Genomic DNA, 57671 nt, shown 5'->3' with positions numbered 1-57671 from the left:
GTGCTTCAACAGATTCACCTTTAACACCAATACATTGACTGATGACTTCAGTTTTATTCCATGCCACTGGACGAACAATACGAAGCTGAGAACTAATTTGGTCCATAAAGAATAGGCTAGGGTACAAGTTCAAGTTTCTTAAACGGTGCATTGCCCATTCAGCATATTTGTCGCCGTATTTTTCGACCATATACGGCATAACTGTGCTGTAACCCGGACGAACTGTTGGATTCGGCATATCACTAAACAATACGCTATGGCCATTTTTGAAGCTGAACCAACCATCATCAGTTTCTGAGTCACCCGCACCTAACTTGCTATAGTCAAGCGTATCGAGTTCTTCACCTTTTGATGCATTTACTTGTTGGCGGTGTTGAACTGTAGAGACATAGTTATAGTGAACAGTGCTGACATGGTAGCCATCTAGGCCATTTTCATTTTGTAGCTTCCAGTTACCTGCAAAGGTATAAGATGACTTGCCCTGTAATACTTCGAGTTCACCTGTTGGCGACTGGTTAACCATTAAATCAAGGAACAATTTTGCATCGCCCAAAAAGTCTTCTAGTGAATCTGTTGCTTGTGTATCAAGGCTTACAAATACAAATCCACGATAGCTAGCAATACGGCCTTGTTTTAATCCACGGCTTGATTTATCGAAATCTTCGCAATATTCACTCGGTGCTTTTACTTTGACCAAGCGGCCATCTGATTTGTAGCACCATGCGTGGAACGGACATGTAAATGTAGACTGGTTGCCTTTTGCAACACGTGTTAAAGTCGCGCCGCGATGCTCACAAGCATTGACCATGGCGTGTAATTCGCCTTTACCATCACGGCTCACAATAATCGGCTGACGACCAATTTGAACCGTGAGGAAATCATGATTGTTTGGAATTTCACTTTCGTGGCATGCATAAATCCAAACCTTTTCAAAAATGAATTCCATTTCCAAATCAAACAGCTCAGGCTCGGTAAACATATTGCGTGCGATACGAAACACGCCATCTTTAGGACGGAAGTCGATACATCCATCTACAAAATCATTCCATTGTTTTAAATTAGATGAGGTCATTTGCTCAATCCTATTCATTCATCAGCTTTTAACTGATTGAACCGCGATTAGGCCTTTACCTCTATCCGTTTTTTCCAGATCTTTATCCACTTTGTGCAGTTTTGATTTTTTAATAAAATGATTTTCAAGGGAGTAATGAGGATTCTAAATTTGTATGGTGTCTTATCTTCTTAAACTTCCCTATAATCCTAAAGAGCATAAAGTGAAACCTTGTGAGTTAAGCCTATGAAAGAACACAAATTAAAATTACAAATCAGAGTTCTTTCAGAGCGAAATATTGCATTTGGTCCTGGAAAGGCAGATTTACTTGAGGCAATTGAGAGAACTGGTTCGATCTCACAAGCGGCTAAATCTATGAATATGAGCTACCGCCGTGCATGGCAGTTGGTAGACACCATGAATCAGTGCTTTGAAACGGCTTTAGTTGAAACTCAAACGGGTGGAACACATGGTGGTGGGGCAGCCGTTACAGCTTTGGGGCAGAAAGTATTACAACAATACCGACAAATGGAAATCAATGCTCGACAAGCCTTAGAACATGATTATCAAATTATGAGTAGCTATTTAAAAAGCTAAATTAAAAGATTTTATAGTGACTGAATCTTTTAATTTGGTATAGCTTTTGCTTAATAAAAAGTGCGCGCTGAAAAAGCACTGCTGCAATTTTCAGTTACACAGACAATGGCGTCTATTCTGTACTATCGTAAAAGATGGTCGGGAATAGGCGTTTTTTATTGTGTATCTAAAAAAGTGGCTGGCATAAACGACTGATCTGTTTACAGATCTTTATGGTCATCGCTATGTGCTTCTTGGCATGGTGATGACCATAAAACTAATCAAGCTATTAACCAACACTGAAAGAAAATGGGTTTAAAAAAATAGAGTATCTCGATAGATAAACTTTCAGCATATTGCACCAAAATGAAGTTTAAAATGAGAAATGCACCATCTACCTGCATTTAGGTCCTCTAATATTTAACTGATTTCTGCTTTTCATCATCTACGTATACCGCTATATTCTAGGATATATATCGCTGTATAAATCGATAAAAAAAGGAAAAACAATGGTAAACCCTATACAGATAAAAAAAATCGCTATAGTCAGTTCAATCATAAGTCTTGGGTTGTCAATCAGTCTCTGTGCAAAGGCTGAATCGGTTACTGTTTATGCAGCAGCAAGCTTGACCAACGCGATTAACGATTTAGAAAAAATTTACGAAAAACAGAATAAAGTAGAAGTTAAGACTTCATATGCAGGCTCATCGACATTAGCTAAACAAATTGAAGCTGGGGCACCAGCCGATATCTTTATTTCAGCTGATACACAGTGGATGGATTATCTACAAAATAAAAAATTAGTCGCAGCAAATGATCGTTTAAATTTATTAGGTAATCGATTGGTACTGATTACCCCGAAAGGGCAATCATTAAAGGTTAAATTGGATAAAACTACCGATCCAAATAAAGTGTTTACAGGGAAGATTTGTACAGGGGATACCAAAAGTGTGCCTGTAGGTAAATATGCTAAACAAGCATTTACCAATTTAGGTTGGTGGAGCCGTATTGAGCCAAAATTAGTTGAAACAGAAGATGTGCGAGCAGCTCTAAACTTTGTGGCGCGTGGTGAATGTCAGGTGGGCATTGTTTATGCAACAGATGCTGCCATTAGTAAAGACGTAACTGTGGTGGGCGTATTTCCAGAAAATACCCATTCGCCAATTATTTATCCTGTAGGGATGGTTAAAAAGAATTGGAACTCAGCAAAGTTCTATCAATTTTTACAAAGTAACCAAGCCAAAGTCGTTTTTAAAAAATATGGCTTTAGTGTATTGGCTTCAGCAAAACCATGATGTTTTCTTTAACCCCAGAAGAGCTCAGCGTTCTTCAACTCTCTTGTAAGGTTGCAGCAAGTTGCCTGATTATCAGCCTTATTCCTGCAATTTGTGTGGGATGGTTTTTGGCACGTAAAGAGTTCTGGGGTAAGTCATTCATTGAAACATTGGTATTTTTACCATTGGTACTGCCTCCAGTTGTGCCGGGTTATTTGCTATTACAAGTCTTTGGAAACCGCGGCATTATTGGGCAATATTTAGCACCTTTAGGATTAGAGTTCGCATTTAATTGGAAAGGAGCTGTTCTTGCTTCGGCAGTGATGGGTTTCCCACTCTTGGTGCAATCAATTCGCCTAGCGATTGAGTTAGTTGATCAACGTTTAGAAATGGCAGCAAAGACATTAGGTGCTTCATCTTTAGGGGCATTTTTTCATGTCACGTTGCCACTTGCCAGCAGTGGCATTTTAATTGGTGCCATTTTATGTTTTTGTCGTAGTTTAGGTGAGTTTGGGGCCACTATTACTTTTGTAGGTAATATTTCTGATGAAACAAGAACCTTACCTTTGGCCATGTATAGCCTGATGCAACAACCAGATACAGAGACTGCGATTCAAAGGCTGATTATCTTATCTTTAAGCGTAGCATTTTTAGCGCTATGGTTTGCACAGTGGTTTCATCGTTATCAAAAAAAGCGCTTAGGGCGGTAATATTATGTTGATTGATTGCCACTTTCAGCTACAAATGGGTCAATTTCATATTGAACCTAGTTTCCAGTCAGATGCTTCTGTTATTGGATTATTTGGTGCCTCTGGGTCAGGTAAAACATCAATTTTACATGCCATTGCAGGGCTGAACACACCACATAGTGGATTAATTAAAATACAAAACCAAACATGGTTTGATTCCGATCAAAAAATTAATCTCAGCACGCAAAAACGCCATGTTGGACTGGTTTTTCAAGATGCACAGCTTTTTCCGCATAAAACGGTAAAGCAAAACTTATTATTTGGTCTTAAACATCTTGCACACCAAGAACGTCACTTTGAGGCTGATTACATTATTGAATTATTAAAATTAGAACACTTACTAGAGCGTATGCCAATCAAGCTCTCAGGTGGTGAAAAACAGCGAGTAGCGCTCGGAAGGGCATTGTTGTATTCACCTAAGCTGTTATTACTTGATGAACCTTTATCAGCACTAGATGCCGCACATAAAGCTGAAATTATTCCTTTTTTTCAAAAAGTAAAACAGGAAATAAAAATTCCGATGATTTATGTGAGTCATGATATTCAAGAGATTAAACAACTGACCGAAACAATGTGGATTTTATAATTTTTTATATTTCACACATTATTTCGGTCTTGTCGATTTATGGTTGTAAGCTAGCCCATAAACTGCCCAGTGGAGCAGCTTTCAAGCGATCTTGGGCTTGTTGATAAAAACGCCAGAATGCGAAAGCAAAAATGATAGCCAAGAAATCAACCACCAAAATTTCTCCACCATGAACCCATAAACCACTTTGTGGAATTAAGTAGGCCGCAAGAGAGGTTAGAGGAATCGCAAATAACACCAAAACTAAGGTTAAAAGCAGTTGAGGTAAAGCTTTCGCATAGCCCATGACAAAGGTGTAAATCAAAGTCAGTAGGAAAATTGCATAATAACCATACATAAAGAGGTGATTCATGCTTTCAATATTGAATGCTGCAAAAAGCCAACGACTGGCCAACATTGTGCCCACTACTGCTAAAACACATCCTAAACACGCACCAATAGTTAAGTTCGCAAGGAACACTACATCTTTACGTTGAACAGGAACAGGGTCTTCAGCACGCTTTTGCTTACGTGCACGAGTTTCAACCCAAAGAATATTACCCGTATAAAATAAGAAAGCTCCGCCAATACCTAAGACAAAATAAATCCACCGTACGCCTGTGCCACCAAAACTCCCAAAATGTAAGCTAAACATTGCATTGATTAACTTATTACCAGCATCAGTCTGTGTGTTAATGCCTTTATGATTAAAGTGCTCAACTGCATATGGGTTCATGCGCATAAAGTCTTGATTCGCACCGCGTAACATCTGATCTGAACTATAGAGGGCAATACGTGCATTGGCTTTTTCAGGTTTGTCTAGGCCACTGAACTGGATATAGTCAACTGAATATTCAGGCGCTACTTTTTTAGCTTGAGCTAATATTTGCTGCACATCAATCTGTGTTTGTTTAGGTTGAATAAGCGTTGGGGGAGAACGCTGAAAAACAGGCTGTCCTTTGAGTGCAAGTTGTCCAATCGCATCATAAAAAAAGTCATGAAAAGCAAAGACAATCACGCTAATACTAATAATGATGTGGAAAGGTAGGCTGGTAATTCCGATTACGTTATGGGCATCTAACCAAAAGCGCTTTTTATTCTTACCAGGGCGAATGACAAAGTAATCTTTCACTAATGTTGGTAAAAGTATGATTACACCCGAAAGCAGAGCAAGAAAATATAAAATCGAAACCCCACCCATCACATAGAGACCCAATCCGTGGTGGCCTGCCATGCCCGGAATTCCTGCGGTTTCATGTAGCTGTTCTATCAGCCAACCTGCTTTAGATAAGTTTTCTTGAGCAACAATTAATTGACCTTTGTCATCTAAGCTAGCCATCCACGTGGACTGAGCAGCATTAAAGCCATCTCCACGTTCATGTTCACTCCACGTAATGGGCGCATAGTGAAATTCATTCGACGATAAATTCAGTGTGAAGTTCTTTTGTGCAGCAGGATAGGCAGCCTGTACTTTCTGAATAAGCTCATTATATTGGTCGGGTGAGACTTTAGGTAAAACTTGCTGCGTTGGCGTAGCCCACTTACTAATATGGTGCTGAAACATGCTGAGGCCGCCAGCAAAAAAGCAGATAAAAAGCAAAATCCCTGCACATACACCCACCCAAGTATGCATGCTTTTTGCAAGTTTCATGATATCCGAACGTACTTTCATTGTTTAACCCCGAATTAGAAACACACAGCTATAAGCCAGTACGTTGGCAACAAATAAATAAACCATTGCTTGTCTTCCTGTCACAAAGAAATAGGTGCCAAACATAATTGGCATCCAAACCCAAGGAACACTCCACATGCCTAATTGGGCCAAAAGATCCATCGAAATATAAGGCTGACCCAATAAAACAATCAGGTTGCCAAAAGCAATGGCAAGGCTTAACCCTAGAACACCACCAGCAAAGGTTTTACTCCACCAGTCTGGCTGAATGGGAGACTGAATTTTAGCTTTCATGAAACTAGTTTCCGTTTAAAAAGCGCCACAAAAGGAAGGAACGACCATGCAAAAATGATGAGCATGAACCAACAAAAAGCGGCAACAACTTTGGGTAAGCTGGCAAAGAGTGCAATTAATCCAACGACTAAAAACAATAGGCCTAAATACTTAAATAGAGTGGGGAGATGTTGAGATAACAGGTTTTGGTTGCTATGGCTACAATAGACACTGACCGCTCCCAACAGGGTCAAAAAAAGTCCTATAAGTTTCATGATCAATATTTTTAAATAAATTAAGAGGAAAATTTATCCAACAGTATAAGTAAATAATAATTATTATCAAATGATAAATATAATTATTTATCGACGTGTTGCCATGCGATAAGATAGGAGATAACTCGTTAAAAATTCTTTATTTGATGTCAAATGCTGTAAGTGATTATTTATATATTCCTGAGTCTCTTTGTGGGTTGATTTTCGAAATTTCTAAACCAATTTTATTTAAAATGCCGTTCTATTGTTATGGGTTAGATTTATCGCAAACAACGCATTTGCATATAGATCAACAATTAGAGCATCCACTAAAAATTGCTCAAGCGCGTGTCGAACGTAAAAATGAGTACTTATGTGGCAGGATATTGGCTCAAGCTGTTTTAAAACATCATTTCGGTTTAGATCAGCCACTAACATCTATGCACGAACATTTGCCCGTTTGGCCACCCCATGTTTTGGGTAGCATTAGTCATTCACAAAATAAATTGATCGTTGCGCTATCCGACAAAGCCGGCTATTTAGGAATTGATATCGAGCATTGGGTGACCCCAGAATTTGCTCAAGAGAGTGCACATCTTATTTTAACACCTTCTGAACTTGAACTTTGGAAGATTAAAGCCTCTGAGTTTTTTGATTTTTCTCAATTTGTGAGCTTAATTTTTTCTGTTAAAGAAAGCTTATATAAAGCTGTATATCCTATAGCTAAACAATACATCGATTTTTTAGAAGCTTTTGTAGTGGATATTGATTTTGAAAACCAAAAATTATTTTTAGCTTTTGCACCAAAAATACGAAATCGCCATCAACTCTTAGATCACTATAAAGGCGGCTGGAAAGTGGAACAAGACTGTATTTTGACTTGGGTTTTTAAAGCGAATATATCTGCTTGAAACAAAAGAAGGCAACGAATTGCCTTCTTTTAAATTATGGCTTAATTTTCTTGTAACTTAGGATCTTGGAAGCCTGTTTCACGCATATCTTGAGAATTGAATAAGAACATAAATCCTACCGCAAAACTTAATATGCCGAAGAAGAGAATGCTTCCTGATATTGGTAAAAACCGCGTTAAAAGTCCTAAAGTTGTTGTGGCAATCGAATCTCCCAAAGCATCTTGTGCGAGCCAGATTGCATTAATACGTCCTAAATATTCATCAGGCGTATGTCCTTGCACAATGCTGTATTGAAGCAAGTTAGCAATCGACATCAAATATCCGAAAACACATAAAATTGGCAAAGTCACGATTAACCATGGTGAAAGCCCAATCATAATCATGCAGCTAAAGACACCTAAACACGTGTAGAGCATGACCAAGCCAGGTCGCAGTAACCGTGTTGTCCAGCCACTGAGTAAGGCACCTAGGGTTGAACCTAAAGGCACTGCTGAATACATAAGACCGAGTTCAAATGCACCGCCGTGAAAGATTTCATCTGCCATTTGCGGAAAAATAATGCGAATAGCACTGCTAAAGCTAAGCAATGTTCCAATTAAAATCGTGCTGCCAACTACTTTGTTTTTAAAAACGAATTTAAACCCTTGGACTAATTGGCGAAGGGGACTTTCACCATTAGCTGCATGTTGTGGCTTAAGAGTAGGTAGTCCCATCAATAAAAACACGGTGAGTAAAGTACCCACCGTTGAGACCCAATACACGGTTGCAACGCCACTGAACGCAATTAAAATACCACCGATTGCAGGTGAAATAACGGTAGCAAGTCGTACGGATACCATACTGATCGCACGGGCTTGTACAATATTTTCACGTCCTACAATCACAGGCATGATCGCCATCATTGCGGTCACACCTAAAGCACCAAAAAAGCCATCCCACGCTGAAAGGAAATAAATAGCATAGAGCGAAGGTTGCTCAAACATGGCGTTGATGGCGAGGCCAGCAAAGCCTAAACCACACACACCACGTGCTAATAAAATCAGCCATTTTCGATCTTTGCGATCTGACAGCAAACCACCGAGTAACAAACCAATAAACATGGCAACGCCTTCAAAGGCCATTGCAACAGCAACATTTAACGAACTACCAGTTAAGTCATAGACTTGTTTTGGAATAGCAACGACCAACATGCCAATAGTTAGTAATGATAGCGTGCGGGCAATAAATACATGTCGAAAATGAGCATTACGTTTTAAAAGACTGAAATCGGTCAATATTGATTTAAAACTCATGGCATTTGCTCCTCTAAACCGCGTGCCTGACAAATCATGCGATTTAAAATTGGGCCAAGGGTTTCAAGCTGCTGCGGAGACAATAAATCAGTATGGTCCGCTTCGCTTAGTCGAACAATATTGAGCTTTTTAACTAAAGGCGACCATTGTTGTTCTGGTTGGATATATGGAAGTAAATCTTTTTCAGCAACAACCACGTGTAGCTCACCGTTAAAACGTGGCATTTTATAAGGTTTTAGCAAACGTACTGCATCGCGATAGTTTGCGAAAATATCCTCTTGTAAACGGCGAGTTTCTTCGTTTAGCGCCGTATCTGCATCGGCCAGAATATCATTGAAGAATTGAAGCTGTTCTTGTTCGGTTTCTGCATTCATTTCCTCTACCGACAAATCTAACCATTGATGAATTTCAGCAGGGTAAGTGTCTAACAAGCCGAGATAATCAACTTTTTCACCTTGTTCAGTGAGCTTCGCTGCAACTGCATAAGCCACAGTGCCGCCAAGTGAATAACCTAGTAACGTATAAGGTCCAGTTGGTTGTTGGTTGCGAATAATCTCAAGTTGTTTTTCAACCAATTCGTCCATATCAATACTATTTGCCAATAGGCCATCTGGTCGAGGAGACTGCAATCCAATAATTGGTAAGTCGGAATGTAAATAACGATTCAGCACCGTATATTGCCATGCCGAACCAGAACCAGGGAAGAAACAGAACAATGGATGCCCAGAGCCAGAACGGATTGGCAAAACAGGTTGCATACCAGTTTGTTCAACTTCTTCCAAACGTTCTTGTGAAAGAAGCAAAGCCGCTAAACGCTGAATAGTCACATGACTCATTAACTGACCAATTGGAATGGTCCGCTTAAATACTTTTCGGATTTCAATTGCAAGCTTCATGACCAAAATGGAATGTCCACCCATGGCAAAGAAATCTTCGTTCACACCAATATTCTGATCCGTATTTAAAACTTGTTGGAAAATACGTGTCAGTTCATGTTCAAAGGCAGTTGTGGCGTACTGTTTTTCTGTGTTTGAAGTATCAAGTTGTGGTCGCGGTAGTGCTTTACGGTCCAGCTTGCCATTATGACTTAGAGGAAATTTCTCAACTAATACATAGTGTGTAGGCACCATATATATAGGAAGCTGTTTCGCCAATTGTTTCTTTAACCGCTCAATATCCACAGATGCTGTTGTTTGCAAGTAAGCAACCAACTGAACATCAGCTTTATTTTGTTCAGAAGGAATAGGGTGTACCACCACATCTAGACCGCTGATTAAGCGTAATTGCTGTTCAATTTCACCCAGTTCTATACGTTGACCCCGTATTTTTAGCTGATCATCACCACGGCCTATATATTGGATACTGCCATCAGCGTGCCAACGAGCAACATCTCCGGTGCGATACATTCTTTGACCTGCGACAAACGGGTTTGCCACAAAACGAGTTGCGGTGAGGTCCGCTCGATGTAAATACCCCATGGCGAGTTGATGGCCTGCCAAATAAAGGTCACCGTCTACCCCAACAGGAACAGGGCGTAAGTATTGATCTAAAATATAAAGCTGGGTATTCCAGACTGGATAACCAATTGCGACGCTACTTTCTTCTGGGTGTAATCCCAGTGTTGCATCCATATAGCTAACATCTACAGCCGCTTCGGTTGGTCCATATAAGTTATGCAACTCACAGCTAAAGTGCTCAGTAAATGATTTTGCTAAAGCCGTTGGTAAAGCTTCACCACTACAGAACACTCGACGGATCGGTAAACTTTGACGCTGAGCAGATGACAAAATTTCAGTAGCAGCATTTTCAAAAACAGCCAACATTGACGGTACAAAATGTAATGTGGTTACCTGATATTTTTGAATGAGATTTAATAATGCCAACGGGTCACGGTGTGCATCCACAGGTGCCATAACCAATCGAGCACCGACCAGATACGACCAGAAAAATTCCCATACAGAAACATCAAAAGTACATGGCGTTTTTTGCAAAATCGTATCGGCTGCTGAGAGTGGATACTCTGATTGCATCCATAAAATACGGTTCACAATGGCTTGGTGAGAAACCATGACACCTTTTGGCTGACCTGTTGTACCTGAGGTATAAATTAAATATGCCGGATGTTGTGGGGTAATGACTGTGGTTTTATAGCTGCTTAAATCAACTTTGGTTTCATCAAATAATTGATCGAAAGCAAAGGTGGCTATTGATGAATGGGCAATAGCGGTTAGATCTTTTTGTTCACCAATCACCAGTTTAGATTTGGCATCTTGCAACATAAACTTGATACGTTCAGTCGGGTGTTGCAAATCGAGTGGCAAGTACGCTGCACCTACTTCAACCACCGCTAAAATAGCAATACTCAGTTTGACCGACCTTGGTAGGGCAACCGCAACAATATCTCCCGCCTGTACGCCCGCTCTTTGCAATTGCTGTGCTAAAGCACAAACTTGCAAACGCACTTCATTAAAGCTTAACTGATGAGCTTCATCACATAACGCCGTTTGTTCAGGAGTAATTCGAGCTTGCTCTCTCAGTAATTGCTGTAATGTTGTTGGGCGAACATAATATTGAGTTTGATTTGTTTTCTGGATTAATTCACGCTCTTCGGCCAATTGTAAGCGATAGTGACCTAAAGATGTCTCTGGTTCATTTAATGCAATTTCAATAAATTCAACCATTCGCTCAAGGAAATGTTCAGGCTGATCAATTACACCACGTTGCTCGAGTAGTAATTCAATTTGATGATCAGGAATGACCAACAAAGCAAGCGGGTAATGGCTATAACCGCGATTTGTGAGCTTAGAAATAGCCGCATCGCCAAGTTTTTGCTGTAAATATTGGTTATCTGGATAGTTTTCTACGACTAACAAACTATCGAAAAGATTGCCCTGAGCCATCAATTGCTGAATTGCACCAAGTCCTAAACCATCGTGTTCTAAATGTTCAACATGCAATTGCTGTAACTGAGCTAATTGTTCCCAAAGTGTTTGCTGCATGTTCAACTGTACACGTACCGGAATCGTATTTAAAAACAATCCGATTTGTTGCTCTAAACCATTGATAGGTGCTGAACGCCCAGAAACAGGTGTGCCAAACACAATGTCTTCACGATGAGCATAAATATTTAAAGTCATTGCCCAAATCATTTGCATGAAGACATTTAGCGTGATGCCTTGTTGGCGTAATTTGTGTTGAAGTTTCGCACCCAACTCAGCACTTAAACGATAGGAAGTTTCCTGTACAGCTTGCTGTGGTTGATTAAATAAAATAAGTGGCTGTAAATCAGTTAAATCACGTTGCCATATTACTTTTGATGTTTCATGGTCACGTCCAGATAAGGCTTTAATCACCGTTTCATAGCTATGTTTAAGCGCAGGCAGTTGTTGGTTAGTTTGCTGATAGGCTTTAATAAAGTCTTGTAAGAACAGTGGAGTTGACCAGCCATCAGTTAGCAGGTGATGCACCATAATCAATAGTTCTGATTGTTCAGAAGCATGTTGAATTAAAGTTGCCCGAATCAGACCATAGGGTTGGTCAAGGTGAATCGGTTGTTGTAATACCTCTTGAATGGTTTGCTCAAGCAAATCGGGAGTGACCGAACAAAACTGAACTGGCCAAGCTTGAGTAGGGTGTAATGAATAGATAAAAACAGGTTCTCCAGCTAATTCGCTATCAAAATGTCCACCTAATTGAGGGTGACGTTTTAATACGGTAATCAACGCTTGCTGTAAACGTACCGGATCAATGTCTCCATTTAAGCTAAGACGAGTAAAGGCATTATAATTCGATTTATTTTCTACTTGAGATAAGAACAGCATGCCTTTTTGCAGAGGAAGCAAAGGCAGAATCGTGCTATTTTTTCCATATTTTTCTTGAACCTTTTGTTCTAGGTCTGCTGAAAATAAAGGTTTTGAAATGGCCGTTTGTTGCTCATCTAAACGTGTCAGATGGGGTACCAGAGCAGCAACTGTTTTGAATTGGAATACATCACTTGGTCTTAAGCTGTAACCATGCTGCCGTAGTTGAGTGCACACCATGATGGCAGAAATGCTATCGCCACCTGTCATAAAGAAGTCGTCATCAATCCCAATAGAATCTAGTTTCAGCACAGATGCGACAATCTGACATAAAAGCTTCTGTTCAGGTGTTTCTGCCATACGACTATGACTGCGAACTTTCGGACGTGGTAGGGCTTTTTTATCAACCTTACCACTTACATTTCGGGGAAATTCAGCCATGACTGTGAGGGCTGAAGGCACCATATATTCAGGTAGGTTTTGACGTAACTGACTTAAATATTGCTGACTTAACTGCTCACTTATTTTTTCATCAAGTTCGATGTCTTTGACAACACAGTAACCGAGCAAACGATGGCTGCTATTAATTGGCTCTGCAATGACGACAACACTTTCAATATTTGGTAAAACGGAAAGCGCATTTTCTACTTCACCAATTTCAACCCGATAACCACGAATTTTAATTTGGTCATCGCAGCGTCCCATAAACTCAAGCTTGCCAGCCGTATTCCAACGCACTAAATCACCCGTACGGTACATGCGCTGTCCATGTTCAAATGGATTGGCAACAAAACGAGCAGCACTTAGGTCAGCACGACCTAAATAACCATTAGCAATACCAAAGCCAGAAATATAAAGCTCACCAATCACACCAGTGGCACATCGCTGTAAATGTCGATCAAGCACATAGGCCTGCGTATTACCGATTGGGTTACCAATTACCGGACGTGATGTGTGCTTTAATTCTGCACGGAAAGTATCAACCGTATACTCTGTTGGGCCATATAAGTTATGTGCAAAAAGCTCTGGCTGAGCATTAAGCTGTTGCCATAAAGCTAAAGGAGCAGCTTCACCACCAATCAAAATCAGACTTGGATGATGCTGACCATCTGCAAATAAGCCATTGGTAATCATTTGCGCGCAAAAAGACGGTGGTAAATCTAATGTATCGATTTGTCGTTGCTGAATTTCCTGAACTAAACCAAATGCATCGCGGCGCATGTTTTCATCAAAAATATGTAGCTCTTGTCCCCATAGCATCCAGAAAACTTGTAGCCAAGATGAATCGAAAGAAAAAGAATGTGTATGTGCTGCGCGTAATGGGCGATCAGGAAAACGCTGCTCTACAGCATTAAGTACAGGCCAATAAATTGTAGGTTTATGCGATAAAATCAGGTTAAGTAAAGAACCATGTGTATTCATCACACCTTTTGGACGCCCTGTACTGCCTGATGTAAAAATCACATAAGCCACATCCTGAAAATCTAAATTACGACTCTGGGTAGGAATATCACTCGTTTCTTGTTGTTGAATCTGCTTTTGAACATCAATATCGTCAAGATGTACTTGCTGAATATTTTGAGGCAATTGGATTGAAAGAGCCTGCGTTGTAAGAACAAACAATGGGTTGGCATCTTCACACATCATTTGCATACGATCGATTGGGTAATCTAAATCGAGTGGTAAGAAGCTTGCACCCGAATTTAATACCGATAGCATCACAACAACTGAATCGATAGAACGGGGAATAGCACCAGCAATAACTGTGTGTTTCTTTGCGCCATTTTCTTGTAAAAAACGGGTAAGTTGGTTCACCCGAATTGCAAGTTCAGAAAAACTAAGTTGTTGTAGATGCGGACGTTCACCACTAATAATTGCAATACGTTCCGGATACTTTTGAACTTGTTCATAAAAAATATCTAGAACATTATTATATTGTTCAGGATGGTTAACGCGAGGGCCTATGCCACTTTTTGTGAGCGCACTAAGTTCTTGTGGGGTAGTAATATTAAAACTGCTACATGGGTGATCTGGTTGTAATAAAGTCTGCTCTAATAGCAGCGTTATACGCTGACCATGCATGAGTAACTCATCTTGAGTATAACGCTGTGCATCGGCACGTAATTCGATAATGAGTTCATGATCTTGAACAATAAAAGAAAACTCAAAATCATCAATTGGTCCTGTGGAAATATGATGTGTTTTGACCTTTTCACCATCTAACACCAAGTCTTGATCAAAAGCTTTATAATTTAAAATTGGACCATACATCCGTTCATGAATGTCGATACTGTTTAAATCTCTTAAAATTTGTTCAGCATCGTATTTTTGATGTAGTCGAACTTGTTGTAATTGTTTTTGAACATGTTGAGCCAAACTCACCCAACTATCTTTTTCAGCCACATTAAACTTCACAGGCAGTACATTTACTGTCGGTAATGTTGAGCGAATCGCCTTTGAGCCTAAACGGCGCATAAATGGAATGCCATTAACCAACTCGGCTTTATCTGTCATTTTGTAAATATAATGTAATGACAATGACATCATCATGTCATTCAAAGCTAATTTAGATTGTGCAGCTAAAGCCTGAATTTGCTCTAAAATTCCTGTAGAAAAACGCAGCTGGTGCTTAACAAATTGGGCTGTTGTTTTCGAGGCTAAGTGGTGTGTACTTAAACTAATAGGACTAGGTAAGTCTTCACAGTAAGCCTTCCAAAAAGCTTGGTCTATCTTAAATTGATGGCTATTTTCATAAGCCTGACGCTCTAAGATGACATCATTAACATCAATAAAAGGTGAAGAACTAAGGTCTTTTCCTGCTTGTAATTGTTGATATAACTCAACAATTCGTTTTGTGAGGTTAATCATGCTAAAACCATCAAGCATGATGTGATGATAACGTTGATACCAATACACTTTGTCATGCGTAGTAAATAGCACCTGACGGAACAGTTGAGATTCACCAGCTTTAAGTGATTTAGCGCATTGGCGGTCAGATGGCATCCAATCCCATAAGCGTTGCTGAGCTTTTTGAGGGGTTAAATGGCAAAAATCAAATTCTTCGATTCGAATCTGTACTTGGTTATTAAGCTCAATAAATGGTTCTGCCGGATCTGATGAATATGAAGCAATCACTGTGTCAGCTTCATTCAACCCCATTTGAATTGCTTGCTTAAACATTGAAATATCAATAGATTTTGGTAATTCTAAGCAGTGTGCAATCGTATATAAATCTTCAATAGAACTTAAATGATCGGCAAGAAAAATACCGAGTTGAGTAGAGGCCAATTCAAAACGAACTGGTTGTGAAATATCGGAAGTAAATTCATTATTTAATGCCTGATTCATGACAATACTCCTTTACGCTTGCTGAAAGGGGTTAATTGCAACCCAGTGCTTTTCTACATACGCAATACACGAAGCCCGTGTATCTGGACCATGTTGAACGTCCCAACCTGATGGCACCTGATGTTGGGCCGGCCATAAACTGAATTCACCTTGCTGATTTTTTAAAACCTGAAAAGACAAACTTTCATTATCGAAAGGATTAATATAGTTTTCCTGTAAGTTGCTCATGATATTGTTATCCTTGATGAAACAAATGGTTATAGTGAAAGAATTTTTTGCAATGCCTTAAGCAAGTCAGCACGCCAGTTCACCGCATCGTGGCCGCCTGAAAAAGTTCGAAAATTCACTTGATTGAATGATTGCAATTGTTGATAAAGCTGGTGGGCATCGTCCCGCATATCGGTTTCATACGTGCCTGCACTGATATAAATTTGAGTTGTTTTTGGTAATGGATGAGATAAATTTAGTAGTTCTAAAAAGTTACCCGTATGGTTTCGTCCCAACGCGCTGTTAGAAAAATCTGACCACCAGTAAGAGCCAGACTGCACAATCAGCGATGTAAAAACTTTTGGGAAAAGCAGTGCGCTATGTAAAGCGCATAAACCACCTAAACTTTGACCACATAAGGTAATGTTCGTTGTTGAAATAAATGAATATTGTTCTAAAAGAATTTCTAATAATTCATTTATAAGCGCCTGACTAAATACATCATGGCAGCCATAATCTTGTCGACGTTGTTGACTATTTAAACTATGGATAAATACGTATGCAGCTGGATGGAGTTTTTTTAAATCGGTTAAATCGCGAATTTCGGAAAGAATCGAAAGCTCTCGACTCCAGACTTGGCCATCAAGAAAAATAACGAGTGGTAATGTTTTTTGAACTGCCTGACCACTAATAAAAACATCAACTAAATAATCTTGTTGACATAACACGCTTGACCACTGAAATGTCTTTGTAATAGGGCAAAGGGTGGTGGGTAATTGTTTTGTCTTTTCGAGTTGAACTTGATTAATGTAACGAGCCAAGTGTCCGCTATAAAACTGGTGATGACTTAATGAATCAATCTGAGCATTCAGTTTAAGCTGGGTTTGCCACCATGAGCGTCGCGTTGCTGCACAGTTTGTTTGTGGTGCTTCCTCACTCGCTGTAACTACAACATAACTACCAGCCCAAGCCACAGGGAGTTCTATTTCAAAAAAGTACACATCTGTCCCAGCTATATGGCTAAAACGATTCCACTTTTGATAGATAGATGGGCTTTGAGAATAGACATCGATATAAACGAAGCAACGCCCTTCGTGCTTGGGTTTGCGCCAAATAAAAGTGCAAGAAGTTTTATTATTTGTTTGCACAGTAACAAGGGGAGTACCTAATTTTTTAACGGTATTCCACCAAGTTTCACATCCAACATTTGATTGTTGAAATAGTGGATGTAAAGGATGAGAAAATGGCTTCATTTTGAGTCCATCTCGACAAGAAAGCGCGGTCAAATTATCAGAATGATTCTCATTAGTAAATGAAAACAATTATCATTATAATCAATAAAAAAAGATGAGTTTTATTAATATTAATTAAAAACAATAATTTAGGTTGAAAATGTGGTTAATAAATAACTTAATTTAGATTGTAATCTTATGTTTGATATTTATCGCCCTTGATAATAATGATAACTATTTGCAATTATATTGCGCAATTTAGTGATCAAATCAGACGGGAGTAAAACATGAGCTCTACCATCGTAGTCACAGGTGCTGCAAGAGGTATCGGAGCTGCTATTGCAAAGCAATTATTGCAACAAGGGTATCAAGTGATCGGTATTGATCAGCAGGAAAACCCAGAACAATGGGAAATCAGCAAAAACCTGACATCAGATGAATGTTTACGTTGGCAAGGCATTTCACAGGACATTACACAGCAACAAGCCACTCAAAAGCTTATTGCCGATCTTTTAGAAAAGCACAACATTACAGGTTTAGTGAACGCCGCAGGTGTCTTGATTATGCGTTCTATGCTTGAAGCAAAAACAGAAGACTGGGAAACACTTTTTGCGGTAAATGTCATGGCTCCTATTGCGATTAGTCAACAACTGGCCAAACATTTTTGCGAGAAAAAACAGGGAAGTATTGTCACGATTAGCTCAAATAGTTCACGTATGCCACGGATACAACTTGGCATGTATGCAACTAGTAAAGCTGCGCTCAGCCACTACTGTCGTAATCTTGCGCTTGAAATCGCACCTCACCAAGTAAGGCTTAATATTGTTTCACCTGGCTCAACTTTAACTCAAATGCAGCAGCAGTTATGGACAGACAATACACCACCACCAGCAATAATTGATGGCGATTTAAGCCAATATCGAACAGGCATTCCTTTAAGAAAATTAGCCCAGCCTGAAGACATTGCAAATACGGTCAGCTTTTTACTTTCTGATCAGGCAGCACAAATTACCATGCAAGAAATTGTGGTTGATGGGGGAGCCACTTTAGGCGTTTAAACACTCATTCATTACAACAAAATAACGGTATAAGGAGTCACGAGATGTCGGCACAGCATCCATATTTTATCCAACGAGAAAATTTTACTGAAAGCCATGTTGCACTTGCTCAAGAGGTTCTAAAGTGCGGACATGATGCGGGTTTTATTTTTACCACACCAGAATACACAATTAATAGTCATGAGAAATTACAAGATATTCAGGTCGCTAAAAATAGCCTTTTAAAAGATTGGCTACAAGAAGCTCGGATTCAACTACAGCAAGCGATTACTGACGGTTATAAAGACGTCAAGATTATGGGCGGACTGCCGTTTTGCTCGGCAGCAGATGTCAATTTAATGCTCATGCAAAATGCGAAAATATGTCAGAAGGTACTCTATGCACAATCTGATATAGATCTTAGTTCTTTAAGATTAAATAAGGCTGATTATTTTCCGTTAGGTGAACATTACCAGCAGCAAGTTGAATATCTAGTTCAGCAAATGCAGGCAAAGAAACTGGATAAAGCCGTTCTAGCCCGCATTTTACAACTTGAATTTGAACAAAATATTCCAGTCTCAGACTTATTTTTTAATTTAGCCAAACATAATCCTGAAGGTTATAACTACGCTGTTGCGAGACATCCTCAAAGTGAAGGTTGGTTTGTTGGTGCAAGTCCAGAACTATTAATTGCAAAGCAAAATACAAAAATCTGGAGTAAACCGGTTGCGGGTACATTGGCTCGTGATGATGATCCGACTATAGACCAAAACAACGACAGAGCATTACTTGCTTCACAAAAAGATCAGCATGAGCATGCGCTCGTAATCGAAATGATTGCCGATGAGCTCACACCTTTTTGCAAACAATTATATGTTCCTAAACAACCTTCTCTTATTCGTACCAAACGTCTTTGGCACTTGGCTTCACATATTACTGGTGAGTTAAAACAAGCCGACACTCACGTTTTCGACTTAATTGAACGCCTTCACCCAACACCCGCAATTTGTGGCGAACCGAGCTCAGTAGCCAAAGATTTAATTCAGCAACTTGAACCATTTAATCGTGAACTCTTTGCAGGAACGATGGGCTGGGCAGATGAACAAGGTAATGGTGAATGGTCGGTGACTGTCCGTTGTGCCCGAATTTATCAGAATATTGCGCGTTTATTTGCTGGTGCAGGCATTGTGGAAGCTTCTCGTCCGCAAGCCGAACATGCTGAAACTGCCGCAAAATTCCGTACAGTGCTGGATGGATTCCACATTTCACCAAACCAATTGCCAATTCAGGGATCAAACATATGACAACACAGGTTTATTTGGATGGTGCCGTGCCATATCCAGAAGAATTTGCTGAGATTTACCGCAAAAAAGGCTACTGGATTGGGCAAAACTTGAGTGATTTCTTGCGCGAAAGTGCTCAAAAGTACCCGGAAAATATTGCAATCTATGATGGTGAAAAAGCCGTTACTTACTCTGAGTTCGATTATTTAGTCGATTGCTGTGCCAGCCATTTATATCAACATGGACTAAGAGCAGGTGACAAGGCAGTTGTACAGATGCCAAATCACTATCAGTTCTATGTTCTATTCTTTTCACTAATTCGACTTGGTGCACTACCTGTGATGTCTTTACCTGCACATCGCTACGCTGAATTAAGTAGTTTTTTCAAACAAACTCAAGCAAAAGCTTATTTCTGTGCTGATTTTGGTGCACAAAAATTTGACTACCGAGAGCTTGCCGAAAAGCTTAAGCCAACAGCTTCTTGCTTACGACATGTATTTGTACTTGGAAATGCAGGTAACTTTGTTGCCATTCAAGACCTATTTAAAGAAACCAATATTTTGGATGAAGCCATCTTGCCGACTACGGCAGATCAAGTTGCTTTTTTACAGCTTTCCGGTGGAAGTACTGGGGTTCCTAAGCTTATTCCACGTACTCATGACGACTACCTCTATAGTGTTCGTGAGAGCGCTAAAATTTGCCATCTGGACCAGTCATCACGCTTACTCATGGTTTTACCTGCGGCCCATAACTTTTCAATGAGCTCAGCTGGTTCTTTAGGTGTTTTTTATGCAGGTGGTGCGGTTGTTTTAGGAACCGATCCAAGTCCTGACACGGCATTTCCATTAATAACAAAACATGGAGTTACCGATGCCTGCCTAGTTCCTGCATTAGTTCGACCTTGGATGGATAAAGCTGCAAAAGATCAAGCCCCAATCTTATCGACATTGCGTTGCTTACAAGTTGGTGGGGCGCGATTACCTGATGCAGTTGCTTCACGTTTAATTGATGAGTTTAAGGTCAATCTGCAACAAGTCTTTGGAATGGCTGAAGGGCTTGTGAACTACACCCGTTTTGATATGACGAAAGACCAAATCATCCATACACAAGGCTTAAAAATTTCTGAAGATGATGAAATTTTAGTGCTAGATGATAACGATCAACCAGTAGAAGCTGGGCAAGTGGGGCATTTGCTTACACGGGGTCCATATACCATTCGCGGTTATTACCAAGCCCCAGAGCACAATGAGCGCTCTTTTACTCCCGACGGTTTTTATCGTACTGGTGATTTAGTCCGTATTCGTGAAGATGGCTGCATCGTTGTCGAAGGCCGTTCTAAAGAACAAATTAATCGTGCTGGTGAAAAAATTGCGACCGAAGAAGTTGAACAAGCTTTATTAACTCATCCGCAAATTCGCCTAGCGGCACTGGTTGCTATGCCAGATGAAATCATGGGTGAAAAAAGCTGTGCCTTTGTTGCGTGGCAATCTCAAAGCGATGATCCAAGTCCAATTCGTCTTGCGATGTCAGTACGCCAACACCTTAAAGACTATGGACTTGCGACCTACAAAATTCCAGATCGCGTGGAATTTATCGAGCAATTTCCATATACAGCCTTTGGAAAAATCGACAAAAAACGATTGCGTCAACAACTTGAAACTATAACCAATGTTCTTGCTTAAAGATAAAAAAGGAAAAATTTGATGAGTATTCCAAAGATTGCCAGTTACAGCATGCCCCAAGCACACGAATTTACGGCGAATAAAACACATTGGCAGTTACATACCAATCGTGCTGTTTTATTAGTACATGATATGCAGCAATATTTTTTAGACTTTTATGATCAGACCCAAGAACCAATTCCAGAATTGATTAAAAATACCAAAGAACTGATTGAAACTGCACGCAAGTTTAATATCCCTGTGGTCTATACAGCCCAGCCTGGTAACCAGACGCCAGAACATCGCCAGTTACTAACTGATTTCTGGGGAACTGGTCTAAAAGACGATCCGGAAATCACTCAAATTTTGCCGGAAATTACGCCTCAAAAAAATGATACTGTTTTAACAAAATGGCGATATAGCGCATTTAAATTTTCTCCACTCGAGCAACTCATGCGTGAGTCAAACCGCGATCAGCTCATCATTTGTGGTGTCTATGCACATATTGGTTGTCTCATGAGTGCAGCAGAAGCTTTTATGCTAAACATTCAACCGTTTTTATGTGGAGATGCACTTGCTGACTTTAGCCGTGAAGAGCACGATATGGCTTTGAAATATGCAAGTACACGTTGTGGGCAAGTCATGACGACTCAACAAGTCACGCGTGCGTGGGAACTTGAACAAGCTGCATCACCGTTAACCCAAGAAGGTATTGTCTTGGCAGTGAGTGAACAGCTACAGATTCCTGTATCAGACATTCGGTTAAATGATGATTTACTCATGCTTGGGCTTGATTCAGTTCGCCTCATGACACTGGTAGGTAAATGGCAAGCTTATGGCGCACAGGTGAGCTTTGAAGATTTAGCCGAACAACCAACTCTAGAAGTGTGGATTGATAAGCTAGTCGCTTAAATTCAAAGAATAAAAAAAATGGCAGATTTAATATCTGCCATTTTTTTATTTTAACTTTTAAAAGGATGTATTGTCCTTTTTAATACGACGGTTAAATTTCAAAGTTCGAGTAAACCTAAGTTTGCTCATTGACCACTGAAAACTTGGCGCACTATGAATCATAACAAAGAAAAACACCGTAAATAGCGGTACAAGTAAGGTACCAAACACAACACTTCCAAATACGCTCATGCCAATTTCATAACGACTAGTAGCGCCTGCACCTGTCGCAAAAATTAAAGGAATAACACCCGCACCAAAAGCAAGAGAGGTCATCAAAATTGGGCGTAAACGCAACTTTAACGCTTCACTTGCTGCGTCGATTTTACTTTTTCCTTGTTTGAGTGCTTGGGTCGCAAACTCCACAATTAGAATTGCATTTTTACAAGACAAGCCAATACCCGTTAATAGGGCAATTTGAAAATAAACATCATTAGGTAAGTTAAAGATCTTGGCAAAAATAATAGTGCCCGTAATTCCTAAAGGTAGACCTAATAAAATAATGAATGGTACTTTCCAACTTTCATATAAGGCTGCCAAACATAAGAAAATAAATAAAATAGAAATAACATATAAAAAGATAGCCTGTCGATTAGACTGCTGCTCTTGTAACGAGAGGCCACTCCAAGCAACGTCTACGCCAAATTGTTTAGCAACCATATCAGTAAGTTCTTGCATGGCTTGTCCTGAACTAAAGCCCGGACTGATATTCGCTTCAAGTTGTATAGCAGCTAATCCCATAAACCGAGTTAAAGCTTCTGGTCCACCAGTCCACTGACTTTGAGCAAAATGGGCGAGGGAAAGCATTCCTCCTGTATTGTTTCGCACATGCCAATAAGCTAAATCTTCGGGTTTAGAGCGAAATTCAGAGTCACCTTGCATAATAATTCTTTTAATTCGACCTCTTTCAACAAAATCACCAACATAGTTTCCACCCCAAGCAGTCGATAGTGTTGAACGTATCGCTTGCTGATCAATTCCTAGCATTTTTGCCTTATTTTGATCGAGTTGAATAAATACTTCGGCTTTATCTTCACTCACAAGGGGACTTAGATTTTCAAAGGCCGAATAATTCTGTGATTCTTTTTCTAAGGCTTTATATTGTTTGGTTAATTCATCGCGTCCTTGACCATTTACATCTCTAAGCCAAAGTTCTAAAGCATCAGACTGTCCTAAACCAGATACACTTGGTGGCATTCCTACCATGACTTTGGCTGGCAAGTTTTTTTGCAAATAAGTTTGAGCACGTTCACGAATAGCACTTGCCGTATTGGCTTCGCCTTTACGCTCATTCCAATGTTTGAGCGAAACGAACGCCATACCTAAATTTGGCCCACTTCCTGAAAAATTTTGTCCATTCACCACAAGTACGGTATTAATATTTTTGGCTTCATGTTCAAAAAAATAATTATTGACGAGCTTTCCAACTTCTTCGGTCTGACTCATCGAAGCACTATTATGCAAACTATATGGAACAGCAAGTAGTCCTTGATCTTCATTGGGAATAAAGCTTGTAGGCAAACCACGGTAAATCATAAATAAAATAACCGCTATGCCCACAACTAATAGACTGGAAAAGACTTTGAACTGAATTAGGCGAATGGATAAAAAACTAAAAGTTGATCTAACTTTTTGAAGAGCAAGCTCGAGTGCTTGTCCCCATTTTGGCTTTTTATTGTGCTTTTTTAATAGAACTGCACACATTGCTGGTGTAATGGTCATGGCTACAAATAGCGATAACAACATAGCTGCCGCTAAGGTAATAGAAAACTGGCGGTAAATCATACCCGTCGAACCACTAAAAAAAGCCATTGGGATAAATACCGCAGTTAATACCAGTGTAATACCAACCAAGGCACCGCTAATCTCTTGCATGGACATTAAACAAGCTTCACGCACGCTAAGCTGTTGTTCATGCATAAGTCGTTCAACATTTTCGACCACGACAATCGTGTCATCCACCAGCAACCCAATGGCTAAAACCAATGCAAATAGGGTAAGGGTGTTAATACTCATTCCAAATAAATACAACACAACAAATGTGCCACTAATTACAATAGGAACCGTAATGGTTGGAATCAGTGTCGCGCGCCAATTTTGTAAAAAGAGATACATCACAATAACAACAAGTACAATTGCTTCAAGCAAAGTGATAATGACTTGCTTAATTGACTCTTCAATAAATGGTGTGTTGTCTCTTGGATAGACAATTTTATATCCGGTTGGTAAATGCTGGCTAAGCTGAGCCATTTTTTCTTTAATAAGAGCAGAAGTCTCAATTGCATTGGCATCAGGGCTTAGAGAAATACCTAGGCCTGCCGATGGATAGCCATTAAGCGTATTAATGCTTTCATAATTTTCTGCACCTAATTCGACTCTCGCGATATCTTTTAAATAAACAAGGCTTCCATCAATATTTGCTTTAACCACTACCGACTTAAAATCATCTATTGTTTTTAAACGTGAACCTGCTTTTACTTTTGCATAAATATTCTGGTCAGAAGCAGAAGGCATTGCACCAATCGAACCAGCAGCAATTTGGGTATTATAATCTTCGAGCGCCTGTTCAATATCACTCGGCACAAGTTGGTAATTTCTAAGCTGATTTGGATTTAACCAAATTCGCATGGCATAACTCGAACCAAAAACATCAACCTCACCAATTCCTTGTAACTGGCTTAAAGGTTGTTCAAAGTGATTCACCATATAATCAGACAACTCAATATTGCTGGCTTTTCCTGTTTCATCATATAGCCCAACAATAAGCAGCATATCACCCGTGGTTTTCCATATATTTACGCCTTGTCTTTGAACTTCCTCAGGCAAACGGTTTAACGCAGCATTAATTCGGTTTTGTACTTGTAACTGTGCTTTATCAATATCTGTTCCAATTTTAAAGTGAATATCAATGCTACTCGTTCCCGATGATTCACTATAGGACGTAAAGTAAAGCAAATTATCCAGACCTTTGATTTGTTGTTCTAAAATTTGGGTCACGCTTTCTTCTACAGTGTCAGCAGCTGCACCACGGTAGTTTGCAACAACAGTGACACTGGGCGGAGCAAGGTTTGGATACCGTTCAATAGGCATTGCTAAAGTGGCAAAAAAACCAAAAATAAGAATAGTGATTGCAATGACAGAAACAAAGATAGGGTGATATATAAAAAATCGAGAGAGCATTGTTATGTCTACTTTAAGCTTGTTTTAAATAGGTTTTTAAGCACACGAATGTGTAATGGTAACGCTTTTTTACAGCACAAACAATAATGATTATCATTATATAACTAATAATTATTTTTATCTTGATCAGTAAAAGTCATGCGTATATGATGCTCGGCACATCATAAATGATAATAATTATCACATGGTAATCATTATCCAAAACAAGGACCGAGAAATGACGTTAACTAAAAAGGCGCTGGTGGTCGCCATCTCAACACTGCTTCCGTTCGCAGTTCAAGCAAATATAGATAGTGAACAGCAGGGCAATACCGAACCAGTTCAAAAACTTAAAACTATTGTGGTTTCAGCAGCATTAAAAGAGCAAGATGTTGATAAAGCACCCGCATCGATTAGTGTGATTACTAGCGAAGAGATTGAGCGTAGTGCAGCACTCAGTCTTGCTGATGTTTTACAAAAACAAGCTGGGGTTTATAACTACAATAGTGGGCAAGATAAGATTGTTATACGAGGAATGCTCAACACATCGGGTAACTACACACTCATCTTACTCAATGGCAAACGCATGTCATCGAACGGAGCAATGTGGCGAGGTAATGACTTTGACTGGAGCGCAATTCCTTTAAATAGTATCGAACGTGTTGAAGTCATTCGTGGGCCAATGTCATCACTTTATGGTGCAGATGCCATGGGTGGTGTAATCAATATCATTACCAAAAAAGCAGAAGATGGGCAGCTTCATGGTTCGATCTTTGGGCAATATAATCGAGCCGACCGTGGAAATGGTAAAGATCAATTCCGTTACGGATTTAATTTATATGGGGGATTAACCGATAATTTAAGTTTTACTTTGGCAGGAGACGCATATAACCGTGATGCATGGTACCGAAATGGTAAGCCAGATCCAGATGGAGCGTACTTTGTAGAAAAAGACACTAAAAATGTAAATGGTACTTTAAGCTGGAATATTAGTGACCAACAAACTTTAGATTTAGATTTGGGTTATAACAACGATAAACGACCCCTTACTCAGGATGCCGCAACTTCCATTCAAGAATCAGAAATGAAACGTACCAATGTGGGGATTGCGCACCGCGGAAAATGGGGATGGGGTAAAACAGAAGCCTATATTGGTAAAGAAACAGCCAAAATTTATGATTACGACAGCGAGTATGACGCACCACAAAGTCGTCAATATAAGCAAGAAAATTTAATTGGTCGTGCTTTCGCTAACTTTGATTGGCTGATGAATAACACCACAGCAGGTTTTGATTATAAAGACCAGAAAATTACCGATGTTGTGAGTTATATCGGCACTGGAAAAAACCAGCAGAAGAGCTACGGTGTATTTGTTCAAAACGATACCCACATTAACGATGCACTGACATTAACTTTAGGTGGTCGTTATGACGATTTTGATGACTTTGATGGCAAATCAACAGGTAAAGCCTATTTAACATATGAGTTAGCAGAAGGTGTCATCCTTAAAGGTGGTGTAGGACAGGCATATAAGGTTCCATCTCCAGCTCAGCTAGATATCAATTATTCAATGATCTCATGTGGTGGTAGTTGCCATATTCGAGGTAACCCTAACTTAGATCCTGAAGAAAGCACCAACTATGAAGCTTCTTTAATTGTGACTCGACCAAATTGGAATGCTGGAGTTACAGTTTTCCAAAATGATGTGAAGAACCTGATTGAAGCGATTACCCTAAGCGATGGAGACCCTCGTTTAGAAGGCGATTTTAGAAAAATTTGGACCAATGTAAGCCGTGCGGAACTCAAAGGGGTTGAACTCACAGGTGGTTATGACTTCACCGATAATTTAGGTGTTAAGGCAAATGCAACTTATTTAGATGCAAAAAACAAAACTACTGGTAAAGATTTAACTGAACGACCAGAGTGGCTCGCTAATGGTTCAATTTCTTGGGCGCCCGTTGAAGATTTTCGTGTAAATGCTGGCGTAAGTTATGTGGGTAAACAAATGTACTCAGCAACTAAAGAGTTACCAGCTTATACAACTTACGATGTTACCTTTACGTCACCACTTTCACCACGTTTAACATTGGATTATGGTGTAAAAAACCTGACTGATGTTGATCTTGAAGATAAAAATAAAACCTTTAATACCAAACTCTATGGACGCAATTACTTTGTAAAAGCGACTTATAGTTTCTAAGGTAAAGCTAAGCTCAAAGCCTATTCATAGGGGAATAGGCTTTGCTTTTTTTAACAAATACCCATAATTTTCAAGCAAGTATAGACAAAATAATTTTAATAAATCTTATACTTCTAAACATTAAGGCTAATTAATCATGACGACAACTTCAAAATCATTATTAAACGGACTACCGATAAAAAAATCGAGAATACATGTTTTTGAAATCTTAAATCAGAATCCACAAGGTTTAAGTGCAGACAATATTTATGCTCAAATTAAAAATGAATATAAAATAACGTTAGGAACGATCTATAGAATTTTATCTGAATTTGAAAATCGTAAACTCATCAAAAGAGTATTCTTAGGTAAAAGCAAAAGTATCTACAAAATTAGAAAAGATAAAATGAGCTGTAATCTGATTTGTCTTAAAACGTCAGAAGCCTCTAACTTTGAGCATGAGAAAGTTAATGAATTACTTCATGAAGTTATGGAGATTATTTTTGCAAATACTGGAGCAGACATTAGCAGTATTGAACTTAATCTATATACGGAATAAAAAGCTTAGATAGAAAAATAAAGGACAGCTTTTGCTGTCCTTTATTCGACGAGTCTTATTATTTAATTAATTTAATTCGAGTTGTAGCAGGAATAATTAATGGAGAGTTCTTTGAGTTTTCCGCAATATAGCTTTCCAGAGCATCAATATCTTGACCACCACCTACACGGTTTTGGCCTTCTTTTAATACCGTAAAGTTATCGCCGCCATCTGCCAAGAAACTATTTACTGTCACGCGATATACTTTACTGTCAACCAACGGTGAACCAGCAACCATGATATTACTTGCTCGCGGTGAAACAGAAGTATTTGCCGCATATTCATAAGTGAATTCTTTAGATGGCTGTAAAATTCTCGCTGAATTTGCATTTGCACCAGACCATTGTTGTTCAAGTACATCTCTAATCTGTTTGCCAGTTAAGCTCAAAGTCACAATAGAGTTGCCAAAAGGTTGCACCGCAAAAACATCGCCAAAGGTAATCTGGTTACTGCTGTTAATCAGTAGGTCGGCACGTACACCACCTGGGTTCATGAGTGTAAAGTCAGAGCCTTGGTTGCTTGCTTTTAAAGCAGCCGCTTGCTGAGCATCGGCAATCATAATACCGAGCGGACTTTCACCACTTTCGATTTGAGTGCGACTTACAACCGCTGTTGCAGTTCCAACCACACGACTTGAAATGGTAGTCACAGCTTGGCGGTACTTATCTAAAATGGCCTCAATACTTGGGGTCTTACTAAATTTTTGATAGAGATCTGTAAGGCTTACAGTAGTTGTACCAGATGTGTAGGCTTCACTTTGTATAGGAACCTGTTTAGCATCCTTTTTAATCACATCACCAGTTTTACCATCAAGCTCAACCTTGATGTCAGTAATAAGCGTGCCATATTGTCCAGCTGAGGTAAGCAAGAACGGTTTTGCCGGATTTTTTGTAGCATAGTCACAAATATAAGATTGATGCGTATGTCCAGATACAACAATATCAACTGCCGGATTTAATTTATCTAAAATACCTACGATCGGACCGCTTAAGCCGTCACATGTTTTTTCATTAAACTTAGTACTTGGTGCAGCACCTTCATGAACTACAACAACAATTGCTTCAATGCCTTGTTTTTGTAACTCAGGAATCAAGGCGTTTACAGTATCGGCTTCATCACGGAATTCCACATCTTTAATACCCGCCGCTGAAACAATACTCGGCGTTGCTTTAAGTGTTAAACCAATAAATGCGACTGGAATTCCGCCGTAAGTTTTGACTTTATAGGCAGGAAAAATCGTTTTGCTTGCATCATTTTTCATTGCTACGTTAGCAGCAAGAAAATTAAATTTTGCACCACTAAAGTTTTTATTAATTTGGCAAGGTGCTGTACTTGTATATTGTTGACATCCACCATTTTGCAAACGGCGTAATTCATCTGTACCACGGTCAAATTCATGATTACCTACAGCATTAAAGTCAATTTGAATATCATTCATTACTTCAATGGTCGGTTCATCTAAAAATAAAGAAGAAGTCAGTGGGGAAGCACTAATTAAGTCGCCAGCAGAAACGACAGCATTATTTGGATTTTCTGCTTTAAGTTTTTTAATTGCGTCGGCAAAGTAACTCACCCCACCCACAGGAATACGCACAGATTGAGCGGAATCATTTGGATTTGGTGCTTCAACATAACGCTTTGGTGGCTCAAGATTTCCATGAAAGTCATTAAAAGCTAAAATATTTACAGTCTGATTGCTTCTTTGAGCAGGTGGGGCCGTATCGTTATCATCATCGTCATTACATCCCGCTAATAACGTTATTGTCAGAGAAAGTGTTGTTACTTTAAATAGTGTTGTTAAATTTTTCATTTTTTTATCATTTGATCAATTATGACGGATAAAAAATACGCTTTTAGTATGAATATTTGATGAAACGTCCAATAAGCAAATATGTTCGAAATATTAAAATTTGGACAAAAAACACAATTATCGAACAATATCTTCGCTAGAGGCTGTCTACAAACCCCAATTTTTTATTTAGAATAAATTTTTAATTGCCTTATCAAATTTAATCAAGTGATTAATTTCATAAGATTAATATTAACCGGAGATAATTTATGCAATGGACTAAACCTGCTTTTACTGATTTACGCATTGGTTTTGAAGTTACAATGTACTTCGAAGCACGTTAATCAGCTTCATCCAAATATGTCATAAGCCCTAGTCTTGTTCTAGGGCTTATCTCTTTCTAATAAGATATTAATTTTATGTATATTTATGTTTTAGGTTCAGCTGCTGGAGGCGGGTTCCCGCAGTGGAATTGTAATTGCCCGAATTGTCATGGTGTTCGTACAGGTACAATCCAAGCCAAACCCCGTACTCAATCATCAATTGCGGTTTCAGAAAACGGCGTAGACTGGATTTTATTAAACGCATCACCTGATATTCGTCAGCAGCTTTTCGAATTTAAAGCAGCTCAACCAGCTCGTAAATTGCGTGATACAGGAATAACGAGCGTTATTTTAATGGACAGCCAGTTAGACCATACGACTGGGCTTTTGACCTTACGTGAAGGTTGCCCGATGAATGTATGGTGTACAGAAATGGTCCACCAAGATTTAACGAGCGGCTTTCCAGTATTTAATATGCTCAAACACTGGAATGGTGGTCTTCAATATCATGAGATTAACCCAAAACAAGCTTTTAAAATTGATGGTTTTGAAAATTTAGAATTTTTACCTTTAATTATTAAAAGTGCTGCGCCACCATATTCACCGCATCGAAATGACCCACATGACGGTGACAACATTGCCTTAATTATCAAAGACCATAAAACACAAAAGAAGTTGTTCTATGCGCCGGGTCTTGGAAAAATTGATGATCAAATCATGGAGATTATGCAGAGTTCAGACTGCGTCATGATTGATGGAACGCTCTGGACAGATGATGAAATGCAACAAACAGGGGTTGGTAAAAAAACTGGTCGTGAAATGGGGCATTTATACATTAGTGGCGAAGGCGGTTCGCTGTCTTATTTGAACCAACTGAGTACGCCTAAAAAAGTACTTATTCATATTAACAATACCAATCCAATTTTAAATGAAAACTCTAGCCAGTTTGCTGAGCTTAAAGCAAATGGTGTAGAAGTTGCCTATGATGGCATGCAGATTAAACTCTAAGGTGAACCATGACTCAAACACCTGAAGCTTTAACGACTGAGCAGTTTAAACAAGCCATTATCGATAAAGGCCAGTATTATCATATCTATCATCCATTTCATGTGATGATGTATGAAGGTCGCGCAACTCAACAACAAATTCAGGCTTGGGTTGCAAACCGCTATTACTATCAAATTAATATTCCGCTCAAAGATGCAGCCATTATGGCAAATTGCCCAGACCAGCGCGTCCGTCAAGAATGGATTCAACGCATGATCGATCAAGATGGTGAATATCCTGATGGCGGTGGCCGAGAAGCATGGTTACGGTTAGCCGAAGCTGTGGGCTTGAGTCGTGAACAAGTGATTTCTGAAGAACTGGTATTACCAGGGGTTCGATTTGCCGTAGATGCCTATGTGAACTTCGCACGCCGTGCTTCATGGCGGGAAGCAGCAAGTAGTTCTTTAACTGAACTTTTTGCCCCAAAAATTCATCAATCACGTCTAGAGTCTTGGCCACAGCACTATCCATGGATTGATGATAAAGGCTATGAGTATTTCCGTTCACGTTTAAGTCAGGCACGCCGTGACGTTGAACATGGCTTAACGATTACGCTTGATTCATTTACGACTCATGAGCAACAAGAACGAATGCTTGAAATATTGCAGTTTAAGCTGGATATTTTATGGAGCATTTTAGATGCTTTAACATTGGCATATGTTCACAATGAAGCACCGTATCACAGTGTGACTAGCAAACGGGTTTGGCACAAAGGACTATTTAAATGAATAAAGAGCAGTTTGATTTAAACCTTGTACCGACATGGCGACAAGGTTACCGTTTCCAGTTCGAGCCAGCTCAAAATGGTTTTGTGATTTTATATCCTGAAGGCATGATCAAGTTAAATGAAAGTGCAGGGGCAATCGGGCAATATATTGATGGGCAGCAAAATGTTTCCGCGATTATTGCGCAGTTAAAGCAAAAATTTGGTGATATTGCTGAGATTGATCAGGATGTAATAGATTACATGCTGGTCGCAAAGCAGCAGCACTGGATTGACTTGGTATGACAGAAGGTGTTGGTCTACCTTTATGGTTATTAGCGGAACTCACTTATCGTTGTCCGCTACAATGCCCATATTGCTCAAACCCATTGGACTACGCCCAGCATAAAAATGAGCTGACCACCCAAGAGTGGTTTGATGTTTTTGATCAGGCGCGTCAGATGGGCGCCGTTCAACTTGGTTTTTCTGGTGGTGAACCACTGGTACGCCAAGATTTAGAAGAGCTGGTTGCACATGCTCACCAACAAGGGTTTTATACCAACCTGATTACCTCGGGCATGGGCCTTACCGAACAACGGATTGCCGATCTAAAACAAGCAGGGTTAGATCACATTCAAGTGAGCTTTCAAGCTAGCGATCCTGTGGTAAATGATGCCTTAGCAGGTTCAAAGCATGCTTTCGAACAAAAGTATGAAATGTGCCGACTGGTTAAAAAATATGATTATCCAATGGTGCTCAATTTTGTAATCCATCGGCATAACATTGACCAGATTGAACAAATTATTGAACTTTGCCTAGAGCTCAATGCAGACACAGTCGAGTTAGCAATTTGTCAGTTTTACGGTTGGGCTTTTTTAAACCGCCAAGGTTTGCTACCAACACAAGAACAACTGATACGTGCGGAACGGATTACCAATGAATATCGAGAAAAATTAAAAGCGCAAAATCATCCGTGCAAACTCATTTTTGTAGTGCCTGATTATTATGAAGAACGCCCAAAAGCCTGTATGAATGGTTGGGGGAAAATCTTCTTTACAGTTGCTCCAGATGGTATGGCGCTGCCTTGCCATGCAGCACGACAATTACCAATTTCGTTTCCAAACATCCGTGAACATAAATTGTCAGATATCTGGTACAAATCAACTGGATTTAATCATTTCCGTGGCCATGCATGGATGCCAGAGGGCTGCCGCAGTTGCCCTGATAAAGATCGTGACTTTGGCGGATGTCGCTGTCAGGCCTATATGTTGACCGGCGATGCTGCTAATGCTGATCCTGTATGTGGGAAATCACCGTATCATCAACTTATTGAACAAGCACGTACAGAAAGTCATGTAGCAGCTCCACTACAACAACTCGTGTTTCGGAACAGTAGAAATTCTAAATCTTTAAGTGCTACACAAAATATTCCAGTCCACACGATTACAGATAAATAGCAGCAGCGGGAATTTCATGAAGCCTAGCCATATTCCAGTTTTTGATGGACATAATGATGCATTAACGCGTTTATTGCTAAGTGATCATGCAGATCCTGTACATGCTTTTCTGCACGAACGCTTAGCAGGCCATCTTGACTTAAAACGCTGCCAGCAAGCAGGCTTTGTTGGTGGAATGTTTGCCATTTTTTTACCTCCATTTAGCTATGTGCAACAGCATCATTCCAATAAACTTTTTGATCAAGGTGCTACTGATTTTACGCAACAGCAAATTGAACAGATTTGCTTAGAGCAACTCGATATAGCACACCAACTCACGCAGCGTTCTACGGATATTCAAATTTGCACATCAGTTCAGGATATTCAGGGTTGTGTAGACACACAGAAACTGGGAATTGTGCTGCATATGGAAGGTGCAGAAGCTTTACAGCAAAACTCCGATTTACTTGATGTATTTTATGATAAAGGTCTACGTAGTATCGGCCCACTTTGGAATAGGCCCAGTCGGTTTGGGCATGGTTTGAATGCTAAGTTTCCTCACTCACCTGACACAGGAGCTGGTCTTACCCAAGATGGCAAAGCCTTTATAAAGCGATGTGCTGATAAAAAAATGGTGATTGATGTTTCCCATATGAATGAACAGGCTTTTTGGGATACTGTAGATCTATTGCAACAGCCAATCGTAGCCACACACTCTAATGCACATGCTTTATGTCCTCAAGCCCGTAATTTAACTGACCAGCAGCTTAAAGCTATTCGAGAAAGTAAAGGTATAGTCGGGGTGAATTTCGATGTCGCTTTTTTACGGTCGGATGGGCAACGTAATGCAAATACATCTATAGATGTAATTTTAGACCATCTAGATTATTTGATAGATCGACTTGGCGAAGAACATGTTGGTTTTGGTTCTGATTTTGACGGTGCACTCATCGGGACTGAGCTTGAAGATGTTATGGGCTTACATAAACTTATTCATCGCATGCAACAGCGAGCCTACTCAAGCGAACTCATTGAAAAACTATGTTTTACGAATTGGATAAACGTGCTTTATCGGATTCTGGGTGAATAGTTTTAGAGCTAAACATATTGAACATAACTAATTATTTGCGTTTTTTGATTGGCTGAAATGACTAAAAAAATACAAATGGTTTAATTGTCAACCATTCGGTAAATTCACTAAACTCAACCTTACTGAATGTAAGAACATTTAGTATTTCAGGTCTTTTGTGGTTTTCACATTACCCATTTCTTCATGAGAAGTAGAAATGGGTTTTTTCTTATCCAAATTACACAAACGTGATTTTCATCACAATAATTACTAATTATTGGTAAAACCCTTCAATCCCATCTTGACTAAAAGTTCAGCATTAAATACATTTGTAGTGTATTTAAAGATAATAAGATTGTTTTAAAGCAATTCATAATACTGCTTAATCCTGAAATACAGTAAAAGCCTATTCAAAAACAGAATAGGCTTTTTACTTTGTATCAAAATTTATTTTTTTAACTATTACACTATTCAATTAACATAAAAATTAAATACCTTACAAAAGCGGAGCAAATGAAAGCCTTTAAATAACAAATTATGTGCTATTAATTTAAGTTGATTTTTCAAAAAATACTCCGTTAATCGAAGAGGTGCAAAATGTTAAAGTCAATTATAGTATTGGGAACAGGTATTGCGATTGGGATGTGTGTGTACAAGAAAAAGCAAAAAAACAGTAAGAGTTTTAACACAGATAGCGATACTGACTCAGTGATTAGTAAAGACAGTGCTAAAAATCAAGATGATGGCCAGCTTGATAACGCTGTAAAAGTTTAGAGTTAAATAAAAAGGGGTTCAGATAATGAACCCTTTAATTTTTATTAAAAATAAAGATTAATAATTATTTTGAATAGATTAACTTAAATATAATATTTAAATTAAATAATCACTCAACTATTCATTTAATTATTGCAAAAGCATGATTAAAATAAAAAAACACTTTCATTATTAAAATTTACATATTGTATCAGAGGAATCTTTATTATTTTTGATACGAATAATAAAAATGGAGACTAGAATGTCAAAGCGCCATATTTTAAAAGAAGTAAATGCCAAAAGTATGTGTGGTATGGAAATTGTGGTTGAACAAATTTATGAAAATATTAATGAGAAAAGCTTTGTCGAAGCTGGAATAGAGCAAAACTGGTTGCCACTTTCTAAAATTGTGATTTCGGATAAAGTCATTAATTTAGATCAAGATAATACCTTTGCTCATCCAAGAACAGGCAAGGTCTTTAAAGTCCTTAACTCTTAATCGATTCTTACTTCTCTAGTACAGTTTTATATTTTTAAGTTATTGAGGCGAAACACAGATAAGTTTCGCCTCAATGCATTTAACTAAGAGCTAATTTTCTTCTTAGAGAAGAATTTTTCTGCTGCTCCCAACACAAATATAAAGAATACTGGAACAAAAAAGATTGCCAGAATAGTCGCAGATATCATCCCTCCAAATACGCCTGTACCTAGCGCATGTTGAGTTTCTGAACTTGCTCCACTTGCAATCACCAATGGAATCACACCACAAGTGAAGGCAAGGGAAGTCATTAGAATTGGGCGTAAGCGTAACTTCGCTGCTGCAACGGCTGCTTCAACTAAACTCATTCCTTCTTCTTTGAGCATTTTTGCGAACTCAACAATTAAGATCGCATTTTTGGCAGATAGGCCAATAATGGTAATTAGACCAATTTTGAAGAAAATATCATTTGGTATTTCTCTTAAAATAATGGCCAAAATAGCACCAAAGATTCCTAAAGGAACAACCAGCATAACTGATAACGGAATTGACCAACTTTCATAAAGTGCAGCTAACACTAAAAACACGACCAACATTGATAAGGCAATAAGAAATACCATTTGAGATTCAGACTGTTTTTCCTGCAAAGAAATACCTGTCCACTCATAACCGATTCCTTGAGGAAGCTTAGCAATCAGTTTTTCCATTTCTCGCATCGCATCGCCAGAAGATACACCCATGTTAGGAACACCAGCGATACTTAATGAAGGACGGCCATTATAGCGATTATATTGCTGAGGCAACTTATTCCACTGAGGAGTTACAACCTCAGAGAGAGAAACCAGTTGTCCATTTGCGCCCGCGACCTTCAAACTTAAAATATCTTTTAAGTGCATTCGTGATTTTGCATTGGCTTGAACAATAACTTGCTGCATTCGTCCTTGGTTCGGAAAATCATTGATATACATTGACCCCATTGAAGTCGAAATAATATCTGAAACGGAAGCAAAGCTTACCCCTAGAGCACTTAACTTCTCACGGTCTATTTTCAAGCTAATATTGTCACCTTCGGGCAAACCTTCAGGATAAACCATATAAAACTTTTTGTTTTGAGCAGCCATTTCCATAAGTTTTTCTTGTGCAGAAATTAAGGCAGGCATTCCTAAATTTGCTTTGTCTTGCAATCGCAAGCTAAAGCCTGAAGATGTACCTAATTCATCAATGGCAGGAGGAAGTACCGACATCGTTGTACCTTCTTTACTATTCGCCATTTCTGCATTAATGAAGTTAGTATAGTCGGTCGTGGATTTATCACGTTCACTAAAATCTTTTAAGGTTGTAAAAGCGAGTGCTACGTTTTGTCCAGCGCCACTAAATCCCCAGCCCATAATTGAAATATTACTTTTTACATCTGACCGCTCGTTTAAATGGTCTTCAAATTCTTTGACGATTTTTTGAGTTCGTTCAGCTGTTGCATCCGAAGGTAACTGGAATGAAGTCAAAAACCAGCCCTGATCTTCTTCAGGCATAAAAGCAGTTGGCCAATATTTCATTCCTGCAAAAGTTAGTCCCGTAATCACCACAAAAATGATTAAAGTCGGAATAGTATGTTTAACGACTTTAAGTAGAAGAACTTCATATTTTTTTGTGACTTTATCAAAGCTGCGATCAAACCATGCATAAAATCCTTTCTTTTGATGATGTGCATCAATCGGTTTTAATAAGGTTGCGCAAAGGGCAGGTGTAAGAGTGAGCGCTAAAAATGCCGAGAATAAAATTGAAACCGACATGGTAATAGTAAACTGGCGATAGATAATGCCGACTGATCCGCTTGCTAAAGCCATGGGTAAAAACACTGCGGCCAGCACCAAAGTAATACCAATAATCGGGCTGGTAATCTCAGTCATGGCCTTTGAAGTTGCTTCTTTAGGCGCTAAACCTTCGGTTGCCATAATCCGTTCGACGTTTTCGACCACGACAATCGCATCATCAACAATAATCCCGATCGCAAGCACCATACCGAACATGGTCAACACATTAATTGAGTAACCTGTTAAAAGCATGATGGTAAAGGTACCAAGCAGGGCAATTGGAGCCACAATCGCAGGAATTAAGGTATAGCGAACATTATGAAGAAATAGATACATCACAATAAAAACCAAAACCATGGCTTCAATTAATGTATGAACTACTTTTTCTATCGAAATTTTAACAAAAGGCGCAGTATCGTATGGAACACTAAATTGCATACCTTCGGGTAAATTTACTTTTAATTCTTCGAGTTTCTGTTTGACACCTTCCGCTGTTTTTACCGCATTTGCACCAGGGCTAAGTTGAACTGCCGCAGCAGTTGCAGGTTTACCATTTTCTAAAATGGCAAAGTTATATGACTGAGCACCCATTTCTACATCGGCTACATCCGACAACTTAATATTGGCACCACTAATGTTGCTCTTTAGACTAATATTTTTGAACTGCTCAACATTTTCAAGCTGTCCTTGAGCGGACAAAGGTACGGTAATTAGTTGACCGTTAATTAAAGGCCTATCACCAAGCCGACCTGGTGCAATATCAATATTATTATTCCGGATTGCATTGTTTACGTCGCTTATTGAAAGTCCATAAGAGACTAACTTGTTTGGATCTACCCAAATCCGCATTGCTTTCTCAGCACCGAAGGATTGAATTTTTCCAACACCTTCAACACGTTTAAGCTCTTCAACCACATTACGAACCAGATAGTCACTCAAATCTACTTCTGAATAGCGGTGATTAGGTGAATTTAAGCCTACAAGCATTAAAAAGCCTGATGATGAGGCTTCCACAGATAAACCTTGTTGGCGGACGACTTGTGGTAATCGTGCTTCAACAGCCTTAATTTTATTCTGTACATCAACTTGAGCCATATCAATATCGGTACCGGGTTTAAAAGTCGCGGTAATTTCAGCAGTACCAGATGAATCGGTTGTGGCGCTATAGTAGAGTAGGTTTTTTACTCCTGACATTTCCCGTTCAATGAGGGTAATCACACTATCATTAATAGTTTTTGGAGTAGCCCCTGGATAGCTTGCTGTAATGTTGACTTCAGGTGGTGCAACACTCGGAAAGCGGGCAATAGGTAACTTTGGAATACTGAGTACACCAAATAAAATAATAAAAATCGCAATGACCCATGCAAAAATAGGACGGCGAATAAAGAATTGAGACATCATTTCGTGTCTCCTTGCTTCGCCGTATTTTCTGCTGAAGCTGCTTTCCATACGGAAATCGCCAGCTTCTGGTTTGGCTGAATACGCTCTATACCTTCAACAACAACTTTGTCGCCTGCTTTAAGCCCTTTATTGATGAGATAAAACTGCTCATATTGTTGCCCCAATTCTACAGAGCGAACATCTGCACCACCTTTAGCATTTACGACATAAACTTGCGGATCGCCGTTCATATTGCGCTGAATTGCTTGCTCTGGAACGAGTAAAGCCTGAGGAACTGAAGCACGCTCAATAGTGACGCGGACATACATACCCGGAAGTAATTTTCTTTCAGAATTATTTACTTCAATACGAATGGTGACATCGCCAGTTTCAGGGTCAACATTAATGTCTTCAAAAAGCATTTTTGCCGAGACGTTATAGGGTTGTCCTAAACTATTTAGAATCTGCACATCTTTTTGATTGTTGGCAGATAGCTCTCCACTTTGTAAAGCCGCCTGTAAACGCTCATATTCACCAATAGACTGTTTTACATCGACATACACACGGTCAATTTGTTGAATTGTAGCCATGGTATTGCTATCACCTTGGCTAACTAATGCACCTTCAGTCACAAACGATTTACCAATGCGTCCTGAAATGGGTGCTCGTACTGTCGCGTACCGTAAATTAAGATTTTGGCGAGCCAACAAAGCTTTCATTTGGGCAACATCTGCAATCGCTTGTCGATATTGCGCTTCGGCGTTACTCACTTCTTGCTTACTAATTGCGTTACTTGGTAAAAGTTGCTGATAGCGTTCGAGTTGTATTTTTAAACGATTAACTTCAGCTTCAGCTTTATTTAGCCCAGCTCGATTACTATTTACATCTGCCTCAAATGTCTCTGAGTTTATTTTATATAGCGGTTGTCCAGCTTTAACTTCACTACCTTGAGCAAATAAAACTTTTTCGATAATGCCACCAACTTGAGGACGAATTTCGGCAGTCCTGAAAGCTTGAACGCGTGCAGGTAAGTTTTCGCTAAAATTAATCGACTGTGGTTGAACTGAAATAACGGTAACTTTAGCTGTAGATACCTGTGTTTGATCACTTGCTTGTTCTGTCCCACAACCATGTAACACAAGACTGAAAGATAAAACGAATGGAACTAAAAAATGCTTTTGCACTTTTATAACACCTAATGGACTTCTAGATGCTGGCATTATTTTGGAAGTGTGTGTAACGAAAATCACGAATATGTGGAAAAAGTGTGGAGATTTACCAAAAAATACGCGTATGATAAATCAAATTTTTCTCGCGTTTTATTAATATGTTCGAGTCAACCTTTACATTCAACTGTCAGGATAAGCTTATTCTTGTCGTAGAAGATGAATATGATATTGGCGATATTATTGAACATTATCTTAAGCGCGAAGGCATGCGTGTTGTTCGGGCCATGAATGGTAAGCAGGCGATTGAAATACATGCAACGCAGCCCATTGATCTAGTCATACTCGATATAAAAATGCCCGAATTGAGTGGGTGGGAAGTACTCAATAAAATTCGGCAAAAAGCAGCTACACCTGTAATTATGCTGACCGCTTTAGATCAAGAAATCGATAAAGTCATGGCTTTACGAATTGGGGCGGATGACTTTGTGGTAAAACCATTTAACCCAAATGAAGTGGTCGCACGTGTACAAGCAGTATTACGACGTACTCAACAAAATCAGCAAACGCCTAACCGGAACTTAATTTATAAAAATATTGAAGTGAATACAGAAATTCATACAGCCTATATTTATTCGGATAACAAACAACAAGCACTTAATTTAACTCTGACTGAGTACAAAATTTTGTTGTTGATGTTACCTCATCCTCATAAAGTTTTTACCCGCTCTGAACTGATGAATCAATGCTTACCAGATCGAGATGCATTAGAACGCACGGTCGATAGCCACGTCAGTAAGCTACGAAAGAAAATAGAAGATCTGGGCTTACACAATATGCTCATTAATGTTCGTGGTGTAGGTTATAGGCTGGACAATCCTCATGAAAAATAAAACAGGCATTAGTAAACAACTTATTATTGCACTGAGTTTTACCAGTCTAAGTGTTACATTAAGTTCACTCATTTTAGGCTACGGCACCTATTATATTGCAATTGAAGTAGGTCTTATTTCTCTTGAAAAACTAAAAGAAAGTGATGAGTTTTTCCACTATTTAGATGGTATATGGTTATTTGCCGTGCTTCTGTTTGGCACAGCATTATCAATTATTTTAGGCATAAAGCTTGCTCAACGTTTTATTGTGCCTATTAATCTATTAGCAGATGCAGCAAAAAAAATTAGCCATGGGGATTTAACTGCACGAGTAGAAAAACCTATGCATCATTCTTCTGAAATTGCAGAGTTGATGGACAATTTTAATGATATGGCTCAAAAGCTCGAAACCTCCGTTGAAAACGCTCATGTCTGGAATGCTGCAATTGCACATGAGTTACGCACTCCAGTCACTATTTTACAGGGCAGGTTACAGGGGATTATTGATGGTGTTTTTGAAGCAGATCCCATCTTATTTAAGAACTTACTTAATCAAGTTGAAGGTCTGTCAAATCTAGTCGAAGACTTACGTACATTAAGCCTTTTTGAAAACCAACAACTCAGGCTTCATCTCGAAACTATTAATTTTAATGAGACAGCACATAAAGTCGTGCACATGTTTCAAGAAAAATTAGAAAAAGCTCAGCTTAAAGTCATTTTTGACATTCAAGCGCCAGAGGTTAAGTGTGATCAAAGGCGTATAGAACAAGTTTTAATTGCTTTACTTGATAATGCTACCCGATATGCAAATCCGGGGAAGCTACTTGTTTCAACAAGACAAGACCAATATAACTGGATTCTTGAAATAGAAGATGAAGGGCCGGGCATTTCAGCGGAGCATCGCAAAGATTTATTTAACCCTTTCTTTAGGTTAGAACAATCAAGAAATAAAGAGTTAGGCGGTACTGGCTTAGGTCTTTCAGTTGTACAAGCGCTAGTCATTGCCCATAAAGGTCAGGTCGATTATCTCAATCAACATTCACATAGTATTTTTAAAATAAGCATTCCTCAAGAATGATGGCTGAAGTGGCCTCCCTTAACGCTTTAATGAAGAGAAATTGCATTTATTGACTCGTGATTAACTCGAAAATAGGTTAATTTATTTATAAAATTTTAAGTAAATACTGATTTTTTATGACAATTGAGATAGAAACACATCCACTTGAACCATTTTTACCCGAAAATGCCCGTTTATTAATGTTAGGTAGTTTTCCACCACCACGTAATAAATGGAAGATGGATTTTTACTATCCAAATTTCCAAAATGACATGTGGCGTATTTTTGGTCTGATCTTTTTCCAAGACAAAACCTACTTTTTAAGTGAAAACCAGAAAAATTTTAATGAAGAACGTATTCGAAATTTCTTGATTGAAACAGGTATTGCAATCTTTGATACGGCTTACCAAATTAAGCGATTGAAGGGGAATGCCGCAGATAAGTTTCTTGAAATAGTAACGCCGACAGATCTTGCTGTGTTACTTCAGCAGATTCCGTTATGTCAGACCATCATGACCACAGGTGATAAAGCGACTGATACTTTAATTTCTGTTTTACCAGAGCACACTGAAAAACCACTTATAGGAACATCTACATCAACTCGCTTTGTAGGGCGGGATATTAGTTTATACCGCTTACCATCCTCTTCTAGAGCTTATCCATTGGCATTAGAGAAAAAAGCAGAGGCTTATCAAAAAATCTTTAAAGAGATTGGTATCTTATAAATAAAATTGAAGTGCTGTTACATCATCCATTCAACTGGCAAATATGAAACGGCTTTAATCATTGTGCGTTGGAAAAGGCTGGTATCTGGGTCTTTTTCATATTCAATAACTTTTCCATTAGATTGATAATCTAACCAAATAATTTTTCCTTCACTATTTAACTTAAGCTGATAAGCAACTTGTGGTAAATGCTGATCAAGCATCACCGAAACTTGAGCCTGTAATTGACTCGACTCAATAACAAGACCCACTTCAGTATTTAAGTAAGTCGAACGCGGATCAAAATTAAATGATCCAATAAATACTTTACCGTCTACGTCAAAGAACTTGGCATGTAAACTTGATTTATTTTTGCCTTTTGCCGGAATCACACTTCCAGTCACAACCTCATACCATGTTCTACGTCTACGTTCTAAAAATGGCTTAAACTCAAATAGTTCTACACCACTTTTGAGCATTTCGACTCGATATTGACTATAAAATGCATGCACAATCGCCACATCATTTGCAGCAAAAGAATTGGTTAAAACCCTGACTTTAACTCCTTGCACCTTTAGCTGTTTTAAATAATACGCGCCCTGTTGTGTGGGAACAAAATAAGCAGAAGCTAATTCTATATGCTGCTTTGGTTCACCCATAATCTTCATGACTTGCCCATAAAGCATCTCTTCTTTAGAGGCTACTCCTAAGATTTTTTTAGGTGAATCTGCAACAAAATACGCTTTTGACCATTGAATGGGATAGTGCTCTAAGAGTTCTTTTAAATAGCTTTGAGCATCGTAAAGCTTATCTTCGGTTTGAGTATGATTTTCACTTTCATGAATTAAATCATGATAGTGCTGTCGTAATGATTGTAAGTGGTGGACAGCACAAGTTCCGATAAGCTCAGTAGCATCTTGGCTTAGCTCGCTTTGCCAGAAATCATTAAAGACAGTCTGGGCATGCTGTACCGTATGTCCATAAAATAAAATATCTAGGTCAGTAAATTGAAACTTACTACTTGCATCAAAATATTCACTACTGATATTTCGACCACCTGTTACGGCAATCGCTCCATCTGCAATAATTAATTTATTATGCATGCGATGGTTTACTTTTTTGAAACGAAAAATATAGTCTAAAATTCTTAAATATCTAAATTTATATGGATTAAATAATCTAATTTCAAAATTAGGATGGTGGAGAAGGCTCCTGAGAACTCCATCAAGCTTTACTCCATTTTGATCATCGATGAGTAAGCGGATTTTTACGCCACGATCTGCCGCCGTTAGTAACTCATGCAGCATTAAGTTTCCAACAAAATCATTTGTCCAAATATAATATTGTAAATCGATTTTTTCTTTTGCATTTCTAATGAGATACATACGAGAAGCTATGCTAATAAAGGCATCATCTAATGCCACAAAAGCAGTTAATCCTTGTTCTGTTTTTTCTGTAGCTTGCTCATCATTCAACCAATTAAAGCTATTCGTCACTGTATCATTCTCATTAGGATCGTATGTATCTGTATAAGAGGGTAAATCCGTAAAGCCCCAAGCACTTGAAGCTATAGTACTGTACTGCTGATATAGCTGATTGATCATGTAAGCATTTAATCTGCATCCAAGTTAAACCTATCAGAGCATTCTTATATTCAATTTATATGTCAAAATTCATATTAAACCTTATAAATGCATTGTGCCAAGCCTCAACGCTAGCAATTCCTTATTTTTATAGGTATTTCTAAGAAAACATAGCCTTTTAAAAATATAAAGTTAAATTTAACCGTTTTAGACCTAATGCTATATTCAATATTATTTTTTAAGGATGCTCGAGATGAGTCATATGGGTTCTTGTCTATGTAATGAAGTCAAATTTTCAATTACCAACGAGATAGAGACTATCTATCACTGCCACTGTAGTCTCTGCCGAAAACAATCGGGAACGGGATCAAACGCGGCCACTTTGGTCGGCAAAGACAAATTTAAATGGTTATCAGGTTTAGAACTTATTCGTACTTATAAAAAGGAAACAGGTTTCACATCTTCATTTTGTAGTAAATGTGGATCGCCAGTACCCAACCTAGTTGGAAATACACATTTTATGTGGATACCATTAGGCTTATTAGATAAAGACATTCTTGTGCTAAAAAAACTTAATTTTTGCGTGTTTTCAAAGTCAAACTGGGCAAACACAATAGAGGCAGATGAATCTTATAACCAGCTTCCAAGTTTAGATGAGCTAAACATTTTTTTTGATTAGAATAAATTTTCCTATAAAAATAAGATTTAGTTTGCGTTATCTTTAATTTTTACGGATGGTTATGCTTACGATTTTCACAAAAATACATTAATTACAATTAGAAGCATAACAATTACATTGGGAAACATAATATCTATCATACTTCCTTAAAAGGCTGAGTGAGTAGCTCGACAATAAAAGGGAGAAAATAGAGATGCCACAATATTTAATCATCGCTGAGAATGTGTACAAAAAGATTGAGGACAAAAATTTATTTTCAGAAAGCTCAGCAGAGACCTTAAATCATTTGGTTGGTGTAATTCGTAAGGAAATTAAAGGAACCAAGTTTAAACTTAAATATAATTTTATAGATTTTGATGAGTGCTTAACCAAGCCGTTAGAAGACTGTGCGATTAAGTTGGATGTGAGCCTCATGCCCAACCATAAAAATAAAGATGAATATATTCTTTGGCTCGCAGGTTTTATTGAAAGAATTACAACAGGAGGAGAGGCCAAGCTTCCCCCGATCTCACAATTTATCCCTCCAGATTTTAAGTTTAGCTATGATGAACCTCCTAAAGTGTCATCATCTACAGGTGATGATGGAGAGATGATTATTAATTATTTTAAGTCAGATGCCTTTACTAAAATTATAAAAGAAGAAAAATAAGTTTAAAAAAAATATAGAAGTGATCGTCCACTACACTTCTATATATCGCTGTAAATTCAGCAACCGCCTTCTGGGGCGGTTTTTTAATAGCGATTTTTAAAATGTTCAATATTTAAAATAATATAGAGCTTTTAAAATATAAATTTTTAGCTGACTGCTAAAATACCTACCAATTTAATCGGAATAAAATTTAAATTAGATCACTTTATTAAAACAATAAATAGTTATGATATTCATAATTTATCAATTAAAATTAAAAAACAGCAACAATCTTAATAAAAATTAAAAATTTATTTTTACAACCACAATTTTATACTTATATTTTATAAATAATTAATAAGGAGATAAAAATGCCAAAATACTTATTATTAGCAGAGAAAATTAATAAAAATATTAAAAATAAACATTCAAAAAATTACTTTAAAAACCTAAATAATTTAATTATAGAAATTGAAAAAGCCATTTCAGGCACAGAATTAAAATTTTTATATAACTTTGTGAACTTCGAAGGTGCTGTTGTTAGCGTGCAAATTGAATTACTCATTCAAGTAGATATGAGCTTGATTCCAAAACATAAAAATGAAGATGACTTTATTTTATGGCTGGCAGATTTCATTGATCGAATCACCATAGATACCAGTAAAGAAGTCATTAAATAAAAAAGGTGCTTCTTAGTAAGGCAAGATTACTTAAATGTTAAACCGAGAGGAATAGGGTATTTAAGGCTCTTGTCTAGGTGCGGAATTCATATCATGTCGAACCCTGCTTATATTTTCATAAATGACTTTACGCATTCGGTTTACTGCACCTAGTGGCTTATGTGCAGGTAAGGCATGCCACGGCGTAAAAGACAAATTTTCACAGAACTTATTTTGCTCGGGCGTATCAAAATTCTGCTTTGGAATATGAATAGTCGCTACTTGATAAAAAGGAGCTGCTTTCTCATCCCATTCTGTCATTGAATCTTCTACTAACATTTTACTTGAAGTTCGGGGCTGAATAAGGAACTCCATGCAGGCCTCTGTTTGCTGTAAAGTATTCTTTAAAGCTTCTCTTAAAAAATCATGACTAGGGTTTTTAGGTAGATTATTTGCTGTCGCTGAGCAAGCACGTACTGAATATTTAACCGCTTGTCGGTCATTACCCAGGCCTAACTGATAGGGAACCATAGACCAGTAACGCGCATAGAGTGGGTTTGCGATTTGTGAATTACGTGCTCCGAGTGCATTCATTGTTCCTTTAAAACCTAAGGCAAATGGAATATGAAGTTTTCTAATCATATTATGGCTATTCACATCATTTATAAAAGAAAGGTATCGTTTAGCATCATTCGCAAAAAAGACAGGGTGATTAATCATAATAAAATCTTGGGTAGTTGCTTGCTTTTCACTTTCTAAAATTTTCTCTCCAGATACACCTAAAAGTTTTATCGCTATACCACGTGCATCTTTGTCAATGTCAGCACTAGAGGCGTCACTAGAAGCATTTGAAAAGCGAATCCATGCTTGATAACTTTGGTCTGGTATAAAAACGCCTTTAGCAAACTGAGCAGGCATATTTTTTGAGACATGAAATTCAGCTCGAACACACCCATGTGCTTTAGGATGCGCATCACGTAAAGCATTTCCCGCCGTATATTGTTCACGAATTGACTTTTCAATGACTTGAGCTATGTTCTGGGCTACTGCTTCCTCATTAGGCTGTAACTTTTCCCCTAAAACGGTATCAACTTCGGGATAAGAGATACTTTCTGAAGATGTCTTTATTGGTATGGTTCTTTGGGAATGTAAAGTTTCACTACAACCTGCTAGTGCAAACACAAGAGGAGTAAATACAAACAACACCCTAAAATGTATAGGCTGCATAAAATTTGACATCTATTATCTCCTTAGGGCAAAAAATATTTTAAGATAATATTAAGAGTTCTTGTTTAAGTTTATTTTGAGCTTTATAAAAAATATTAACTGTAAATAATTTAAACGTCATTGTTACTTATCTGAACAATAAAATAAGAATTATTATTTAATATAAAACTTCTTAATACATTAAGAGAATGACGACATGATAACTAATCGACAAAATGTGCAAAATAATTCTAATTCATCACTTCATCCAATCACTCAAAATACACTTATTGATCGATTTAGCCCTATTTATTGGAGAATAGACGGCCCGCAAACCATGTCTTTTGCCATTACTAGTTATGGAAATGGTTTTGAAGCATCTTTTAGGTCGCGCATGGCAAATGATTTGGTAGGAATTACGTGGGACTCTTATGACACTAAAGATCATAAATTTTTAGCTTATGAAACTAAATATAGCTATGCAGGGGTAATTTGGGACTTCGATATTGAATTGTCGGCTTCGATGCCTGTGCTTAACAATGCGAGTTTAACACCGACTTTAACGGTGTACTATAATGAGAATGGCATAGATAAAATTGCATATGTCGTCTTGTTTAACTACGCAAATAATCCTTCATCTCGTACGGCGCATATCCATATTAACTGGGATACGGTAAAAGCTGGTTTTTCTGCGACAGATAGCTTTCCCATCACCAATATTCAGCGAATTTCATTTTCTGGTTTTACCAGCCAATATAATGGCCAATCAGCTACACCTTTAAGTCAGCCCCAAGATGGTTATATTCGACTGACCAACTCAGTTGTCATAGGAACAAATGCAAAGTTAAATTTGAGCCGTGTTGTTGTACCTCAGCACAATTATGGTATCTGTACCAGCTATGACGACCATTACGATTTAAACCCGCAGCGCCTAGTCAACAATATGGTCACTTTGGGATATCAAGGTTTGGTTAACCATTATTGTGGAATGTCGCATTATCCTGAAATGAAATGGAAAAGCGATATTAATAAATGGCAAATACCAGATACGTTGGTGACGGGCGAGGCTGTTGTTAACTCATGTACCCGTAAATGGCATGAGAAATATGCTCAGGCTTTGCATAGCACCAATATGCAGCCCATCTTTGGGGTCAGCTTTGAAATGTATTCCTTGGGGGCCAATGAGTATTGGGCACAGCGTGACTGGAATAGTAATTTGGGTAAAACAGGCTACCAACCACCGAGTTATTTTTTTAGTTTAAGTGACCAAAATGCTTTGGCATATCTACATAAAGTCTTTATTGAGTTTGCAGATGCAATGGTTGTCGGGGGATGTGATGTAAACATGCAGATTGGTGAACCTTGGTGGTGGTATAACACTGACACGAATCTACCTTGTGTGTATGACTATCCAACAAAACTGGCTTTTAATGCAGATACAGGTTTATATGCACCAGATTTAGGTACAATTTATGAAGCCATGAATAAAACAGGAACTCCTTATGATGAGTTTAAAACATGGCTTAGAAATAAATTAGGGCAAACTTGCCAAAACATTCGTACCGTTATCAAAACAAAATATTCAACTGCCAAAGTTAGCCCACTCATTTTCTTTCCTTCTATTCAGTCTCCAATTCAGACACTAGCAACTTATATTAACTATCCAAGCACACACTATTCACATCCTAATTTTGATTACATGATGACTGAAGCTTATGACTGGCTATTAGAAGCTCGCTTAGACTTAGCACATCAGGCAGTTTCGCAAATACCTATACAGGGTCTGGGCTATCCTGCAAATAAAGTCGTTTATTTATCAGGATTCGTTCCTGATGCATCTATTGCCTATATATATGGCTTTGATAAAACCAAACCTTATCGAACGCCCATCTGGCAACGAATTTTTGGTGATATGAAAAACAATGTTTCTCTGGGATTAATGAAGCAATTTATCTGGGCATATCCACAAGTCATGTTTGATTCGATTACGATCGATACCACTCAAGCCCCTAATGGCTTCTTTGTTGAAAATACGCTTTATTCACCAATTAGTGATAACACACCATATCCACCAGATATTTACCTATAAGTAAACATAAACCGTTTATAAGATAAGTGATTTGATAGAAAACCTCTTCAAGTAAGAGGTTTTCTTCTTTTTGAAACATAGGCTTGCTTAGACTTACCTGACTGGCTATGCTGTGATGGATTGTCATGAAAGCCAATTTTAATTTAAGCAAAATTAATCTCTTGTATTAGCGTTACATAATCTATTTTGCTCGACTATAAACACCGAATGATTTAAAGGAAACCCAAAGATGAAATCTCGTGCAGCTGTCGCCTTTGCCCCCGGAAAACCTTTAGAAATTGTTGAAGTTGATGTTGCACCACCTCAAGCAGGTGAAGTTTTAATAAAAATTACCCATACAGGGGTATGTCATACCGATGCTTTTACTCTATCAGGCGATGACCCAGAAGGTGTTTTCCCTGCAATTTTAGGTCATGAAGGTGCAGGGGTTGTGGTTGAAGTCGGTGAGGGCGTAACGAGCGTTCAACCGGGTGATCATGTTATTCCACTTTATACCGCTGAATGTAAAGAATGCTTGTTCTGTAAATCTGGAAAAACCAACTTGTGTGTTGCAGTACGTGCAACACAAGGTAAAGGTGTAATGCCGGATGGAACCACGCGGTTTTCTTATAATGGCGAACCTATTTACCACTACATGGGGTGTTCAACCTTTAGTGAATATACAGTAGTTGCTGAAGTATCTTTAGCTAAAATCAATCCTGAAGCTAATCACGAGCAAGTTTGTTTACTAGGATGTGGTGTGACTACGGGTATTGGTGCCGTACATAACACAGCTAAAGTACAAGAAGGTGATTCTGTTGCTGTATTTGGCCTAGGCGGTATTGGTTTGGCTGTTGTACAAGGTGCACGTCAAGCGAAAGCAGGACAAATTATTGTGGTAGATACAAACCCAGATAAATTTGAACTTGCTAAGCAGTTTGGTGCTACAGATTTCTTAAACCCTAAAGATTACGATAAACCAATTCAGCAAGTTATTGTAGAAATGACAGGCTGGGGCGTAGATCATTCATTTGAATGTATTGGTAACGTCAATGTTATGCGCTCAGCTTTAGAGTGTGCACATCGCGGTTGGGGACAATCAGTCATTATTGGTGTTGCTGGTGCAGGTCAAGAAATTTCAACTCGTCCATTCCAGTTGGTTACCGGCCGTAAATGGTTAGGTACTGCTTTTGGTGGGGTAAAAGGCCGTTCACAACTTCCAAAAATGGTCGAAGATGCCATGAAAGGTGAAATTCAACTTGAGCCTTTTGTAACGCATACCATGCCTTTACAAGACATTAATACCGCTTTTGATTTAATGCACGAAGGTAAATCAATTCGAACAGTCATTCATTTCTAAATGAAATAAAAAAAGGGCTGTGATTCAGCCCTTTTTTACGACTTATAGTTTTATATCTTAAATGGCATTACCGCACATGTCAGTTGTACCCTGAGGATAACTAAACTGTAGCGCATTACGGTCAGTAATGAGTTCATTAGAAAACTCTTTTCCAAATAATTGTTGAGAATAAATTGATATACCACTTAAAACAGAAAAACTTATATTTTCAAGTGGAGCAGGTAAAGTAGTTTTATAACCTTGATCAACCCCATTTAAAATAAAGCCAACCTGTTTAGTGTTCTGATTAATATATATACCTAAACGTTGGTATTCCTTTGTATTATTTGTCATATTCTGACTTTTGAAGTAAGGGTTATCTGGCCCGCTATTATCACTAAGTCGGTAATCTACAGAATAGCTTAATCTAGGGGGATTCTCACCAAAATCTGGATCATAAGTCCCCATATCAAACCAATAGTTGGATCTAACTGTGTAACCATTATTTGTTACGCCAAGAAAACCAATATTAGAAATATAAGAAGAGTTACCAAATGATGAGTTGCCAAGAGCTGTTGTTGGCACTTTAAGCTCCATTTCTAATGCGATAATACCTGTGTGAGGTATCGTTAAATCACCAATGTCATTAGTCGAATTAAGACTAGCTTTACTTCTAGCTACATAATCTACGTAACCATACTCACTTTCTAACCTAGGCTCCACTGTAAAACCAAATTTTTGGCCATTTATCGATGGGAATATTTTTTTAGGAAAATCAGGGTATTCATTATTCCAAAGTTCATAATCTTCTTGAGTCGAGTCAAAATTATATTGGCAGACTGGAGCAGAAGAATTAAGGGAGGTAGTTTGAGCTAATAGCATCTGTGGTGCTAAGTTTTCATTCTTTACAGATGATGAACTGCTTTTAGATGCTACTTTTGGGCTAGATTCATTACGTGCTACGGTACTCGTATTGTCAGAAGATACCTCATACATTGCCCAACATAATGTAATAGTGCTAACAGCAACTATGGCTATTTTTTTCATAAATATTCCTATCGCGTTAAGTATTAAATTTTTAGAAAATAGTGATAAAGTAAAACTTATTATTAGTTTTTAAATATTTGAAATTATTAAGTTTATAAACTATTGAATATGATTAATCATATTCAATAGTTACAGTAGCCATGGCACGCACTTTACCAGGCGTAACATTTGCTGCAGTTTGATAGTAACGAGCTGTTAAAGGAACATCATATTGAATGGTTTGATTTGATTTCACAGTTCCCAGTTCTAGTTTATTACCTAGACCAATAACTTGATTCTTATTTTGATAATTCCATAAAAGTTGAACCCCAACACCATTTGCTTTAGTTGCATTTGGTTCAAGATTTTTTAAAACTTGGGTATTAGTGCCGTCTTGTTGATAATCAAAACTCAAGCTAATGAGGTTTTTCTCTTCATAACCAGTTGGGTTGATACCACCATTACACAGAATATTGAGTTCAAAGGATTGATCTCCTTGAGTTGAACCAACACCTTTAAACCCAGCTTTTGTAACTGTTGGTAGCTGTACCTGCTTATTAATAGCGCCACGCCATTCACAAGATGAAGAGGCAATAGTAATTGCGTTACCATATACACTACTTGTTAAAAATGGGCGATCACTTCGGTTTCCAGCATAATAAGTACTATAAGTACCAGGGACTAAAGTACCAGAACCAGTGTTCTCAGCTGTTTTCACAATTTCTACAACAAAATAACCTTCCGCAAGGTTAATGAGAGTCCCTGGAACATTACGTGTATAAGGATAGTAACCAGAGAAATTTCCAGCGTTAAACGCTTCACGATAGAGGCGAATACCAATACCTGGGATATTTGTTGAATAGATACTATCCCCAAGTGAACTAATTGGGTAATTTTGTAATAGCCGCGCTACCATCATATCTGAACGACTACAGGTATATGTAGTATACTTATCTGGTCTAATCTCAAAAAGTGATTTAACCAAAACTTTACCTACAGGATCACTTGGTCGTACTACAACTCGTCCAACCTGCATCGGAATATCAATTGTTCTGAAACTTGGGCTAGTCGTACATGCTGCTTCGACTCCTGTATTAATACAAAAACTTAATACTACTAAAGCACCACTATTTAAAAGTAATTTTTTCATTTGCAGACAGCCTCAGTCATTACCATGCTTTGTTGCTTATTTTGCAACTGATTACTGATGTTGTACTCAACCGAACAACGTTCATTACTTTCGTCGCCCCATTTCACATAAAGACGATCTTGAGCAAGTGGCGTACGTAAGTAAATCATACTACCTTGCGCAACAATACCTACAGCTTCATCTTTCTGATTAAAGACTTGAGCTGCAAACGGTAAACTGTTGCCGTCTGCTGTTTTACTATTAATGTAGACTGCATAACCTGTCTTGGTCGTAAAATCTACTTTAGCAATTGCGCCAGCAAAAGGTGCAATACGTTGACTCGTTTCTTCAAGTTCTACTTGGCTCGACATCTCTTGTGGGTCAAGAGTAATGTCGTTAAGGCGGTAAGGCGTTACATATGGAATAACCGCATAACCAGCCTTATTCACACTTAAACCAACTGTGTTATTAACTTTTGCTCCAGCTGCATCAGGTGCATGCACAAGTACCATAGTTTGACCTTGCTCAGGTCCAAATAAAATACCTTCTGAATGCGCAACCACACTACCACTTAAGCTAACCATTGCTTGTTGGTAAGAATCAGCAATACTATAAGAGCCGCCAACAGTTGCATAGTTAGTACGATAACGACCATTTGCGTTAAATGATGGATTTGCGTAGTCCTGATGCGATACAGAAGCACCATAACTAAAGCGATCACCAACCATTCCGCTTGCGCCAACAGTACGGCTATCTTCAGAAGCAGTAACATTGACGTTGACTGAGTTCTTCTTGAAGTTAATTGGGAATGAAAGCGTCATTAAATATTCAGTATCATGTGACGCATCATTTGAACCATACTCAACCTTACGGTTAATTGCAGATAAACCATAAGTTAAACCATGGTAGTTATTGCTATAACCAATTTGGTACTGTTTAGTACTTTCGCTACGGTTCCAATAGTCAACCCATGAGCCAACCACATAGAAATTACCCCAACCTTCAGGAAGACCTTGGTTTAAAGTAATTTGGAATTCACTGCGCTGATGACCCGCAGCAGCATAGGTATTGACACCTTTTTCTTCTAAATCGCGAATAAGTAGAGCATCTCGTAATTTATAGAAGTTTTCTGTCGAGTAACGATATGCAGCAAGGGTTAAGTTTGTGTTGGTTGGAGTAATTAACTTACTATAACTTAAACGGAAACTTTGCCCAGATTGTGATGACTGCTTTTCAAAGTCAGCCTCAGAGTGGGTAACATCTAACGCAACAGCCCCAATTGGTGTAGCAAAAGCAGCACCTAATAACACAGCGGCATAGTTTTCCGTTGCTTGGATGCCTGTATAGCCCGTTAGGTAGTTGTTAATCCCTTGCTGATATTTACCTTGAACAACCCAAGGATTAATATCAATGTCTTGATCGCGGAACTGACCCACAGTTAAAGAGTAACGGTTTACACCCGGACGCAACATTTGTACAACTGAAGCATAGGGAACCGAGAATTTTTGTATTTGGCCATTTGCTTCAATAATAGAAACTTCAATCTCGCCACCAAAACCAGTAGGGTAAAGGTCGTTAATTTCAAAGTTACCTGGCGCAACAGTTGTTTGATAGATAAGTTGGCCTTGTTGACGAACTTCAACTTTTGCATTGGTTTTTGCATTACCACGAATACGAGGGGCATAGCCCAACATACTATTTGGTAACATTCGATCATCACTTGAGAAATCAATACCACGATAACCAATAGAGTCAAATACTTCGCCGTTTGTAAAACTATCACCTAGCGTTAAAACACCGCGGTATTTAGGAAAGGCTCTTTGTAAATATGTACTTGTTTCTTGATAATCAGATTTAGATTGATTTTCAGCAGGGGTATCTTGCCATTGCCATTGGCCATTATGACGTAATTGCCAACCTGCTACATTTAGTCCAGCAGTCACGCCCATAAATGCGTTTGTTGTTTCGCTTCGGTCACCAGACTGACTAAATGTTTTATAGGCACTACCACTATAAGATAGAAAACCAGCATTAATGCCTCGATCCCATACACTTGGATCGACATAGCCTTGCGCATTTTTTTGCAAAGCAACTTGCGGAATCGAAATATCTACACGTAAACGAGATGTATCAAATTCATAAAATGCATTTTCAACCCACTCTTCAATTTTATAACAACTATTATTTTCTTTTTGAAGGGTAGTATGTTTAGACAAAACGTCTTGTTTAACACCGTACTCAAGGAGGTTCATTCCTGTAAAGCAAGTTACAGCATTTTTATTAGGGTCTAATGCTTTAAAGACCATGCGACGTTTACCAAACCATTGACCATTTACATATAGGTCAACATTATATTCACCAGGTAAAACAGGGTTGCCGTATTTAAAACGAGAAATATCGACTTTTTGTGCATCCCCAATTAAAAAAGCAGAATCGAATTCAGCCTCTACGGGAGCACTCGTAGCTGTTTCTTCAGCATGCACGAATACAGGCATTGTCATTGTAACAACACCAGAAGCCAAGTAGTAACAAATATGGCGTTTTAATAATTTATAAGATTCTTGCCTTTTTTTTGGCATAGCTAAGTCCGCCTACACATATAGGTGCTTAAATTTATTAAAAAGATAAATCTGATTACTAAAGTTTTATTGGGTGTTCGACTCGACCACCGTAGTCATTGACATTAATAAAACTCATATCTTGAAGATTGCCATTCTTAAGCTGAACTGACGCTTCAGAAAAAGGCTTAATCATTAGACCTTGAGGTAGTAAATCAACTTTTTTATCACCTGCCTTTTGGTAAACAGAAGTCAGCGTAATATGAAAAGGGGTAGGATTTTTTACCGTTAAATTTTGACCAGATTTAATCCATTGAAGCTTATCTGATGCTAAATTCGCATCTTCTTTAATCGATGATGGACGATAGAAGAATTTAATGCGTGAGCGAATTGCAAGTTGCAGGAAATTATCAGGTGTCGTATCTTCACTTTTTGAAGTAGGTCTAGGTGGAATATCTAAAATATTCAACCACAAAACCGTTTCTTGCTTCTGATTTAATTGAGAAGCATTTGGCAAAGCGGTAATACGAAGTGTCTGACTTTTCGTTGCTTCAACACGAGAAATTGGAGGTGCAATCATAAAAGGAACTTTTGATTGGTCCGGTGTACTTTTTGGGTCACCTTCGTCAATCCAAGCTTGGACAAGTGCTGGCTTTGAACCGTTATTGCTAACTTGTAGCGTAACTTCTCTAGCATCCGACGGATAAATTACACGGGTGCCATGAATTACAATTTCTGCTTGAGTAGCAGGTGCGACAACCGCTGAAGCAAATGCTAAACCTAACAAAAAATTATAACTGTTCAATTTCATTTTTCGAGTTCTCAACCAAGAAAGATTCGGGAAGGTGTTACACAAAACAGGGCTTCCATGCGAACATAGAAACCCCGCTATCAATTAATTATTGATAGATAATTGTGTATTGAACAGAAGTAGTTACTTTACCAGCAGTAGAAGCGCCAGTTGCATAGTATTCAGCATAGTAGTTAAGGTCAGCACTTGCGCCTTCAGCTACGTCAACCCATTGAGAGTTAGCTTGAGCACCATTTGCACCCGCAGCAAGTACTGGGATGAAGTTGTTGTTGTTACCTAAAAGTTGAACGTTAACGTTTTTAGCACCAGTAGCGTCTTGGTTAAGTAAACGACCAGTATTAAAGTCAACAGTTGCACCTGGTTCGAAGTAAGTAGCTACTTTACCTTGTGAACAGTTAGCTAAGTTGATTTGGAAAGGAGTACGACCAGCAACATCCCCAGCAACAGCTAAAGTTTGTTTAGAAACAGTTGGAAGAGTAACTGTGAAGTCTTTACCAGCTGGGGTAACGATGTCACAAGTTTTGTCTGTAACTAAACCATTAATTGTAATTGTACCATCAGCAGCTTGAGCATTCGCAATCCCTACAACCGAAAGAGCAGCGATCAAAGCAAGTTTTTTCATAGTGTTTTCTCAAAAGTCTGGATAAAAGTTTATTTCCTTACTTTTCCAGTGTTTGACATCTTGAAAAGTAATGCGGCGATCTTAACACTTATCAAACAAAATGCAAACTAGATCACATTATTTTTTCATAATTTTAATTAAGTCACGCTCTAAATTTGGCATACAAAGCGAGAAATAACAGCTTATATAGCTGTTTATAAAAGTTTTTTTATTTTATAAAAAAGAGATACGACGGAAAAAAGCAAGTTACATAAGAACACTATGCAAATAGAAAAGAATTGAACAATTTATGTGAAAAATAAGCTTAAATTCTTAGAATACAATTATATAGAATAAATTATGCATATGTATACAGAAAAAACATACAAATAGTCACTTTTTATAGAAAAAGAGTGACTCATCCGTTAAATCATCAAAATGTGCGATGAGTTCGACAAATCACTCTTTGATCACACTCATTGTAGGAATAGCCTCAAATGCTATACATACCTACAATAAGTTAATGATAGTTGATAAGCACGATTTTGTGATTGGAACCTATGCTTTCAATGCTAGTGTCCATTTTCTCAGTATGTTGAGCTAAGTTAGAAAGACTATTTTTGTTTAAATATTCACTATCAAGTTTAATATTTAAATTATTTACCTCAACACATTCTATCTCGCTATGTTCTGTTGAACATGTATCTTCAACAATATTTCCTCT

General features: G+C 38.3%; 46 protein-coding genes and 1 pseudogene (2 of these 47 only partly in view). 28 read left to right on the top strand and 19 right to left on the bottom strand.

Annotated elements, in window-relative coordinates; genetic code table 11:
• Positions 1–1072, bottom strand: partial view of an anthranilate 1,2-dioxygenase large subunit gene (gene antA / locus RMB13_RS16835; protein WP_056479954.1) — the 5' portion only. The gene continues 344 nt to the left of window position 1, outside the view; the window shows 1072 of its 1416 coding nt (coding positions 1–1072); the start codon lies at positions 1070–1072; its stop codon lies beyond the left edge, outside the window.
• Positions 1073–1297: 225 nt separating this feature from the next.
• Here antA and RMB13_RS16830 point away from each other — a divergent pair, with 225 nt between their 5' ends.
• From RMB13_RS16830 to RMB13_RS16815, 4 genes are all read left to right on the top strand, one after another.
• A complete protein-coding gene (locus RMB13_RS16830; RefSeq protein WP_311085853.1) occupies positions 1298–1648 on the top strand; it encodes a LysR family transcriptional regulator in 351 nt (116 codons plus the stop codon).
• Between the two features lie 488 nt (positions 1649–2136).
• A complete protein-coding gene (modA, locus tag RMB13_RS16825; protein WP_311085852.1) occupies positions 2137–2922 on the top strand; it encodes a molybdate ABC transporter substrate-binding protein in 786 nt (261 codons plus the stop codon).
• Complete coding sequence (modB, locus tag RMB13_RS16820; RefSeq protein WP_311085851.1) at positions 2919–3611, top strand: molybdate ABC transporter permease subunit; 693 nt, start codon at positions 2919–2921, stop codon at positions 3609–3611. Before modA ends, modB begins: the two co-directional genes overlap by 4 nt.
• Before the next feature lie 4 nt (positions 3612–3615).
• Positions 3616–4236 (top strand): ATP-binding cassette domain-containing protein, encoded by a 621-nt coding sequence (locus tag RMB13_RS16815; protein WP_311085850.1) that lies wholly within the window; start codon positions 3616–3618, stop codon positions 4234–4236.
• A gap of 37 nt (positions 4237–4273) precedes the next feature.
• On the opposite strand, the gene RMB13_RS16810 is transcribed toward RMB13_RS16815, so the two are convergent.
• Together RMB13_RS16810 and RMB13_RS16805 are read right to left on the bottom strand one after the other, a co-directional pair.
• On the bottom strand, positions 4274–5887 hold the full coding sequence (locus tag RMB13_RS16810) for a PepSY-associated TM helix domain-containing protein (RefSeq protein ID WP_311085849.1): 1614 nt from the start codon (positions 5885–5887) through the stop codon (positions 4274–4276).
• Positions 5888–5890: 3 nt separating this feature from the next.
• Positions 5891–6181 carry a hypothetical protein gene (locus tag RMB13_RS16805; RefSeq protein WP_003651724.1) on the bottom strand — a complete coding sequence of 97 codons (291 nt, stop codon included), beginning with the start codon at positions 6179–6181 and terminating at the stop codon, positions 5891–5893.
• A gap of 400 nt (positions 6182–6581) precedes the next feature.
• Here RMB13_RS16805 and RMB13_RS16800 point away from each other — a divergent pair, with 400 nt between their 5' ends.
• Positions 6582–7325, top strand: coding sequence for a 4'-phosphopantetheinyl transferase superfamily protein (locus RMB13_RS16800; protein ID WP_311085848.1), 744 nt, complete (start codon positions 6582–6584; stop codon positions 7323–7325).
• A gap of 41 nt (positions 7326–7366) precedes the next feature.
• Here RMB13_RS16800 and entS read toward each other — a convergent pair whose 3' ends face one another.
• From entS to fes, 4 genes are read right to left on the bottom strand one after another with little or no spacing between them, the layout of a single operon-like run.
• Positions 7367–8617, bottom strand: coding sequence for an enterobactin transporter EntS (gene entS, locus RMB13_RS16795; protein WP_311085847.1), 1251 nt, complete (start codon positions 8615–8617; stop codon positions 7367–7369).
• Positions 8614–15765, bottom strand: coding sequence for a non-ribosomal peptide synthetase (locus RMB13_RS16790; RefSeq protein ID WP_311085846.1), 7152 nt, complete (start codon positions 15763–15765; stop codon positions 8614–8616). The genes entS and RMB13_RS16790 overlap by 4 nt, the downstream gene beginning before the upstream one ends.
• Before the next feature lie 12 nt (positions 15766–15777).
• On the bottom strand, positions 15778–15993 hold the full coding sequence (locus tag RMB13_RS16785; protein ID WP_003651732.1) for an MbtH family protein: 216 nt from the start codon (positions 15991–15993) through the stop codon (positions 15778–15780).
• Positions 15994–16022: 29 nt separating this feature from the next.
• Positions 16023–17225, bottom strand: coding sequence for an enterochelin esterase (gene fes, locus RMB13_RS16780; RefSeq protein ID WP_311085845.1), 1203 nt, complete (start codon positions 17223–17225; stop codon positions 16023–16025).
• 266 nt (positions 17226–17491) lie between these two features.
• Here fes and RMB13_RS16775 point away from each other — a divergent pair, with 266 nt between their 5' ends.
• From RMB13_RS16775 to RMB13_RS16755, 5 genes and pseudogenes are all read left to right on the top strand, one after another.
• Positions 17492–18262 (top strand): SDR family oxidoreductase, encoded by a 771-nt coding sequence (locus RMB13_RS16775; protein WP_311085844.1) that lies wholly within the window; start codon positions 17492–17494, stop codon positions 18260–18262.
• Between the two features lie 44 nt (positions 18263–18306).
• Complete coding sequence (locus RMB13_RS16770) at positions 18307–19545, top strand: isochorismate synthase (RefSeq protein WP_311085843.1); 1239 nt, start codon at positions 18307–18309, stop codon at positions 19543–19545.
• A complete protein-coding gene (locus tag RMB13_RS16765) occupies positions 19542–21206 on the top strand; it encodes an AMP-binding protein (RefSeq protein WP_311085842.1) in 1665 nt (554 codons plus the stop codon). The genes RMB13_RS16770 and RMB13_RS16765 overlap by 4 nt, the downstream gene beginning before the upstream one ends.
• Before the next feature lie 21 nt (positions 21207–21227).
• Positions 21228–21878: pseudogene (locus RMB13_RS16760) on the top strand (isochorismatase family protein); the annotation flags it as partial.
• Positions 21879–21908: 30 nt separating this feature from the next.
• Positions 21909–22097 carry a phosphopantetheine-binding protein gene (locus RMB13_RS16755; protein WP_409070794.1) on the top strand — a complete coding sequence of 63 codons (189 nt, stop codon included), beginning with the start codon at positions 21909–21911 and terminating at the stop codon, positions 22095–22097.
• 57 nt (positions 22098–22154) lie between these two features.
• Here the strand turns inward: RMB13_RS16755 and RMB13_RS16750 are convergent, their stop codons facing one another.
• The gene (locus tag RMB13_RS16750) at positions 22155–25316 is read right to left on the bottom strand and encodes a multidrug efflux RND transporter permease subunit (protein WP_311085841.1); all 3162 of its coding nucleotides are present in this window, start codon (positions 25314–25316) and stop codon (positions 22155–22157) included.
• Positions 25317–25533: 217 nt separating this feature from the next.
• Here RMB13_RS16750 and RMB13_RS16745 point away from each other — a divergent pair, with 217 nt between their 5' ends.
• Both RMB13_RS16745 and RMB13_RS16740 read left to right on the top strand, forming a co-directional pair.
• Complete coding sequence (locus RMB13_RS16745) at positions 25534–27495, top strand: TonB-dependent receptor domain-containing protein (RefSeq protein WP_311076902.1); 1962 nt, start codon at positions 25534–25536, stop codon at positions 27493–27495.
• 136 nt (positions 27496–27631) lie between these two features.
• Positions 27632–28033, top strand: a complete 402-nt coding sequence (locus tag RMB13_RS16740; RefSeq protein WP_004642804.1) for a transcriptional repressor — start codon at positions 27632–27634, stop codon at positions 28031–28033.
• Positions 28034–28091: 58 nt separating this feature from the next.
• Here the strand turns inward: RMB13_RS16740 and RMB13_RS16735 are convergent, their stop codons facing one another.
• Complete coding sequence (locus tag RMB13_RS16735) at positions 28092–29882, bottom strand: bifunctional metallophosphatase/5'-nucleotidase (protein ID WP_311085840.1); 1791 nt, start codon at positions 29880–29882, stop codon at positions 28092–28094.
• A 248-nt stretch (positions 29883–30130) separates the two neighbouring features.
• Here RMB13_RS16735 and pqqA point away from each other — a divergent pair, with 248 nt between their 5' ends.
• From pqqA to RMB13_RS16695, 8 genes are all read left to right on the top strand, one after another.
• Positions 30131–30205: a pyrroloquinoline quinone precursor peptide PqqA gene (gene pqqA / locus RMB13_RS16730; RefSeq protein WP_001982218.1), complete on the top strand. Its 75-nt coding sequence runs from the start codon at positions 30131–30133 to the stop codon at positions 30203–30205.
• A gap of 75 nt (positions 30206–30280) precedes the next feature.
• The gene (gene pqqB, locus RMB13_RS16725) at positions 30281–31192 is read left to right on the top strand and encodes a pyrroloquinoline quinone biosynthesis protein PqqB (protein ID WP_311085839.1); all 912 of its coding nucleotides are present in this window, start codon (positions 30281–30283) and stop codon (positions 31190–31192) included.
• Positions 31193–31200: 8 nt separating this feature from the next.
• On the top strand, positions 31201–31959 hold the full coding sequence (pqqC, locus tag RMB13_RS16720; RefSeq protein WP_003651747.1) for a pyrroloquinoline-quinone synthase PqqC: 759 nt from the start codon (positions 31201–31203) through the stop codon (positions 31957–31959).
• Entirely contained in the window at positions 31956–32240 is a 285-nt protein-coding gene (gene pqqD, locus RMB13_RS16715; protein ID WP_003651748.1) for a pyrroloquinoline quinone biosynthesis peptide chaperone PqqD, read from the top strand. The genes pqqC and pqqD overlap by 4 nt, the downstream gene beginning before the upstream one ends.
• Entirely contained in the window at positions 32237–33391 is a 1155-nt protein-coding gene (pqqE, locus tag RMB13_RS16710) for a pyrroloquinoline quinone biosynthesis protein PqqE (protein WP_311085838.1), read from the top strand. Before pqqD ends, pqqE begins: the two co-directional genes overlap by 4 nt.
• A 16-nt stretch (positions 33392–33407) precedes the next feature.
• Complete coding sequence (locus RMB13_RS16705; protein WP_311085837.1) at positions 33408–34460, top strand: dipeptidase; 1053 nt, start codon at positions 33408–33410, stop codon at positions 34458–34460.
• Between the two features lie 576 nt (positions 34461–35036).
• Positions 35037–35213, top strand: coding sequence for a hypothetical protein (locus RMB13_RS16700; protein ID WP_003651752.1), 177 nt, complete (start codon positions 35037–35039; stop codon positions 35211–35213).
• 241 nt (positions 35214–35454) lie between these two features.
• Complete coding sequence (locus tag RMB13_RS16695) at positions 35455–35691, top strand: hypothetical protein (RefSeq protein ID WP_209830784.1); 237 nt, start codon at positions 35455–35457, stop codon at positions 35689–35691.
• A gap of 83 nt (positions 35692–35774) precedes the next feature.
• Here RMB13_RS16695 and RMB13_RS16690 read toward each other — a convergent pair whose 3' ends face one another.
• Together RMB13_RS16690 and RMB13_RS16685 are read right to left on the bottom strand one after the other, a co-directional pair.
• The gene (locus RMB13_RS16690; RefSeq protein ID WP_311085836.1) at positions 35775–38882 is read right to left on the bottom strand and encodes an efflux RND transporter permease subunit; all 3108 of its coding nucleotides are present in this window, start codon (positions 38880–38882) and stop codon (positions 35775–35777) included.
• Positions 38879–40045, bottom strand: a complete 1167-nt coding sequence (locus RMB13_RS16685) for an efflux RND transporter periplasmic adaptor subunit (protein ID WP_311085835.1) — start codon at positions 40043–40045, stop codon at positions 38879–38881. Before RMB13_RS16685 ends, RMB13_RS16690 begins: the two co-directional genes overlap by 4 nt.
• Positions 40046–40188: 143 nt before the next feature.
• On the opposite strand from RMB13_RS16685, the gene adeR reads away from it, so the two are divergent.
• From adeR to RMB13_RS16670, 3 genes are all read left to right on the top strand, one after another.
• Positions 40189–40920: an efflux system response regulator transcription factor AdeR gene (gene adeR, locus RMB13_RS16680; RefSeq protein WP_311085834.1), complete on the top strand. Its 732-nt coding sequence runs from the start codon at positions 40189–40191 to the stop codon at positions 40918–40920.
• Positions 40910–41977 (top strand): two-component sensor histidine kinase AdeS, encoded by a 1068-nt coding sequence (gene adeS, locus RMB13_RS16675; protein WP_311085833.1) that lies wholly within the window; start codon positions 40910–40912, stop codon positions 41975–41977. Before adeR ends, adeS begins: the two co-directional genes overlap by 11 nt.
• A gap of 116 nt (positions 41978–42093) precedes the next feature.
• Positions 42094–42681, top strand: coding sequence for a uracil-DNA glycosylase family protein (locus RMB13_RS16670; protein WP_311085832.1), 588 nt, complete (start codon positions 42094–42096; stop codon positions 42679–42681).
• Positions 42682–42698: 17 nt separating this feature from the next.
• Here RMB13_RS16670 and RMB13_RS16665 read toward each other — a convergent pair whose 3' ends face one another.
• Positions 42699–44264 (bottom strand): phospholipase D family protein, encoded by a 1566-nt coding sequence (locus RMB13_RS16665; protein WP_198495807.1) that lies wholly within the window; start codon positions 44262–44264, stop codon positions 42699–42701.
• Positions 44265–44487: 223 nt separating this feature from the next.
• Between RMB13_RS16665 and RMB13_RS16660 the strand changes: the two genes are divergently transcribed.
• From RMB13_RS16660 to RMB13_RS16650, 3 genes are all read left to right on the top strand, one after another.
• The gene (locus RMB13_RS16660; RefSeq protein WP_311085831.1) at positions 44488–44922 is read left to right on the top strand and encodes a GFA family protein; all 435 of its coding nucleotides are present in this window, start codon (positions 44488–44490) and stop codon (positions 44920–44922) included.
• A 193-nt stretch (positions 44923–45115) separates the two neighbouring features.
• Positions 45116–45571 (top strand): hypothetical protein, encoded by a 456-nt coding sequence (locus RMB13_RS16655; protein WP_311085830.1) that lies wholly within the window; start codon positions 45116–45118, stop codon positions 45569–45571.
• Between the two features lie 350 nt (positions 45572–45921).
• A complete protein-coding gene (locus tag RMB13_RS16650; protein WP_056480035.1) occupies positions 45922–46230 on the top strand; it encodes a hypothetical protein in 309 nt (102 codons plus the stop codon).
• A gap of 60 nt (positions 46231–46290) precedes the next feature.
• Here RMB13_RS16650 and RMB13_RS16645 read toward each other — a convergent pair whose 3' ends face one another.
• Positions 46291–47448, bottom strand: coding sequence for a catalase family protein (locus tag RMB13_RS16645; RefSeq protein WP_311085829.1), 1158 nt, complete (start codon positions 47446–47448; stop codon positions 46291–46293).
• Between the two features lie 184 nt (positions 47449–47632).
• On the opposite strand from RMB13_RS16645, the gene RMB13_RS16640 reads away from it, so the two are divergent.
• Positions 47633–49504, top strand: coding sequence for a phage capsid protein (locus tag RMB13_RS16640; protein ID WP_311085828.1), 1872 nt, complete (start codon positions 47633–47635; stop codon positions 49502–49504).
• A 229-nt stretch (positions 49505–49733) separates the two neighbouring features.
• A complete protein-coding gene (locus RMB13_RS16635) occupies positions 49734–50843 on the top strand; it encodes an S-(hydroxymethyl)glutathione dehydrogenase/class III alcohol dehydrogenase (protein WP_003651772.1) in 1110 nt (369 codons plus the stop codon).
• A 57-nt stretch (positions 50844–50900) separates the two neighbouring features.
• On the opposite strand, the gene RMB13_RS16630 is transcribed toward RMB13_RS16635, so the two are convergent.
• The 6 genes from RMB13_RS16630 to RMB13_RS16605 all read right to left on the bottom strand — a co-directional run.
• Positions 50901–51869 (bottom strand): DUF4882 family protein, encoded by a 969-nt coding sequence (locus RMB13_RS16630; RefSeq protein WP_311085827.1) that lies wholly within the window; start codon positions 51867–51869, stop codon positions 50901–50903.
• Positions 51870–51981: 112 nt separating this feature from the next.
• Positions 51982–52998 carry a fimbrial protein gene (locus RMB13_RS16625; protein ID WP_311085826.1) on the bottom strand — a complete coding sequence of 339 codons (1017 nt, stop codon included), beginning with the start codon at positions 52996–52998 and terminating at the stop codon, positions 51982–51984.
• Positions 52995–55556, bottom strand: a complete 2562-nt coding sequence (locus tag RMB13_RS16620; RefSeq protein ID WP_311085825.1) for a fimbria/pilus outer membrane usher protein — start codon at positions 55554–55556, stop codon at positions 52995–52997. The genes RMB13_RS16625 and RMB13_RS16620 overlap by 4 nt, the downstream gene beginning before the upstream one ends.
• A gap of 58 nt (positions 55557–55614) precedes the next feature.
• Positions 55615–56346, bottom strand: a complete 732-nt coding sequence (locus tag RMB13_RS16615; protein WP_155120886.1) for a molecular chaperone — start codon at positions 56344–56346, stop codon at positions 55615–55617.
• Between the two features lie 88 nt (positions 56347–56434).
• Complete coding sequence (locus RMB13_RS16610) at positions 56435–56968, bottom strand: fimbrial protein (RefSeq protein WP_003651778.1); 534 nt, start codon at positions 56966–56968, stop codon at positions 56435–56437.
• A 499-nt stretch (positions 56969–57467) separates the two neighbouring features.
• On the bottom strand, positions 57468–57671 hold the 3' portion of the coding sequence (locus RMB13_RS16605) for a hypothetical protein (protein WP_017390715.1). The gene runs 87 nt beyond the window's last position; only the last 204 of its 291 coding nucleotides appear in the window; the start codon falls outside the window, past its right edge; the stop codon is at positions 57468–57470.

Source organism: Acinetobacter sp. V102_4 (assembly GCF_031799005.1).
In the GTDB taxonomy this organism is placed as follows: Bacteria; Pseudomonadota; Gammaproteobacteria; order Pseudomonadales; family Moraxellaceae; genus Acinetobacter; species Acinetobacter calcoaceticus.
The sequence above is the reverse complement of the archived record's forward strand: the minus strand, read 5'-3'. Positions and strand labels throughout refer to the sequence as shown.

What these genes read in the sequence shown, in the direction of transcription:
- RMB13_RS16830 (WP_311085853.1), top strand. Translation starts at nt 1,298, where the DNA reads ATGAAAGAACACAAATTAAAATTACAAATCAGAGTTCTTTCAGAGCGA.
- modA (WP_311085852.1), top strand. Translation starts at nt 2,137, where the DNA reads ATGGTAAACCCTATACAGATAAAAAAAATCGCTATAGTCAGTTCAATC.
- modB (WP_311085851.1), top strand. Translation starts at nt 2,919, where the DNA reads ATGATGTTTTCTTTAACCCCAGAAGAGCTCAGCGTTCTTCAACTCTCT.
- RMB13_RS16815 (WP_311085850.1), top strand. Translation starts at nt 3,616, where the DNA reads ATGTTGATTGATTGCCACTTTCAGCTACAAATGGGTCAATTTCATATT.
- RMB13_RS16810 (WP_311085849.1), bottom strand. Translation starts at nt 5,887, where the DNA reads ATGAAAGTACGTTCGGATATCATGAAACTTGCAAAAAGCATGCATACT.
- RMB13_RS16805 (WP_003651724.1), bottom strand. Translation starts at nt 6,181, where the DNA reads ATGAAAGCTAAAATTCAGTCTCCCATTCAGCCAGACTGGTGGAGTAAA.
- RMB13_RS16800 (WP_311085848.1), top strand. Translation starts at nt 6,582, where the DNA reads ATGTCAAATGCTGTAAGTGATTATTTATATATTCCTGAGTCTCTTTGT.
- entS (WP_311085847.1), bottom strand. Translation starts at nt 8,617, where the DNA reads ATGAGTTTTAAATCAATATTGACCGATTTCAGTCTTTTAAAACGTAAT.
- RMB13_RS16790 (WP_311085846.1), bottom strand. Translation starts at nt 15,765, where the DNA reads ATGAATCAGGCATTAAATAATGAATTTACTTCCGATATTTCACAACCA.
- RMB13_RS16785 (WP_003651732.1), bottom strand. Translation starts at nt 15,993, where the DNA reads ATGAGCAACTTACAGGAAAACTATATTAATCCTTTCGATAATGAAAGT.
- fes (WP_311085845.1), bottom strand. Translation starts at nt 17,225, where the DNA reads ATGAAGCCATTTTCTCATCCTTTACATCCACTATTTCAACAATCAAAT.
- RMB13_RS16775 (WP_311085844.1), top strand. Translation starts at nt 17,492, where the DNA reads ATGAGCTCTACCATCGTAGTCACAGGTGCTGCAAGAGGTATCGGAGCT.
- RMB13_RS16770 (WP_311085843.1), top strand. Translation starts at nt 18,307, where the DNA reads ATGTCGGCACAGCATCCATATTTTATCCAACGAGAAAATTTTACTGAA.
- RMB13_RS16765 (WP_311085842.1), top strand. Translation starts at nt 19,542, where the DNA reads ATGACAACACAGGTTTATTTGGATGGTGCCGTGCCATATCCAGAAGAA.
- RMB13_RS16750 (WP_311085841.1), bottom strand. Translation starts at nt 25,316, where the DNA reads ATGCTCTCTCGATTTTTTATATATCACCCTATCTTTGTTTCTGTCATT.
- RMB13_RS16745 (WP_311076902.1), top strand. Translation starts at nt 25,534, where the DNA reads ATGACGTTAACTAAAAAGGCGCTGGTGGTCGCCATCTCAACACTGCTT.
- RMB13_RS16740 (WP_004642804.1), top strand. Translation starts at nt 27,632, where the DNA reads ATGACGACAACTTCAAAATCATTATTAAACGGACTACCGATAAAAAAA.
- RMB13_RS16735 (WP_311085840.1), bottom strand. Translation starts at nt 29,882, where the DNA reads ATGAAAAATTTAACAACACTATTTAAAGTAACAACACTTTCTCTGACA.
- pqqB (WP_311085839.1), top strand. Translation starts at nt 30,281, where the DNA reads ATGTATATTTATGTTTTAGGTTCAGCTGCTGGAGGCGGGTTCCCGCAG.
- pqqC (WP_003651747.1), top strand. Translation starts at nt 31,201, where the DNA reads ATGACTCAAACACCTGAAGCTTTAACGACTGAGCAGTTTAAACAAGCC.
- pqqD (WP_003651748.1), top strand. Translation starts at nt 31,956, where the DNA reads ATGAATAAAGAGCAGTTTGATTTAAACCTTGTACCGACATGGCGACAA.
- pqqE (WP_311085838.1), top strand. Translation starts at nt 32,237, where the DNA reads ATGACAGAAGGTGTTGGTCTACCTTTATGGTTATTAGCGGAACTCACT.
- RMB13_RS16705 (WP_311085837.1), top strand. Translation starts at nt 33,408, where the DNA reads ATGAAGCCTAGCCATATTCCAGTTTTTGATGGACATAATGATGCATTA.
- RMB13_RS16700 (WP_003651752.1), top strand. Translation starts at nt 35,037, where the DNA reads ATGTTAAAGTCAATTATAGTATTGGGAACAGGTATTGCGATTGGGATG.
- RMB13_RS16695 (WP_209830784.1), top strand. Translation starts at nt 35,455, where the DNA reads ATGTCAAAGCGCCATATTTTAAAAGAAGTAAATGCCAAAAGTATGTGT.
- RMB13_RS16690 (WP_311085836.1), bottom strand. Translation starts at nt 38,882, where the DNA reads ATGATGTCTCAATTCTTTATTCGCCGTCCTATTTTTGCATGGGTCATT.
- adeR (WP_311085834.1), top strand. Translation starts at nt 40,189, where the DNA reads ATGTTCGAGTCAACCTTTACATTCAACTGTCAGGATAAGCTTATTCTT.
- adeS (WP_311085833.1), top strand. Translation starts at nt 40,910, where the DNA reads ATGAAAAATAAAACAGGCATTAGTAAACAACTTATTATTGCACTGAGT.
- RMB13_RS16670 (WP_311085832.1), top strand. Translation starts at nt 42,094, where the DNA reads ATGACAATTGAGATAGAAACACATCCACTTGAACCATTTTTACCCGAA.
- RMB13_RS16665 (WP_198495807.1), bottom strand. Translation starts at nt 44,264, where the DNA reads ATGATCAATCAGCTATATCAGCAGTACAGTACTATAGCTTCAAGTGCT.
- RMB13_RS16660 (WP_311085831.1), top strand. Translation starts at nt 44,488, where the DNA reads ATGCTCGAGATGAGTCATATGGGTTCTTGTCTATGTAATGAAGTCAAA.
- RMB13_RS16655 (WP_311085830.1), top strand. Translation starts at nt 45,116, where the DNA reads ATGCCACAATATTTAATCATCGCTGAGAATGTGTACAAAAAGATTGAG.
- RMB13_RS16650 (WP_056480035.1), top strand. Translation starts at nt 45,922, where the DNA reads ATGCCAAAATACTTATTATTAGCAGAGAAAATTAATAAAAATATTAAA.
- RMB13_RS16645 (WP_311085829.1), bottom strand. Translation starts at nt 47,448, where the DNA reads ATGTCAAATTTTATGCAGCCTATACATTTTAGGGTGTTGTTTGTATTT.
- RMB13_RS16640 (WP_311085828.1), top strand. Translation starts at nt 47,633, where the DNA reads ATGATAACTAATCGACAAAATGTGCAAAATAATTCTAATTCATCACTT.
- RMB13_RS16635 (WP_003651772.1), top strand. Translation starts at nt 49,734, where the DNA reads ATGAAATCTCGTGCAGCTGTCGCCTTTGCCCCCGGAAAACCTTTAGAA.
- RMB13_RS16630 (WP_311085827.1), bottom strand. Translation starts at nt 51,869, where the DNA reads ATGAAAAAAATAGCCATAGTTGCTGTTAGCACTATTACATTATGTTGG.
- RMB13_RS16625 (WP_311085826.1), bottom strand. Translation starts at nt 52,998, where the DNA reads ATGAAAAAATTACTTTTAAATAGTGGTGCTTTAGTAGTATTAAGTTTT.
- RMB13_RS16620 (WP_311085825.1), bottom strand. Translation starts at nt 55,556, where the DNA reads ATGCCAAAAAAAAGGCAAGAATCTTATAAATTATTAAAACGCCATATT.
- RMB13_RS16615 (WP_155120886.1), bottom strand. Translation starts at nt 56,346, where the DNA reads ATGAAATTGAACAGTTATAATTTTTTGTTAGGTTTAGCATTTGCTTCA.
- RMB13_RS16610 (WP_003651778.1), bottom strand. Translation starts at nt 56,968, where the DNA reads ATGAAAAAACTTGCTTTGATCGCTGCTCTTTCGGTTGTAGGGATTGCG.